Here is a 54899-nt window from a genome sequence, read left to right on the forward strand (position 1 = left end):
ACGGAACTATGGTTTGGGACGCTGAAGAGGGTCGCTTTGTTGCACCTGGTGCCGCAGATCCAGCGGCGCCAGCAGAGATTGTAAACGAAAACCCCATTGCTTCTGAAATCACGGGCGATGCTGACTGGGAGGACCATCTCATTCGTAACAAAAACGGAAATCCGACATTCAATACTTTCAATGCGTCTGTCATCGCACAAAATCATCCAGCGTTGAAAGAATGCTTCACATTTGATGAATTCAAGCAAGTGAACTTCATCACGGCTCCTCTTCCTTATTCGGGAGAGCACAAAAAGACGTTCAAAGGCCGGGAGATGAAAGACTCTGATGCTGTCCGGGTGACCGCCTTTTTCAACCGGTTGGGATACCCGGCCGCGACAAAAGGGGTCATCGAAGACGCGATCACTCTTGCATGTGAAGCATCAACTTTTCACCCGGTCCGCGCATATCTTGAGAGCCTTCCGGCCTGGGACGGTGTGAAGCGTTGTGATAGCTGGCTTCGCGATTATTGCGGCGTGAAATATGAAGATGAAGACCATAGGGTTTTCGTTGAGAATATCGGTTCCAAATGGTTGATCGCAGCCGTTGCTCGCATCATTCAGCCAGGGTGTAAAGTTGACACTATTTTGGTATTTGAGGGCAAGCAGGGATTAAAAAAATCATCAGCATTTAAGGCTCTTTTCGGAGAAGAGTTTTTTGGCGACAGCTTGCCGCCCATGAACAATAAAGACTCATCGGATTATTTGAGGGGCAAATGGGGTATCGAACTTCCTGAGATTGAAGAATATCTCAAAGAATCAAAGCGGGATGTATTCAAAAGCTTCATTAGCAGAAGTACCGAAGATTTCAGACCGGCATATGGACGCCGGGAAATCCGCTATCAGCGTCAGTGCGTATTCTCGGGTACGGTCAACAGTTCTGTGACGGACCCATATTTGGGAGATCAGTCAGGGAACCGCCGCATCTGGCCAGTCGCGGCTGGTCAATGTGATGCTGGCGCCATCGCGCGGGATCGCGATATGCTGTGGGCAGAAGCATTGCACAGATTTAATGCAGGAGAAGAATGGTGGTTAACTAAGGAAGTCGAAGCCCTGGCTGAACGCCAGCAGGAATTGCGGCTTTATGTCGATCCGTGGGCCGCTGAGATCGAGCAGTATCTCGACGGTATAAATGCAACTGAAGCATCCTGCACGACAATCGCCAAAGATGCTTTGAAGCTTGAAATGTCAGCTCTGGGAAGAGCAGTGACCGGTCGGATCTCTTCAATTCTTGCAAACCTGGGCTGGAAAAGATCTGGTAGTTTTACCGCCGGTCCAGAAAAGGGGCGAGCCCGCTTTGTGCGCGTAAATACCGATGCTTGAGATCACCGCCAGGGGTCACCCACGGCCTCAGCCACGGCCGCGGTTCGTCAAGGGCAGGGTAGTCTCGACGTTGGGAGAGCTGCCGCTTGAATGGCGCGCCAAGGTCTCAAGCGCCATCAAGCGTGATATGCGGCGCACGCCTGAATGGCCGTTTGGCTGCAAGCTGGAGCTGATATTTGTTATGCCCACGAAGGACAAGAAGCGGCACGGCAAGTCGCACCTTATGCGGCCGGACACAGACAACCTTGCGAAACTGGTCATGGATGTCCTGGAAGAGCGGGGGGCGCTACCGAGAGGTGATGCTGATGTCTGCGACCTGAATGTCGTCAAAATCTGGGGCTCAGCAGATCAGGCTGGCGTCTTCGTGCGCATGACACCTTCTGAAGCAACGCATACCGTTCCTGCATCTCTTGCTTGTTGAATATGTAGATTATCTATTTGACATATTAAACATCAGTTAATATGTATTCCTCAACATAATCAATCACGAGGAAAGCATATCATGGGAAGCACACCTTTTTATCATACGCCTGGAGCCGGCCCCGACTGGGATCCCGCAGCTTCGTATCCGCCAGATCGTATCAAGTTGAACGTCGGGAAGCGGATCCAAGACCGGCTTTACGAGCTGGGCTGGAAACAGACAGAGCTTGCTGAAAAAGCAGAGTTGGGCAGAGACTCGATCAGCCTGTACATTCGGGGTAAGAACCTCCCCGGACCGCGCAACCTGAAGAAAGTTGCGGACGCTTTGGGCGTGAAGGTTAATGATCTGGCCCCGGAGCTTCAGAATGCCACGAGAACCCGGCAGGCGGACTATGGACCACAAGCCTTCTCACAGACGCCCGACGGGCGCTGGCAGGTCCGCATTGACCGATTGATCGATCAGAAAACCATGCTGAAGATCCTGTCTGCGCTGGATGAATATGACGATGCACAAAAATCATCAGCATCGAAAGAGGATCAACAGCCAGAGCAATGATCAGCGAGCGGGTGTTAGCTTCTCGAACCATGGCCAATCTTCAAAACGGTCACCAGTCGAGCGCAGGTGACTGTATCTCTGCAAACTCTGCCATGATCTGTGCCCGGAAACTGATGCGACTTGAGGTATCGTGCGCCCCATTTCGAACAGCCTGCTGATGCCTTCATGTCGCAAGTCATGGAAGTGCAAGTCCTCGATCTCGAGCATCTTGCAAGCCCTCGTGAATGCCGCGCTGACTGCATCTGTTGAATATGGAAAGATCCGTGGCTCGTTCTTGCGCCGTGGCATCATAGCGATGATATGAGCGGCTTCAGGCACGATCTCGACCCAAGTGTCTATACCCTGATTGTCACCTGGATCTTTCATATTTCGCACCAAAATACGGCCGGCATCTGGCTCATAATCATCCCATGTAATCCTGCAAATCTCTGCCTGCCTGCGGGTGGAGAAGATTGCAAAAGCGGTGATTATATCCATAGGGTTTGATGATGGTCGGCGTGCCCGGATGCGCTGGAAGTGCTCAAGGATCTTGTCCAGCTCGTCCATTGTCGGACGCCTGTCCCGCTTGCTTGACTTGGCGGTGAGCTGCAGGCGCCTTGTTGCGCTCAACGCGTCCTGCACCACGCTCCTATCCACATCGAAGCCCCAGGCCGATCTGGCAACGCTGATAACCCCGCCAATGTGCGAAATATAGTTGAGAACAGTAGATGCTGCGCGCTCATTATTTCCGCGCAGCTCTCGAGCAAAATCAACAATATCCGTCGATCGCAGCTCGTCAAGCCTGATGTTTGCGATGTCATACTCTAAAACGGCACGCAGCACCTGAGCTTTGGTCCGGCCAATACGGGTGATGTCTTCTGTATATCGCCCTATTGCATCTCCAAGAGTCCCAGATGTCTTCTTGACGCGATCAAGGCCGCCGGGCGCCTTCAGCTCGGCTTCCTTCTTATCGATCCACTTCACCGCAGCCGGACGGCGATCGAATGTCTGTGCTTGGCGGTGGACAATCTGGCCTTTTTTCTTGATGACGATCTCAGCCAAAAACGCTGATGTCCCATCTTTGCGCTTTCTTTCCTTGATAGTGCCCATAGTACGACATTTTCCCTTTACGGTACGACATGGTCGGACTATGAAGTATCAAATGAGATAAAACAAGATAAGACGGACTGAAACGAGCGACTTATGCACATAGATGATAGTCAAGCAAAGAAAGGAAATACCAACGTTTCAAGGTCGGCAAGGCTTTCTGTGGCACCCATGATGGACTGGACCGACCGGCATTGCCGTATGTTGCACCGGCTGATGTCGCGGCATGTCTTGCTTTATTCCGAGATGGTCACTGCCCCGGCGGTGGTGCATGGCGACCAGGACCGGTTGATCGGATATAATATGGCAGAGCATCCGTTGGCCTTGCAATTGGGTGGCTCTGATCCGGCGCTTTTGGCGCAGGCGGCAAGGATCGCGCAGGATCGCGGCTATGCCGAGGTGAACCTGAACTGCGGCTGTCCGTCCGACCGGGTGCAATCGGGGTCATTTGGCGCAGTCCTGATGGAGAATGCGCCGCTGGTTGCAGAATGCGTCGCGGCGATGATCGCGGCGGTGGATATTCCCGTCACCGTCAAATGCCGGATCGGGGTGGATGATCAGGAACCCGCAGATATCCTGCCAGATTTCATTGCACGCGTCTCTGCCGCTGGGGTGGACCGGTTTTCGATCCACGCGCGCAAGGCGTGGCTGCAGGGTCTTAGCCCCAAGGAAAACCGCGATATTCCGCCTTTGGATTATGATCTTGTGATCGGGATGAAAGCCTTGTTTCCGCATCTGCATCTGTCGGTGAATGGCGGGATCACCACGCTGGATCAGGCGCAGGGCTTTCTGGACCGGGGTCTGGACGGGGTGATGATCGGGCGGGCCGCCTATCACACGCCTTGCGATATTCTGCTGGAGGCTGATGCGCGTTTCTATAACGATCCGACAGGCCGCAGTGCCGAAGAGGTCGTGCATCTGATGCTGCCGTATATCGCGGATCACATCGCGCAAGGCGGGCGCCTGGGCCAGATCACCCGGCATATGCTGGGCATGTTCCAGGGCCGTCCGGGGGCCAAGGCCTGGCGGCGGCATCTGTCGGAAAATGCCCATCGGGATGGGGCAGGGCCTGACACCGTGCTCGCGGCCTTGTCCTATGTGACGGAACAAGCGGCCTGACGGCCTCTGGTCTTTACCTGCGCCTGCGTGTAGCGATAGCGCCAAATCAAGCGGGGGAGCGTAAGATGCCAGAGACGATGTTGCTGATCCAGATGGCCATATTTTTGTTGGTTATCGGGGCCTTTGCCGGGGTGTTGGCCGGGCTTTTGGGCGTTGGCGGTGGTATCGTGCTTGTCCCCGCATTCTTTTATGCCTTTGTTGCATTGGGCTATGACAGCCCGCAATTGATGCAGATGTGTCTGGCGACGTCGCTTGCGACGATCATCGTCACTTCGGCCCGCTCGGTCATGTCGCATCATCGCAAAGGCGCTGTGGAATGGGACATTCTGAAGACCTGGGCGCCAGGAATTGCCATCGGTGCCTTGATCGGTGTCTTGGTTGTCGCATCGCTGCGGTCGAATGTGTTGCAGGCAATCTTTGGCAGCCTTGCGGCGCTCGTGGCGCTATACATGATCTTCGGTAAAAGCCATTGGCGGCTCGGGCCAGTCATGCCCAGTGGAATCGTGCGGGCCACGCTGTCGCCCGCTCTCGGTTTTCTGTCGGTGCTGATGGGGATTGGCGGTGGCTCTTTTGGTGTGCCGACGATGACCCTGTTCGGCGTGCCGATTCACCGGGCCGTGGCCACAGCCGCCGGTTTTGGCGTGATCATCGCCCTCCCATCGGCTCTGGCCTTTCTGTTCGTGGAAATGGAGGTCGCACCGCCCTTCACGATCGGCGCGATCAATCTGGTGGCTTTCGTGCTGGTGATTGCGATGACGGTGATCACCGCACCTTTGGGGGCGAGGCTGGCCCATTGGATGGACCCCAAGCCGCTGAAACGGATTTTCGGGGCTTTCCTGACGCTGGTCGCGCTGAACATGCTGCGCAAGGCGATGGGCTGGTAACGATCATCCTCGTTTTGCCCGGTAATCGGCAAGGGTCTTGCCGGCCTCGCCCACAAACAGGCTGGGCAGGACCCGCAGCGCCGTGATCTGATCGACCCGGATCACATCGAAATCGCGGCGCTTTTCGCACCAGACGACACAGGTCCATAGCCGCCCCCAGTAATCCAGTTCCAAAGGTCGTACGATCCGCGCCTCGCTCTGTAAGGTCAGTTCCAGTTTTTGCCGGGCGCGGACCGCTTGCCGCATCCGGGGCAGGTGCTGAAAGCCGCGTGCGGCTTCGGCAAAGGGATAGATCGCAAAGCCGTATTTCGCGGGGGCGACATTGGGTGTTTCGGGCATGACCGCATCCAGTTTCGCGAGGAGCTGGCGTGCCGCCTGCGCCAGTTCCGCATCCTCGGCGGCACCGACGGCGGACAGGCCCAGATGCAGCGCTTCGACCTCGGTCAGGGTCAGGTTCAAGGGCGGCAGGGTGATGGCCGCGGTGACGCGATAGCCAATCCCCCGTTCGCCCGAGATCGGCACGCCAGAGGCAGCCAGCGTTTCCATATCGCGGTAGATCGTGCGCAGCGACACGCCCACCGCCTGCGCCAGATCCTGCGCGCGGTGCAACGTGCCATCACGCAGGATCTGAACCAATTGCATCAATCTGTCGGCGCGGCGCATGAAGATTCCCTTTTGGTCACGTTTTATGCCAATATTCTGTCAACTGACAGTTTTTTGTCACAAAATACAAAAACCCTTTGCAAAAAAGGGGTTTGCGTCACGTAAAATTGTGAAATACTGCTTCCCCTGTCCCGAATTTGCGCCTATTTCACGCATACCACCAAAATGGCGCATCCGCCGAAGGAGAGAGACATGCTCAATAACATCGGCCTTCCCGGCCTTCTTTTGATCGCCGTTGTCGTGCTGGTCCTGTTCGGGCGCGGCAAGATTTCCAGCCTGATGGGCGAAGTCGGCAAAGGCATCACCGCCTTCAAACGCGGCGTCGACGACAGCAAGCGCGAGCTTGACGACAGCATGGCAGAGCCGCGCGACGTAACCCCCGAAGAGCAAAAAGCCAAAGACAAAGTCTGAATTCATCCTGAAGGGATAGCCAGCCATGTTTGGTCTCGGCGCGAGCGAAATGGTGCTGATCGGCATCGTGGCCCTGATCGTGATCGGGCCAAAGGATTTGCCGGGGATGTTCCGCACCCTGGGGCAATTCACCGGCAAGGCGCGTGGCATGGCGCGGGAGTTTTCCCGCGCGATGGAAGCGGCGGCCGACGAATCCGGGATCAAAGATGTGTCCAATACGATCAGGGCTGCCTCTGACCCCAAGAAATTCGGCACCGACGCGCTGAAGAACGCGACCGGGTTTTCCAAGCCGGGCCCGATGCCCAGCACGCGGGCAGAGGCGATGGCCGATGCAGCGGATCATCTGAGTACGGATGCGCATGAAACCGCCGCCCGCGCCAAAGTGCCGGCCAAGCCTGCTGTCACACCTGCCGCAGCAAAACCGGCGACGCCGGTGAAACCTGCCGCGACAGCCGCAAAACCTGCAGCGACAAAAGCTGCAGCAGCAAAGCCCAAACCCGCCGCAGCGCCAAAGGCTGCTGCCACGCCCAAAGCCCCTGCCAAGCCCCGACGCGCGGCCAGCCCCAAACCGGCCCCGGCTGGGCCTGAGGATCAGTCATGACCAGCAGTGACGACATCGACGATAGCGCGGCCCCGTTGATCGAACATCTGGCGGAATTGCGCAGCAGGCTGATCTGGTCGGTGCTGGCATTCATCGTCGGCATGGTGATCTGCTTTTTCATCTGGAACCCGCTGTTCAATTTCCTGACACTGCCTTTGTGTGATGCGCTGGCCGCACGCAACCAAGCGTGCGATCTGCAATTCATTGCATTGGAAGAGGGTTTCTTCGTCGCCATCTCGATCTCGCTTTTGGGCGGGCTGATCCTGGGGTTTCCAATCATTTCCTACCAGATGTGGCGCTTCGTGGCGCCGGGCCTGTACAAAAGCGAACAGGGGGCGTTTCTGCCCTTCCTTGTTGCATCGCCCTTCATGTTTTTTCTCGGCGCGGCCTTTGCCTATTACGTGATCACGCCGCTGGCTTTCGGCTTTTTCCTTGAATTCCAGCAGCCCGGCACGGTGATGACTGGCACCGATGGCAGCACGCAGGCGGCAGGGATCCTGTTTCAGGGCTCTGCCAAGGCCTATCTGAACCTGACGATAAAATTCATCGTGGCATTCGGCCTGTGTTTCCAATTGCCGGTTCTGTTGACGCTGATGGGCAAGGCGGGGCTTGTGTCCGCCCGTGGTCTACGCGCCACGCGGAAATATGCGGTGGTAGGCATCCTGATCGTCGCGGCCATTGCCACACCGCCGGATGTGATCTCGCAAGTGATCCTGTTTGTTGTGGTTTACGGCCTTTACGAAATCTCGATCCAGCTGGTCGCCCGTGTCGAACGCAAGCGCGAGGCCAAGCTGCGCGCCGAAGGTCTGTGGGATGATGATCTGCATGGTGACGGCGCATTGGACGACATAGAGCCGAAAGCATGACCAGCAAAGTGCTGAAACGGATCGCCGAGGCGTTGGAGCGCATGCATCCCGCGCCCGGCAAAGTGCCTGATTTCAGCAAGGCTGCGGCCTTTGTCTGGCACACGCAGCCAGACAGGCTCGAACCGGTCGCAAAGATCAACCGGATTGATGTGTCATTGCTGGTCGGCGTGAACCGGTCGCGTGACACGCTGATGGAAAACACGGCGCGTTTCGCCGCTGGCATGCCTGCGAATAACGCTCTCCTCTGGGGCGCGCGCGGGATGGGAAAATCCAGCCTTGTCAAAGCGATCCACGGTGCTTTGCAGGCTGAACATCCCACGTTGAAGCTGGTCGAGGTCCAGCGCGAAGACCTGCCCAGCATCAACCGCTGTCTGAACCTGCTGCGCGCCTCTGACGCGCGGTTCATCCTGTTTTGCGATGACCTGTCCTTTGGCCATGATGATGCGCATTACAAATCACTCAAGGCCGTCCTGGATGGCGGGATCGAAGGGCGGCCCGACAATGTCGTGCTTTATGCCACCTCGAACCGGCGGCACCTGATGCCGCGCGATATGATCGAGAATGAGCGGTCCACCGCGATTTCCCCATCCGAGGCGGTGGAAGAGAAAGTGTCGCTGTCCGACCGTTTCGGTCTTTGGCTCGGGTTCCACCCTTGCACGCAGGATGAATATCTGGCGATGATCCGCGGCTATTGCGATGCTTATGGCGTCACTATTGACGATGCCACATTGCGGGCCGAGGCAATTGAATGGCAGGCCACGCGCGGCAGCCGGTCTGGCCGTGTCGCCTGGCAATATTTCACCGATCTGGCCGGGCGGCAGGGCATCCGCCTGCCGTAAGCCTTAGGGCAGGTAATCCGCCGGATCGACGCTTTGCAGCCCGCGCCGCACTTCGAAATGCAGGAAGCTTGGGTTGCCGGCGCGCACCTTGCCGATGGTCTGACCACGGGTGACGCTGGCATCTTTCTGCACTGTCAGATTATCCATCTGGGTATAAACAGTCAAAAGCCCATCGGCATGGCGGACCACGACGATGGAGCCGCCTGACGTATCAGTGGTCACAGCCGCGACGGTCCCCGCATCGGCGGCTCGGACATCTGTGCCAGCCGGGACGCCGAAATCCACACCTTCATTGCTGCCCGCCGCATAGGCGCGGATGATGCTGCCTTGGACAGGGGCCGCCAGACGGCTGCTGCTTGCGGCGGGTGGCGGCGGTGCAGGGGTGCCGATATCCGGCGCTGCCGGAGCCGCCGCGGGCGCCGCTGTGCTTGGCGCTGGCAACGGGGTCGAGGCGCTTGGGGGCGTGGGCGTCGGTGATCCTGCACCGGGGGCCGGCACCGGCGCTGGAGCGGCGGGCCGTGTCGCGCCGCCGCGCGGGATCAGCAGGAACTGGCCTTCGCGGATTGAAAATTCAGAGTTCAACCCGTTCCATTCAGCAATCGAGGTCACTGGCACATCATAGAGCCGCGCAATGGAAAATGCGGTCTCACCCCGTCCGACCTGATGGCGGATGGGTTCGCTCCCTGCCGGCGCTGAAGTCGGTGTCGGTGCCCCTACGGGGGCTGCCGCGCCAGAGGCTGGGGCCAAAGGTGTTGCTGTGATTGGCCCACCGGCGGCATCCGCCCGATCAAGGGCCGAGGTTGCCACGGCGGTCACGTCAAAGGGCTGCAACGCGCCTGCCCCTGCGCTAGCCGCCGGTTCCCCGACACGGCCGGGCAGGGCAATAATTTCATCACGGCGCAGCAGCGCGTCGACTTCAACGCCGTTGTAAAGTGCCAGCTCATTGGCATCGAGCCCCAGCCGCGCGGCAATGCTGCGGATGGTATCGTCTGGCTGTGCGACGACGACCTGATAGGTTGGGTAAGAGATGACACCACGTTCATCCGGACGCGGGCGGTCGGACACTTGCTGCACGGCGCTGGCCGTGCTGAACCCGTTGCCAAGGTCGCGCATATCCGCATCCATCCCTGCACAGGCAGACAGCGCTGTTGCTGCGACGCCGGTCAGCAGCAGGGTCCTGATGGTGTTCTGCGCGTGGGTCATCCTACCGCTCCTTGTGCCGGGTCGCCCCTTGTTGCCGCGGCGATACCGTATTTGGTGTCAGCTTACTCTTGCCCGAGCCCTTCAAGCAAGGGCACGAACCTGACTGCCCGCAATTCGTCATATTCATAGCCAGTGTCAAGCCTTGTCACGCGGATCAGGCTTTGCACGGCATCCGATTGCCCAACCGGCAGCACCATGATCCCGCCCACTCGCAATTGCGCCAGCAATGGCCCCGGCGGGTCCTCGGCAGCGGCGGTCAGCAGGATCCGGTCAAACGGAGCCTGATCGGCCAGACCATGGCTGCCATCAGCGGTGAAGGTGGTGATATTGGCGATCTGCTGCTTGTTAAAGACGGCACGCGCATCCTCGACCAGCCGCCGGTAACGGTCGATGGTGTAGACACGCCGGGCAAGCTTGCTCAGGATCGCGGCCTGATAGCCGGATCCGGTGCCAATCTCCAACACCTTGTCGCGCGTGCTGATCTGCAGGGCCTGCGTCATCAGCCCAACGACAGAGGGTTGGGAAATCGTCTGCCCACAGGCAATGGGTAGCGGCATATCCTCATAAGCGCGTTCAGCGAAGATACCGCGCACGAAATCGGCGCGGTCGACCTGTTCCATCGCAGTCAGCACGCGGGCGTCGGTGACGCCTTTGCTGCGCAAGGTGTAGAGGAATTGCATCTTGGTCGCCGCGTCAAACGTCACTTCAGCGCCTCTTGCAAGGGATCAAGCATCGCGTGGTCGGTCAGATTGGCGCGCATCGGCGTCACCGAGATATAGCCATCCAGATTGACCGCCGCATCCGATCCCGGTGCTGTCGCGACATCCTGCTGCCCGCCGCGCATCCACAAAAACCGCCGTCCGCTGGGCGACATCTGCGCTTCGGCCGAAAAATGCGTGCCACGGCGAAAGCCTTGCGGCGCGGCTGTGGTGCCTTTGACATCAGCGGCGGCGACAGGGGGAAAGTTGACGTTATAGAACAGCCGGTAATCGGCATCATCCCACAGCTGGCTTTGCAGCAATTTGCGCACGACATCGGCGCCATGTGCCGCTGCGGCCTCGAACGGATCATCAAGCTGGGCATTGCCGGGGCCGAAATATTGCGACAGGGCGATGGCGGGCAAGCCTTGCAAGGCCGCCTCCATCGCGCCGCCGATAGTCCCGGAATAAAGCGTGTTTTCCGCTGCGTTATTGCCCCGGTTGACACCGGACAGCACCAGATCGGGGCGGGCATCGATCATCACATCATAGAGCCCCGCAATAACACAATCCGCGGGCGATCCCTCGGCGGCAAAGCGGCGGGGGCCAAGCTCCGCGATCATTGTGGGATGCGTATAGCTGATGCAATGCCCGACACCCGATTGTTCAAAGGCTGGCGCGACAGTCCAGACTTCACCCGATGGCCCTGCGATGTCTTCTGCGATTCGCGTCAGGACCTTCAGTCCCGGCGCGTTGATGCCGTCGTCATTGGTGATCAGAATGCGCATAACTCGCCCCTTTTGGTTGGCCAATACCTAGGCGAGGCTGCACGGGGCGGCAAGCCACAGCACCCCCTGCGGACTGGCCTTTTATCGTTTGTGGCTGAAAGGCCCCAAGGGAATGCGGTCAGCGGGAAAGGATTTCGGGCAGCAGGCGGGCGGCCTCACGTGTTGGGTCGATCAATTTGCTGCGGTCTTCGCCGGGGTAGAACCGTGCACGGGTGGCTGTCGGCATCGGGGCAGGTGTCACAATCTGCACGCGGGGGCCGGTTTTCACCGTTTCGGCCTGCCATGATTGCGCCAATGCGATCTGGGCGGTTTTCGTGGCACCATAAGCGCCGAAAAACGGCTGGCCTGCGCGGGGATCGTCAAAGAAAACAGCCTGACCTTCGAGGCCCAGCAAAGGGCTGACATAGGCGATCAGCCGCGCTGTCGCCTCGACATTGATGGCCATGGATTTGCTCAGATCCTTGGGCCCGATATGGCCCGCTGGGGCCAATGGGGCAGCATGCACCGCCGTATGCAGCCACAGATCCAGCTTGCCCCAGCGATCAAAAATACCGCGACAGAGTTGCTGCATCGCTGCGTCGACAGTGATATCCATCGGAGCAAGCGTCGCTGAGCCGCCGGCTGCCTGAATAGCATCGTCAAGCTCTTCAAGTGCGCCCACGGTTTTGGCCACGGCGATGATATGATGGGTAGGGGCCAAAGCGCGGGCCAAAGCCGCACCCAGACCGCGCGATGCGCCTGTTATCAATGCTATCTGTGTCATGGCGGCGGTGTCTGACGAACACGCGCCCGCGTCAAGAGGGATCAGTCCCGCGTGGGCATCTGCATGGCCAAAGTGACACCATCAGCGCCGGTCAACAACACCTGGGTTTCGCCGATTGCGGTCACCGTGACGCCCAAGGTGCGGGTGCCCGGGACAATCCGTTCAACCTTGCCATTGGCTCCTCGGATCAGGGCGGCGGGACCTTCAGTGGTGGACATCAGTCCAATCAGGGTGAGACGGTCAAGAGCAAGAACATCAGCAGTGGTTGCCTGCGCTTGCGCAAGGGAAGGGTCAGGATCGGCCATAACAACGCTACTCTTTCAGTTTGGTTCCCCGCGATTTGACAGAAAACCGCACAAAAAGAAAGCCTGTCGCAGAAATACCCAGTCAGACGGGCCGAAACTCGCCCGTCTCTAAAGCTATTACGCTGCTTCGGTTTTGGTCTGGAAGCCCTGTTCGATCATATCCGACGGGGCGACAGGATATTCGCCTGAAAAACATGCATCGCAATAGGCAGGTGCCTTGGGGTCGCGGCCATTCGCCTCGCCCACGGCACGGTACAGACCGTCGAGCGAGATGAATTTCAGACTATCCACCCCGATATGCACCCGCATTTCTTCTTCGGTCATGGTCGCGGCGAGCAATTTGTCGCGCTGCGGTGTGTCGACGCCATAAAAACAAGGCCATGCCGTCGGTGGAGAGGCGATTCTGAAATGCACCTCGGCGGCACCAGCATCAAGGATCATATCCTTGATCTTCTGGCTGGTGGTGCCGCGCACGACGCTGTCATCGACCAGAATGATCCGTTTTCCGCGCACCAATGCGCGGTTCACGTTCAGTTTCAGCCGCACACCCATGTTGCGGATTTGCTCGGAAGGTTCGATGAAGGTCCGTCCCATATATTGGTTGCGGATAATCCCCATCGCATAGGGAATCCCTGATTGCAGCGAATAGCCGATCGCCGCAGGCGTGCCGCTGTCAGGCACCGGGCAGACCAGATCGGCGTCAACAGGGGCTTCTTTCGCCAGTTCCCGGCCGATATTTTCACGGGTCTCATAGACGGATCGGTCGCCAAGGATCGAATCGGGGCGACTGAAATAGACATGCTCGAAAATACAGAACCGTGGTTTCGCTGGGCGGAACGGGAAGTGGCTTTGCACACCCCTGTCGCTGATCACCACCATTTCACCCGGTGCGATATCGCGGATGAATTCCGCACCGATGATATCCAGCGCGCAGGTTTCCGAGGACAAAACCCAACCATCGCCCAATTGCCCTAGGACCAGTGGACGCACACCCAAAGGATCGCGGCAACCGATCAGTTTCGTGCGGGTCATGGCGACGATGGAAAACGCGCCTTCGACCTTACGCAAGGCTTCTTCCATGCGGTCAGGGATCGTGCGGCCCATGGACCGGGCCATCAGATGTATGATACATTCGCTGTCGGACGAGCTTTGGAAAATCGATCCGCGCTCGATCAGTTCCTTGCGCAACGACAAAGCATTGGTAATGTTTCCATTATGCGCCAGCGCAGCACCACCCATCGAAAATTCGCCAAAGAACGGCTGCACATCGCGGATCGCGGTCTGGCCTTTCGATCCGGCGGTGGAATAGCGCACATGGCCGATCCCGATGGAACCGGGCAGGGTTTCCATGACTTTCTGATTGGTGAAATTATCCCGCACCAGCCCCATCCGGCGGGCCTGATTAAATCCCGTGTCGAAGTCATGCGTGACGATGCCACCGGCCTCTTGCCCGCGATGTTGTAGGGCGTGCAGGCCGAGGGCTACGAAATTTGACGCATCGGTGACGCCGACAACGCCAAAGACGCCACATTCCTCCCGCAGTTTATCGTCGTCATAGGGATGGGCGGGCAGGTCTTTGCTGGACAAGGGGCAACTCCGAATCCGAAGGGGGTGATGGCTCCCTCCTTAGTCCCTGTGTGGCGGAGTGTCACGAAACGATCATGATCCTCCGCCGATTAGCGCGGCGGCAGTTACTGCGCGATGGGCTGCGTGACAGGCGCGCCACAATTGCCGACAAGGTTCTGATACTGGCCGGTGATCCAACCAAGCGCCTGTTCTGGGTTCTGCGCCTCGATCCGGCCGGTCAATTGCGCAAACACACTGGCGGACCGGCTCTGATCCACCATCGCCACCTGTTGCGCGGCAAAGATCGTGTCATAGACAAAGAAGGCCACCGCGATCAGCAGGATACCGCGCAAGACGCCGAAAAAGAACCCCAACCCCTGATCGACGCCGCCGATGGCCGATCTTTGCACGACGCTGGAAAACAGCGGCGTGAAGATCGACACGATGATGAGTGCAATAGCAAAGACCGCCGCAAAGGCCGCGATGATCGCCAGCTCGCAGCTATCGCCGATGAAATCGCCGATGATCGGGATCTGCCGGACCAAAGGTTCAACCTGCGGCGCAAAGATAAAGGCCACAACAGTGGCCCCGACCCAGCCCAAAATGGCCATCAACTCGCGCACAAGGCCACGGCTGTAGGCCAATACCCCTGAAAGCAACACGATAATTGCGACGCCTGCGTCGACGAGTGTAAAGCCGTCCATTGGTCTGTCTCCTGCCTGTGACGCTTTACCGCGCGCCAAACACTTCTTCTACGAATGCGGCCAAATCATGGGTCTGGCGCAAAGAAATTCCTTTCACCGCGACCTGCTTGGCCTGATGCGGTGTGATGGCCGAGGTAAAACCAAGTTTTTCGGCCTCTTTCAATCGGTTTTCGGTCTGGGCCACCGGACGTAACGCGCCTGATAGGCTGATTTCCCCGAAAATCACTGCTTCTGCAGGTAAAGCGGCGTCCTCGCGGGCTGACACCAATGCCGCTGCCACCGCCAGATCCGCTGCCGGTTCCGAGATCCGCAAGCCGCCCGCGACGTTCAGATAGACATCAAGCCCGGTGAACGGCACCGCACAGCGCGATTCGAGCACGGCGAGGATCATGGCAAGCCTGCCCCCATCCCAGCCCACGACCGACCGGCGCGGCTGGCTATGCGGCGACGGGGCGACAAGCGCCTGAATTTCGCACAGCATCGGCCTTGTGCCTTCGATCCCCGCAAAAACCACCGATCCGGGTGCTGGCTTGCCGCGTTCCGACAGGAACAGGGCGGAGGGGTTCTTCACCTCGGCCAGCCCTTTGCCCGTCATCTCGAACACGCCGATTTCATCAGCCGGGCCAAAGCGGTTCTTGACCGAGCGCAGGATGCGGAACTGATGCCCGCGTTCGCCTTCGAAATAAAGCACGGTATCGACCATATGTTCGACAACGCGGGGGCCTGCGATACTGCCGTCCTTGGTGACATGGCCCACCATGATCACCGACATGCCGTTGCGTTTGGCGAAACTGGTCAGTTCATGGGCGGAGGCGCGCACCTGCGCCACGCTGCCCGGCGCGGATTCGACATTATCCGCCCACATCGTCTGGATCGAATCGATGATCGCCAGATCAGGCTTTTCCGTCTCCAGCGTGGTCAGGATATCGCGCAGATTGGTTTCAGCGGCCAGCCGGACGGGGCTTTTCTCCAACCCCAACCGACGCGCCCGCATCTGCACCTGTGCGGTGGATTCCTCGCCCGAGATATAGATCACCTTCAACCCGTTGCGCGCGAACCGCGCCGCGGCCTGCAACAACAGCGTGGATTTGCCGATGCCCGGATCACCGCCCACCAACAGGGCAGAGGCCTTGACCAAGCCGCCCCCCAGCACACGGTCAAGTTCCGCCACACCCGCCTGCGTGCGCGGCGGTTCGGGTTCCTGCGTGTCCAGATCGATCAGCGGAATTGCACGGCCCCGCATCCCGCCCAGGGTTTTGCCCTTGGGTCCGCTGGCCAGCGCCTTGGTTTCATGGATCGTGTTCCAAGCCTGACAGGCATCGCATTGGCCCGACCATTTGGAATAGGCGGCACCGCATTCAGAACAGACAAAGGACAGATCTTTCGCCATTGCTACCTTTCGGGGCTGCGCGTGGTCAGGCCCGATATCATGATCGAGGCCAGAATACAGCCGGTGAACAGATAAAGCCCCCAGGCGGTTTCGATATGGCCCATGCCTTGGCTTTGAAACACCACCACATAAAGCGCGATCAAGAACACATCCGCCATGCCAAGCTTGCCCAGCCATGCCAGCAGCGGCAGCGCGCGCGCCGACACCGCACCCCGATGCAGCAGCGCCAAAGCGATGATTTTCACATAGGGGATGATGATCGCCAGCAGGAAGACCAAAAGCGCCAGAAACACGTCACTGCCCCATAAGGCCCGCACGCCAGAGAACACCGAGATTTCCCGCAAGCCAAACAGCGGCAACAGCCCCGCGCGCAGCAAAGGCGCAAACCATGCGACAGGCAGCAGGATCAACAAAGACAGGTTCGCCAGATACAGCGCGCGCTGCATTACTTGCCGTAAATCCTGCGGGAATAGCGCCCGCCAAGCTGCGTCAGCAATTCATAGCCGATGGTGCCAGCCTGACGCGCCACATCATCCACCCGTTGCTGCGGACCGATCAGGGTCAGTGCCTTGGGATCATCTGGCAGGTCGGTCACATCGACCGTCATCAGATCCATCGACACCCGACCGACCAAGGCGCAAGGAATATCGCCATGGAAAAACACAGCCTTGTCGGACAAGAACCGCGTGATCCCGTCCGCATAACCGCCAGAGATCGTGGCGATCCGTGAATCGCGTTCCGCCTGCCAGGTATTGCCGTAGCCCACTACCTCGCCCGCGGCGACATCGCGGATCTGGATCACCGGGAATTCCAGCGCGACGACCGGCGTCGCATCGGTGAAAGGATCACAACCGTAAAGCCCGATCCCGGGGCGGGTCAGGTCAAAATGATATTGCGGCCCGAGCAGAATGCCGCCTGTCGCGGCCAAGGATCGTGGCACGCCGATGCCATCTGTCATCATGCGGAAATTTGCCAGTTGATGCGGGTTCATCGGGTGATCCGGCTCATCGGCACATGCCAGATGGCTCATCACCAGCGTCGGGTTCTGATCCAGCGCGAAACCGGCAATCGCCGCCCATTCCTGCATTTCCATGCCCAGCCGGTTCATGCCAGTGTCCAGCTGGATACCAAAAGCATGCCCCGGCAAAGTCTCAAAATGATGGGTCAGCTGATCGACGGAATTCAGCATCGGGGTGAGGTTCAAGGCGCGGATGACCTCCGTGTCACCCTTCATATGCCCCGAAAACACGTTGATTTCCGGGCGCGGCCCTAGTTCTTCGCGGATCGGTGCGGCCTCTTCGGCGACGGCGACAAAGAATTGCCGCACGCCCGCCTTGAACAAAGCCTTGGCGACATTGGCCGCCCCCAGACCATAGCCATCAGCCTTGATCACCGCCGCCGTGCGGCAGGTGGTCATCGCATCCAAGGCGCGCCAATTGGCGACGATGGCATCTAGGTCAATGGTCAGGCGTCCGGTGCTCATGGCGTTCCTTTTGGCAGGGGTGATGGGCCGCAGCAAGCGCAGAACAGCGCGCGGGCCATTGCTTGCGCAGAAAGCTTAATATTGCGCGTCGCCGCCTTGTTGCCAGGGCTTGACCAGATTGCCGAAGCGGGTGAATTGCCCTTCAAAGCTCAGCTCCACCGTGCCAATCGGCCCGTGACGCTGCTTGCCGATCACGACTTCAGCCTTGCCATGCAGACGTTCCATTTCTTCCTGCCAGGCGGCCATCTTGTCCATCTCATGATCGCCGGGCTTTTCGCGTTCTTTGTAATATTCTTCGCGGAACACGAACATGACGACATCGGCATCCTGCTCGATCGAGCCCGATTCGCGCAGATCCGACAATTGCGGGCGCTTGTCTTCGCGGCTTTCGACCTGACGCGATAACTGCGACAGGGCGATCACCGGGATGTTGAGTTCCTTGGCAATCGCCTTGAGCCCCATGGTAATCTCGGAAATCTCGTTCACGCGGTTTTCCGACCGTCCGGTGCCGCGCACCAGTTGCAGGTAATCGACCATCAGCACGTCCAGCCCATGCGTCCGCTTCAACCGCCGTGCGCGGGCCGCAAGCTGCGAAATCGGCAGGGCAGGGGTATCGTCGATGAACAAAGGGCAGGCTTCCAGCGATTTGGCGGCATCGACGAAACGGCGGAATTCGGTTTCGGTCATGTCGCCCCGGCGGATCTGTTCGGATGGCACCTCTGCCGCTTCCGACAGGATCCGCGCGGCAAGCTGTTCGGCGCTCATCTCCAGCGAATAGAACCCGACAACGCCGCCATCGACAGCGCCTTCGCTGCCATCGGGCAGAATGCCTTTCTTATAGGCTTTGGCGATATTGAACGCGATATTGGTCGCAAGCGAGGTTTTCCCCATCGACGGACGCCCGGCAAGGATCAGAAGGTCGGATTTGTGCAAACCGCCCAGTTTCTTATCGAGATCGATCAACCCGGTGGAGACACCTGCCATGCCACCTTCGCGCTGATAGGCGGCATTGGCGACATTCACCGCATCGGTGACGGCGCGCAGGAAAGACTGAAACCCCTGATCCGTGGTGCCTTGTTCGGCCAAAGCATAAAGTGCCTGTTCAGCCTCGACAATCTGATCTTTCGGTTCGCTGTCGACATCGACCTTGGCGGCTTTGTCAGAGATGTTGCGCCCGACCTGGATCAATTCCCGCCGCACTGCCAGATCATAGATCATCTGTGCATAATCGCGCGCGGCAAAGGCGGAAATCGCGGCCCCCGCCAGACGGGCAAGATAGGCAGGCCCGCCCAGTTCCTTGAGCCCTTCATCATCTTCCAGAAAGGTCTTGAGCGTCACCGGGCTGGCCAGCGCATTCTTGGAAATGCGGGTCGCGGCAGTCTCAAAAATCCGCGCATGGACAGGATCATAAAAATGCTTTGGCCCGATGATCGAGGCGACCCGGTCAAAGATATCATTATTGGTCAGGATCGCACCCAGAAGCTGTTGTTCAGCCTCGATGGAATGCGGCATCAGATCGACGGTGGCCGCAGCAGTGCCACTAGCGTTGAAGGTGGAAATCTCGTTCATCTTGTCCCTCTTTGATCGGGCTTCTTTAGCAGCGGCGCGGGGGCAAAAGCCATCATGATAAATCCGTGGACATAACCAGGATAAACCTGTGGATAAACACCTCACGCGGCGCAGCCTACCACATATTGTGGCAGGTCGCTACGCAGCCGCTACAAGCAGCAATCTGCCACGATTCGTCCTTGGAATGATGTGGATAAATCCCGCCCTGATCAGGCGGAAGGTCGCCAACCAGCGGGATCACGCAGATAATCTTCCACGGCGGCCAGCGTTTCCGGATCATAAGCGCCGCGCGCCTTGGCCTCGGCCAGCACATCCCACCAGGTGCACAGATGCAGCAGTTGAACCCCATGATCGATCAAGGTTTTCTCGACCCCTTCGAAAATCCCATAATAAAAGATCACGGCGGTCGCCGAACAACTCGCGCCGGTTTCACGGATCGCATCAACAAAGGACAGTTTCGAACCGCCATCAGTCGTCAGATCCTCAACCAACAATACACGCTGACCTTCTGCCATCACGCCCTCGATACGCGCATTGCGCCCGTAACCCTTGGGTTTCTTGCGCACGTAAGTCATCGGCAGCGCCAGACGTTCGGCGACCAAAGCGGCAAAAGGAATCCCCGCCGTCTCACCACCGGCGATGTTGTCGAATGCTTCGAACCCGGCTTCGCGCATGATCGTGACGGTCAGAAAATCCATCAGGGTCGACCGGATGCGGGGATAGGAAATCAGCTTGCGACAATCCACATAGGTCGGCGCCTGTTTGCCCGAGGCGTGGGTGAAAGGCTCGCGCGCATTGAAATCAATTGCGCCGATCTCGATCAGCATCGCCGCCGTCAGCCGCGCCATTTCGGATTTTTCTGGATAGGAGGAGGGGATCATCGCGTCTTCTTTCACATCTTCAGAGTATAAATATCCCCGCCGGAGGCCACGGGCGTCAGCCCGTGACGCGCCAGTGCAAGTCAAAACCGGGGTTGAACAGGGTCACAGGCCCGTCCGGCGTATCGATCCGCTCAGGGTAAGGCACAGGATCGCCCTTGGTCAGGGTGATCATCTCTTCATTCGGGGGCAGACCGTAAAACTGCGGACCGTTCAAAGAGGCAAAGGCTTCAAGTTTGCGCAACTGGCCTGCTGCGGCAAAGACCTCTGCCAGACAGGACATAGTATTGGTCGCGGTGAAAATCCCCGCACAGCCACAGCTTTGCAGCTTGGCGGCATCGATATGTGGCGCGGAATCCGTGCCAAGGAAAAACCGTTTATCCCCCGAAATCGCGGCCTGCACCAAGGCGATCCGATGCGCCTCGCGCTTGGCCACCGGCAGGCAATAGAAATGCGGCCTGATCCCGCCCGCCAGAATATGATTGCGGTTGATGATCAGGTGATGCGTCGTGATCGTCGCCGCCAGATTCTTGGGGTTGTCGCGGACATAATCCACCGCATCCTGCGTGGTGATATGTTCCATCACCACTTTCAGATCCGGCACCTTCTTGCGCAGGGGCTTGAGGATCTTGTCGATGAACACGGCTTCCCGGTCAAAGATATCAATATCCGAATCCGTCACCTCGCCATGCACACACAGCGGCATGCCGATCTCGGCCATGACATCCAGCACCGGCCGGACCTTTTCAAAATCGCGCACGCCGGATGCGGAATTGGTCGTCGCCCCGGCTGGATATAATTTCACCGCCACGGCAAACCCCGCCGCATGCGCCGCGCGCACATCTTCGGGGTCGGTCGCCTCGGTCAGGTACAGCGTCATCAGCGGGGTAAATCGCATGCCTTCGGGCAGGGCCGCCATGATCCGGTCGCGGTAATCGGCGGCCTGCGCGCCTGTCACAACAGGTGGCACCAGATTGGGCATGATAATCGCCCGGCCAAAATGCCGCGCCGTTTCCGGCAACACGGCCTGCAGCATCGCGCCATCGCGCAGATGCAGATGCCAATCATCGGGGCGGCGGATCGTCAGGCTGGTGAGGTCTTTTTCAGGCATGACACGCATTTACACAATTGCACTTGCCGTGACCATACCCATCTATCACTGCAGATCACTCCGCACAGAAAGATGCAAAGATGCTTGGTTTCCTGATCGCCGCCGTCGCTGGCTATTTCACACCGCAAATCGAAAGTGCTGTTGGCGCAAAGCTGACCAAGGCGCTCGCGCCGCATATCACTTTGGCCCCCGGCGAAACCCGCCTGCTGGCCTTCATGGTTGCTGTGATCGGCGCAGGGATTGCCGCTGAACTGCTGGACAGCGACAATCCGTTCTGGGTCGCCTTGGGCGCGAGCCTTGGCTATTTCGGCCCGCGCATTATCGCCGCGATCAGGGCGCGCGCTTAGAAAAACGCCTGCAACCCGGTCTGCGCCCGCCCCAGGATCAGGGCGTGGACATCATGCGTGCCTTCATAGGTGTTCACGGTTTCCAGATTGACCATATGGCGCATGATCTGGAAATCTTCGGAAATCCCGTTGCCGCCATGCATATCGCGGGACGCGCGGGCGATATCGAGCGCCTTGCCGCAATTATTGCGCTTCATCAGGCTGATCATCTCGGGTGCTGCGCGCCCGGCCTCCATCAGCCGTCCCAATTGCAACGCGGCTTGGGTGCCGAGTGCAATCTCGGTCTGCATATCCGCCAGTTTCTTCTGGAATAACTGGGTCTGCGCCAAAGGCTTGCCAAACTGCTTGCGGTCCAGACCATATTGCCGCGCCGCATGCCAGCAGGCTTCAGCCGCGCCCATCACACCCCAGGCAATGCCGTAACGCGCCCGGTTCAGACAGCCAAACGGGCCTTTCAGCCCCTCGACACCCGGTAACAAAGCCTCTTCCCCAACCTCGACATTCTCCATGACGATCTCGCCGGTGACAGAGGCACGCAGGCTCAGCTTCCCACCGACCTTTGGCGCGCTCAGCCCCTTCATGCCTTTGTCCAGCACGAACCCGCGGATCTTGCCGCCATGTGCTTCTGACTTGGCCCAGACCACGAAGACATCGGCAATCGGCGCATTGCTGATCCACATCTTGGACCCGTTCAGCACATAGCCACCTGCGGTTTTTTTCGCCGTCGTCTTCATCCCCGCCGGATCAGACCCAGCGTCGGGTTCGGTCAGCCCGAAACACCCAATCAGCGTCCCCGCTGCCAGCCCCGGCAAATATTTCGCGCGCTGCGCGTCGGAGCCATAAGCATGGATCGGATACATCACGAGCGAGGATTGCACCGACATCATTGACCGATAGCCACTATCGACCCGCTCAATCTCGCGCGCGACCAGCCCGTAAGTGACATAACCGGCATCCAGCCCGCCGAATTCTTCGGGGATGGTGATGCCAAGCAGGCCAGCTTCACCCATCAGCGTGAAAATCTCCGGCGCGACCAAGGCATCGCGATAGGCGGCGGTGACACCCGGCTGCAATTTTTCCTGTGCAAACTGACGCGCGGCATCGCGCAGCATCCGTTCATCTTCGGTCAACTGGTCTTCCAGACGCAGCGGATCGGCCCAATCGAAAGGACCAAGATCCGGGCCGAAACCGGCAGCGGTGATAGGGGCGGAATGATTCATGGCAATTCTCCTCACTGGGGCAAACCTTAGGCTGCTGCGCGCAGCGGGGCAATGGACGGCTTGACGCAAGCCGCCAGCGATGCAGCTATAGGGCGGGGGGATCAGATGACATTCACAGATATCGATGCGGTGCAGGCAGGATTGGGCGAGCAAGGCTATATCTGCGGCAGACCTTTGGCCACGGTCGTCTTTCTGGCTTTGCGCCTTGGCAGGCCGCTCTTTCTGGAAGGTGAGGCCGGCACCGGCAAGACCGAAATCGCCAAGGCCTTGGCCAGCGCATTGGGCCGCCGCCTGATCCGGCTGCAATGCTATGAGGGGCTCGATGCGTCATCCGCCGTTTATGAATGGAACTTTGCCGCCCAGATGATCGCGATCCGCAGCGCAGAGGCCACAGGCAATGCCGCTACTGCGACCCTCAAATCCGAACTTTTCAGCGAAGATTACCTGATCGAACGCCCGCTTTTGCAAGCCATGCGCCCGCAACAGGGCGGCGCGCCGATCCTGCTGATCGACGAGTTGGATCGCGCCGATGCCCCGTTCGAGGCTTTCCTGCTTGAAGCCCTCTCCGATTTTCAGGTCACGATCCCCGAACTCGGCACGATCACGGCCGCGGAGCCGCCCATCGTCATCCTGACCTCCAATCGCACGCGCGAGGTGCATGACGCGCTCAAACGCCGCTGCCTTTATCACTGGGTCGATTACCCCGATTACGCCCGCGAAATTGAGATCCTGCAAGCCCGCGCGCCCGAGGCCAGCGCCGCGCTCTCGGCAGAGGTCGTGGCTTTTGTCCAACGCCTGCGGCAGGAAGACCTCTATAAAAAACCCGGTGTCGCCGAAACCATCGACTGGGCGAAATGCCTGCTGGCACTCGACGTTGTCAATCTCTCGCCAGCCGTGATCAGCGACACTTTGGGCGCGATCCTGAAATATCAAGACGACATCCAGAAACTGCAGAACCACGCCGCTGCGCGCCTGTTTGATGAAGCCCGCGCCAGCCTACCGCCCACATGACCTCTCATCTTCCGAGTAAAAATATCCCACAGGGGTCTGGGGATGTGAAATCCCCAGCTTATGCGCCGCTGCTGTTACCGGATGACCCCAAATTGGCCGGCAACATCACCCATTTCGCCCGTGCGCTGCGCAAGGCAGGTCTGAAACTTGGCTCCGGCCGGGTGATTGACGCGATCAACGCGGTGCAGGCTGTGGGTTTCACACAAAAGGCTGATTTCTACTGGACTCTGCACGCCTGTTTTGTCAGCAAACCCGAGGACAGCGCCGTCTTTGCGCAGCTTTTCCGGCTCTACTGGCGCGATCCGCAATATCTTGATCATATGATGTCGCTGCTCACACCCATGGTGCGCGGCGTGCAGGAGGACCGCGCAGCACAAGCCGCGGAAAAACGCGCGGCAGAGGCTTTGTTGGACGGTAAGGAGCCTGACCGCCCTGACACGCCTGACCGCGCAGACGAGATTGAGATCGACATTGATGCCAGCCATACCGCATCCGCCGAAGAACGTCTGCGCCAGCTCGATTTCGAACAGATGAGCACGGCAGAGATGGCCGCCGCCACAAAAATGCTCGCACAATTGCGCCTGCCGGTGCCACCGATCATGACAAGGCGCAGACAATCCCTGCCGGGTCCGTTGGCCGATTGGCGCCAGACCATGCGCCGCGCCGCGCGGCAGGGCGGCGAGATCACGAAACTCGCCACGGCGCGCAGACGCACACGCTATCCCAACCTCGTCGTGCTCTGCGATATCTCCGGCTCGATGTCCGCCTATTCCCGCGCCGTGCTGCATTTCGTCCACGCCGTCGCCAACCGGGAGGGGCAGGGCTGGGCGCAGGTCCATGCCTTCACCTTTGGCACATCCCTGACCAATATCACCCGGCATATGCGCAGGCGCGATGTCGATGCCGCCTTGTCCGCAGCCGGTGCGCAGGCGCAGGATTGGGAAGGTGGCACCAGAATCGCCACCTGTCTGCATGATTTCAACCGCGACTGGGCGCGCAGGGTCGCGGGGCAGGGCGCGGTAGTCCTGCTGATCACCGATGGGCTGGACCGCGACACGACCCATGATCTGGGGCAGGAAATGGAACGGCTGAACCTCACCTTCGCGCAAGTCATCTGGCTGAACCCGCTTTTGCGCTGGGACGGTTTCGCGCCGCTGGCGCGCGGGATCGCGCAGATGCTGCCGCATTGCACCAGTTTCCGCGCCGCGCATAATGTGGCATCCTTGGCCGATCTGGCGCAGGCTTTGACACGGCCCGAGGATGGTGGCGAAAAACGGCGGATGCTGGCGGCGTTGCGATGACAGGGGATCACGATGACAAATGACAATCCGGCACTTCTGGCCCTGCAATGGGGACAAGCGGGGCGCAAAGTGGCCCTTGCCACTGTGATCGAGACCTGGGGCTCCGCCCCGCGCCCGGTCGGCAGCCAATTGGTGATCGACATAGAGGGCGCGATGGAAGGCTCCGTCTCGGGCGGCTGTGTCGAAGGCGCGGTTGTGACGGCCGCGATTGACGCCATCGCGGCGGGTAAATCCGAAATCCTCGACTTCGGCGTCAGCGATGATGAAGCCTTCGCCGTGGGTCTGGCCTGTGGTGGCCAGATCAAGGTGCTGGTTCAGCCTGTGGGCGACGGCATGACGCAGGAAACCTTGCAAGCCTTGGCCGATGCGCGCGCCAAAGCCCAACCCATCGGTCTTGCCACTGACCTGACCACAGGCACCAGCCGGATCATCACCCCCGCAGACGCCCCCAACCGTTTCCGCCTCGACCGCTCCGGGATGGAGGATGACGGGTCCTTCATCACGATCCAGAACCCGCCCCTGCGGATGATCATCGTCGGTGCCGTGCATATCGCGCAGCCATTGGTTCAGATGGCGCGCGCCTGCGGCTATGCGCCCATTCTGATCGACCCGCGCGGGGCCTTTGGCTCTGCCGCCCGCTTCCCCGGTGAAACGATCATCGAGGATTGGCCGGATGAGGCGCTCGCCACCCTCAAACCCGATGCGCGCACTGCCATCGTGACGCTGACGCATGACCCGAAACTGGATGACCCCGCGATCATGACAGCCTTGCGGTCTGATGTCTTCTATCTGGGTTGTCTGGGATCAACCCGCACCCATGCCAAGCGCGTGGCACGGTTGCAGGATGCGGGGTTCACCGAGACCGAAATAGCCCGCATCCATGCGCCGGTCGGGCTGGATATCGGTGGCAGACAGCCTGCCGAAATCGCGGTCAGCATCATGGCGCAGATCACCCAAACCCTGCGGCAGGCCAGATGAAATTCGGACCCGTCCCTGTGGCCGAGGCGGAGGGCACAATCCTTGCCCATGCGATGCAGGCCGGGAGCCGCCGCTTGCCCAAGGGCAAGCTTTTGCAGAATGCTGACCTTATCGCTCTGCAAACGGCGGGCATTGCGCAGGTCATCGTCGCCCGCCTCGCCCCCGATGATCTGGACGAAGATGCGGCGGCCGCAAAACTTGCCCTCGCCTTGGCCGGAAATGAGGTCACCTGCAGCACTGCGGCGACAGGTCGCGTCAACCTGTTTGCACAGACAGCGGGGATCGTGGATCTGGATATCGGGGCAATCCATCGCTTCAACGCGATCAATCCGATGATCACCTTGGCGACCCTGCCGCAATATCACCGGGTCGCTGCGGGCAATATGGTGGCGACGATCAAGATCATCTCCTATGCCGTGCCGGGTGCGGATGTAGATCACGCGGTTGGGCTGGGTCAAGCGATCAAGGTTCTGCCACCGCTCTATCGGCGCGCCACGCTGATCGAAACCAGCCTGGGTCAGGACCCAGGTGACAAGGGGCGCGCGGCGCTGGGCAAGCGGCTGGCGCGGTTTGATGTGTCGCTGGATGACGAGATCATCGTATCACATGAAATCAATGCACTATCTAACGCTATTAACGGATCAGATGCAGAGATCATCTTTATCCTCACCGCCTCTGCCACATCGGATATCGACGATATCGGCCCCGCTGGCCTGCGTGCTGCTGGCGGCACGGTGACCCAATTTGGCATGCCCGTCGATCCCGGTAATCTGCTGTTTCTCGGCGATCTGCGCGGCAGGCCGGTCATCGGCCTGCCGGGCTGCGCGCGTTCACCCGCTCTCAACGGGGCGGATTGGGTGCTGGAACGTGTGATCTGCGGTCGCCCACCAAGCCCGCAGGATTTTGCGGCGATGGGCGTCGGTGGCCTGCTGAAAGAAATCCCCGACCGCCCGCAGCCGCGACGCGGCACGCGGTGATGCGGCAGTGCAGCGGAGTTTCCCTGTTCTCAGATCATCCGCGCCGTGCTTAACTCATCCCAGAACACAAATGAGATGGTGAGTTCGGGAGGAACAAATGGCATCTGTCACGATGAAGGTGAACGGCAAATCCGTGTCGAAAGAGGTGGAGGGCCGCACCCTTTTGGTCGACTTTCTGCGCAATGATCTGCGCCTGACCGGCACCCATGTCGGCTGCGACACATCGCAATGCGGCGCCTGTGTGGTGCATGTGAATGGCCAGTCAGTGAAATCCTGCGCGATCTTCGCTGTAGAGGTGGACGGAGCCGAGGTCGCCACCATCGAAGGGCAGGCCAATGCTGACGGATCGCTGAATGTCATCCAACAGGCGTTTCAGGATCACCACGGTCTGCAATGCGGGTTCTGCACGCCGGGCATGGTGATGACCGCCGCCGCCCTGCTGAAAGAGAATCCCAAACCGTCCGAGGCTGAGGTGCGCAGTTACCTGGAGGGGAATATCTGCCGCTGCACCGGATATCACAACATTGTCAAAGCGATCATGGCGGCCTCCGGTCAGGACGTTGCCGCCATCGCTGCTGAATAAAGATCAGGGAGAAACCGGGACGCGGGCTTTGTGCCGCCGTCCCATCGGGGAGGAATTGCAATGCCAAAAGATCATGGAATAGGCGCCAGCGACAAGCGGCGCGAAGACATCCGCTTTCTGACGGGTGCGGGTCACTACACCGATGATATCAAACATTACGGTGCGACCACAGCGGTGTTCTGCCGGTCCACCGTGGCACATGGGATCATCAAATCCATCGATACGTCAGAGGCGGAAAACATGCCCGGCGTGCTGGCCATTTTCACCGGCGCGGATTTCGCCGATGTGGGCGGCAACCCTGCGGGCTGGCTGATCAACAGCCGCGATGGCACGCCGATGAAGGAACCCAAACGCCCGGTGCTGGCGCATGGCAAGGTCCGCCATGTCGGTGACGCCTATGCCGCCGTGATCGCCGAAACCGAATTGCAGGCCCGCAATGCCGCCGAAGCCATCGTGGCGGATATCGAGGAACTGCCCGCCATCGTCGATATGGCTGCCGCCCTTGCCGGTGCCACCTATGTGCATGACGAGATCGCAACCAACCAATGTTTCGACTGGGGCTGGATCGAGGATAACCGCGCCGCCACCGATGCCGCGATCAAGGCGGCGCCGCATGTGACGACCTTGGAACTGGTGAATAACCGGCTGGTGCCCAATGCGATGGAACCGCGCTGTTCTATCGGGAATTACGACGCGGGCAACGACAGCTACGTCCTGCAAACCACATCGCAGAACCCGCATCTGACGCGCCTGCTGATTTCGGCCTTTGTCATGGGAATCCCCGAAAACAAACTGACCGTGATCGCGCCTGACGTGGGTGGCGGGTTCGGGTCGAAAATCTATCACTATGGTGAAGAGGCCTTGGTCCTCGCCGCCGCGCGCAAGATCGGCCGCCCGGTGAAATGGACCGCTGACCGGACAGAGGCTTTCCTGACCGACGCCCATGGCCGCGACCATGTGACGAAAATCGAACTCGCCTGCGAAAAGGACGGCACCTTTATCGCCTTCCGCACCGAAACCATGGCCAATGTGGGCGCTTATCTTTCGAATTTCTCGACCGCGACGCCGACCTTTCTGCATGGCACGCTGATGGCGGGGAATTACACCGTCCCCAATGTCTATGTGAACGTCAAAGCCGTGTTCACCAATACCGCCCCCGTCGATGCCTATCGCGGGGCCGGGCGGCCAGAGGCGACCTATTCCATCGAACGCGTCATCGACAAGGCTGCGCGCGAACTCGGGATCGACCCGATTGCGATCCGGCGCAAGAATTTCGTCAAGCCGGATCAATATCCGTTCACCAGCGCCGCCGGTCTTGAATACGATTCCGGCAATTATGATGCGCTGATGGATAGGCTGGAAGGCCACATCGACCGCGAAGGTTTCGCGCAGCGGCGCAAGGAAAGCGAGGCCAGGGGGATGCTCCGCGGTCTCGGCCTGAACGCCTATATCGAGGCTTGCGGGATCGCGCCGTCGAACCTTGTCGGTGTGCTGGGCAGCCGTGTTGGCCTGTATGACGCCGCCACCGTGCGGGTGAATGCCACCGGCAATCTGTCGGTCATGGTCGGTGCGCATAGCCACGGGCAGGGGCATGAGACTGTGTTCCCCCAGATCGTCGGCGAAATGCTGGGGATTGATCCTGCAAGTGTTGAGATCGTGCATGGCGATACGTCTAAAATCCCGTTTGGGATGGGCACCTATGGATCGCGCAGCCTTGCCGTCTGCGGGTCAGCCATGGTGCGGGCAACGGAAAAGATCATCGCCAAGGCCAAGAAGATCGCGGCCCATATGCTGGAAGCCTCTGCCGATGACGTGGATTTCAAGGATGGCCAGTTCACCATCAAAGGCACCGACAAATCCGTCAGCTTTGGCGAGGTCGCGTTGAAAGCCTATATCCCCCATAATTTCCCCATTGAGGATATCGAACCGGGGCTGGAGGAAACAGCGTTCTACGATCCCGCCAATTTCACCTATCCATCGGGCGCCTATGCCTGTGAGGTCGAGGTGGACCCCGACACCGGCAAGGTCCGGGTGGACCGTTTCATCGCAGTGGATGATTTCGGCAATATCATGAACCCGATGATCGTGACGGGGCAGGTGCATGGCGGCTTGGGTCAAGGCATCGGGCAAGCGCTGCTGGAAGGCGCGCGTTACGATGATGAGGGGCAATTGCTGTCCGCCAGCTATATGGATTACACCATGCCCCGCGCCGATGATCTGCCATTCTACACCGTCGATCACGCCAATGGCACGCCCTGCACGCATAACCCGCTGGGCGTGAAAGGCTGTGGTGAGGCGGGGGCGATCGGATCACCGCCCACAATCGTCAATGCCGTGGTCGATGCTTTGCAGTCGGCAGGCAAGAACGTCACCCATATCGACATGCCCCTGACGCCGCTGCGCGTCTGGGAAGCCATGTCCAACGCGTGAAGGAGAAGCAGAATGTATGCTTTTGACATTGAACGGCCCAGCAGCATCAAAGATGCGGTCGCTGCCCTGCAATCGGAAGGCGCGCAGGCCTTGGGCGGCGGGCAGACGCTGATCCCGACGCTGAAGGCACGGCTTGCCGCGCCAGAGGTGCTGATCAGCCTGACCGGCATTTCTGAGATGCAGGGCGTGTGCCTGTCCGACGATGGCGCGCTTTGCATCGGGGCGGGGACCACGCATGCGACCGTGGCCCGCGAAGCGGCGGCGCATTTCCCGGGGCTGGCGCAACTGGCGAGCCATATCGGCGACCCTGCCGTGCGCAACCGTGGCACTTTGGGCGGATCGCTGGCCAACAACGACCCCGCTGCCTGCTATCCGGCAGCGGTGCTTGGCACGGGTGCTGTGATCATCACCGACAAACGCCAGATCGCGGCGGATGAATATTTCCAAGGCATGTTCACCACCGCACTGGACGAGGGCGAAATCATCACCGAGGTCCGCTTTCCCATCCCGCAGAAATCGCATTACATGAAGTTCGTGCAGCCTGCATCGCGTTTCGCGCTGGTTGGCGTCTTCGTCGCGCAATATGCGGATCATGTGCGGGTCGCCGTGACCGGCGCATCGGAAGAAGGCGTGTTCCGCTGGCATGAGGCTGAAACCGCGCTGGGCGCGGATTTCTCGGCCAAGGCGCTCGACGGCCTCAGTGTCGCTGCAGATAATATGATCGGCGATCTGCACGGGTCTCCTGAATATCGCGCGCATCTGGTCAAGGTCATGACCGGGCGTGCGGTCGCTGCGGCCTGACTTGATCGGCGCGTTTCCGCCCGACCCCTGTGTTGGGCGGAACCTTCCGTATCCCTCAGTGTTATACCCATTAGCGACGCTCCTGTGAGCGGTTGTTATGATGAGGGTTTAAAATGCGCTATTCAAAATTAAAATCGACGACGTCTTTGGTCGTCAGCCTTGCATTGGTGACAACACCAATGTTCGCCCAACAGGCCGAGGTTGACGCCTGCGGCGATGCCCCCGAATTTCCCTGTCTCAGCGTCGATGGCGCGGTGATCGCAGATCAATCCGAATTTGATATGATGCAAGAGGCCATCGCCGCGGCCGAGGCCGAAGCGGCTCTTGCCGCCGAGGCAGAAGGTGCCGCCGCCGCAGAAGCTGCGGCCGCCGCCGAGGCTGAAGCTGCCGCCGCCGCAGAGGCTGAAGCTGCCGCCGCCGCAGAGGCTGAAGCCGCCGCTGCTGCTGCCGCCGAAGCAGAGGCCGCCGCAGCCGCTGCCGCCGCTGAAGAAGCCGCCGCCGCCGAGGCTGCCGCCAATGATGCAACGAACGCCGAGGCGCAGGCCGCTGCAGATGAGGCTGTCGCCGATGCTGCAGAAGCTGAATTGGAAGCCGGTCTCACAGCGGAAGCCGAAGCTGCCGCTGCCGCAGAAGCCCAAGCTGCCGCCGAAGCAGAAGCTCAGGCTGCCGCTGAAGCGGAGGCTCAAGCTGCTGCTGACGCTGAGGCGCAAGCTGCTGCTGAAGCGCAAGCTGCTGCAGAATCCGATGCTGCCCTTGCTGCGGAGCAAGATGCTGCCGCTGCGGAAGAAACGACCGCAGATGAAACCACTGCCACGGAAGATGCTGCCGCAGCAGAAGCGATGACAGATGAAGAACTTGCAGCAGAAGCCGCGGCTGAAAGCGAAGCCGCGACATCCGAGGCAGAAGCAGCAACCACCGCTGAAACAGAAGCGACTGCCGAGACAGAGGTAACACCGGAAGCCCAAGCCGCTGCTGAGGCCGAAGCTGGCGCTGAAGCGCAGGTCGAAGCGGAAGCTGCGCCACCTCTTGTCGAACCGACCACCGTGGAAGAGCAGATGGCTGCTCAGCCACAAACGCCCGAAGAAACGGTTGAAGAAGCACCGATTGAATCCGCCGCAGCTGCCGCCGAACTCGACACCGAAACGGCACCTGAGGGGGCTGAAGTTGAAACCGAAACGGTGACCGAGGAAACGGTACGCTCCAGCACGGAAGATTTTGCCAACAGCGTCACTGCGGAGCAGGCACCCGTTGTGGATAATGATGACCGCGACGGTCTGTCTACCTTCCAGAAGGCACTTCTCGTCGGTTTGGGCGCGGCTGTTGTCGGGACTGTCATGCGCAATGGTGACCGGGTCGTTTCCAATTCCGGCGACCGTGTCGTCGTGCAGCGGGGCGAAAATTTCGTCGTGCTGAAAGATGATGACGTGCTGCTGCGCCAGCCCGGCAATCAGGTTGAAACCCAGACGTTCAACGATGGATCAACCCGCAGCATCGTGCAGCGTGAAGATGGCAGCCGGATCATTACCATCCGTGGTGCTGACGGCACCGTCCAGCGTCGTGCGCGTCTGATGCCTGATGGCACGCAGGTCGAATTGTTCAATGACACTGTCGGCTCTGCCCCGGTCGTCGTGTCGCAGCTGCCACCCGCGCCCGTCTATTTCATGGAAACCGATCCGTCGCGGATCGACGTCACGACATTGCGTGAAGCATTGGCTGCACGTGAACGGCCTGCTGGATTTGATCGGACCTTCTCGCTTAATCAGGTGCGCTCGATTCAGGAAGTCCGCAGTCTCGCACCGGTGGTCGAACTCGATACGCTGACCTTTGCCTCCGGCTCGGCAGCGATTGCCAGCGATCAGGCCGAAGGTCTGACCGATCTCGGTCTCGCGATCACCGGGATCATCGAGAATGATCCAAGCCAGGTATTTCTGGTCGAAGGGCATACAGATGCGACTGGTCCGGCCTCGCTGAACCTTGCGCTGTCTGACCGGCGTGCGGAAACCGTGGCGCTGGCCCTGACGGAATTCTTTGGCGTGCCGCCGGAAAACCTGATCACCCAAGGTTACGGTGAAAGCTTCCTGAAGGTCGCAACGCTGCAATCCGAACGCGCCAACCGGCGTGTGGCGATCCGCAACATCACGACGCTGCTGCGGTAATCGCCAAGCATCTTTGAAACGACAAAGGGCGGCTCATTGAGCCGCCCTTTTTGCATATGTAGGGTGGTGAAATCACGCACCCGAGCGAATTACTTCGACATTGGCCCGATCAGCATGACCATCTGGCGGCCTTCCATCTTGGGGAAGTTTTCGACCTTGCCGGCTTCTTTCGTATCCTCGGCGACACGTTCCAGCAATTGCCGGCCCAGTTCCTGATGCGCCATTTCACGGCCACGGAAGCGCAGGGTGATCTTCACCTTGTCGCCATTCTCCAGAAATTTGAAAACGCTGCGCATCTTGACTTCGTAATCATGGGAATCCGTGTTCGGGCGGAACTTGATTTCCTTGATCTCGATAATCTTCTGCTTCTTGCGTGCTTCGGCTTCTTTTTTCTGGGTCTCGTATTTGAACTTGCCAAAGTCCATGATCTTGCAGACCGGCGGGACCGCATTTGGCGAAATTTCGACCAGGTCCAGCCCGGCTTCTTCGGCCATCTGCATGGCGCGCTCGGGCGTGACTACGCCGACGTTCTCGCCATCTGCACCGATAAGCCGGATTTCGGCCCCTCTGATCCGTTCGTTGATCCGGGGGCCTGTTTCGCGCTGGGGTGGCGCGTTGTGGGGTCTGCGTCCTATGGTCTTGATCCTTTGATTATTCCAGAATGTTGCAGCGGAAACTAAACCTGCTTTGGCCGCGCTTCAACCCGCTATCATGCAGTTTCGGGCTTATTTTGCAGGAAGGTTCCCTCTTCCACTTTAACGCGACTTCTGACATATCCCGCCACGGGGGCTGCTTGTGGCCCATCTCTATTGAAGAAGGACTAAGACCATGAGAGCTCTTGCAATCTTGATCATCGTGGCCGTCATCGGTTTCTTTGGCTACCAATCCGCTGTCGAAGGCCGCGGCCCAAATGCAGCCATCGGTGTACTGACAGGCGCAACTGCCGCTGCAGAACAAGCCGCCGCTGAACAGGCCGCCGCCGAGCAAGCTGCAGCTGAACAGGCTGCCGCAGAAGAAGCCGCCGCCGCCGAGGCAGAGGCCGCCGCTGCCGCCGAAGCAGAAGCACGTGCCGCTGCCGAAGCAGAAGCGCAAGCCGCTGCTGATGCCGCCGCCGCTGAAGCAGAGGCCGCTGCCGCCGCTGTCGAAGAAGCCATCGAAGACGCTGCCACCGCCACCGAGGACGCCATCGAAAACACGAGCGATGCGTTGGAAGATACCGGCGCGGATGTGGCTGCTTCTGCAGACGAGTTGCTGACCGTTGACGGCTTCGACGCCAATCAGGTGATTGCTCTGATCCAGGGTTCGAACCTTGGCGAGCAGGAAAAGACGACGCTGATTTCAGCTGTCACCGCCGCACAAAACAGCCCGACATTGCTGCAGCCGGTGCTGGAACGCATCAGTCAGGTGCTGGGCCAGTAAACCATCCCAAACTCACAAAGGCCGCCCTGTCAGGGCGGCCTTTTGCGTTGCAGGGTCTGATGGCGGATGATGCCGAAACCGGAAAAATTGCCAATTGGCAATTTGCCTAATTCACTTTCATTATCAACGACTTAAATCAGACGCTGCACAATCGGATACAGCTCTAGACTGAACCCAACCTGCGTTAATCGAGAAACGCTTTTTCAACGACATATTGCTGCGGATTGGAATTGGCGCCTTCGTTCAGGCCATAGCTTTCCAGCATTTCTTTCAGTTCCAGATTGAAGGCCAGATTGCCGCAGATCATCGCCCGGTCATTCTCAGCCGATATCACCGGCACGCCCAGATCGCGGAACGCTTCGCCCGAGCGCATCAGATCGGTGATCCGGCCCATCTTGGCGCTCTCTTCGCGTGTCGTGGTGGGGTAATATTTGATCTTTTTCCAGAACCCGTCGCCGATGACTTCATTGAGCAATTCATCACTTTTCAGCCCTTCGATCAGATCGCGGCCATAGGTCAGTTCGCCTGCTTCGCGGCACGTATGGGTGATGATGATCTCATCATAATCCTCATAGGTCTGCGGTTCGCGCAACAGCGAGGCGAAAGGCGCAAAGCCGGTGCCGGTCGCAAAGAACCATAGCCGTTTGCCGGGCAGCAGCGCGTCATGGACCAGCGTGCCCACTGGCTTGGGCCGCAGGATCAACCCGTCACCCACCGCGATATGTTGCAGTTTGGAGGTCAGCGGGCCGTCCTGCACCTTGATCGAATAAAACTCCAATTCCTCATCCCAGGACGGGGAGGCGATGGAATAGGCGCGCATGATCGGTTTGCGCTTGCCTGTGTTTGGGTCCTCATCGCCCATCAGCCCGATCATCACGAATTCGCCCGACCGGAACCGCATGGTGGCGGGGCGGGTGATGCGGAAGGAAAACAAACGGTCCGTATAATGCTGCACCGCTGTCACGGTCTGCATATCGGGCAATTGCGGGACGATTTTGGCGCTGGCGTGGTTCACGGGGCTCTGCTCTGTCATAGTTTACTCATGACCCATATAGGGCCATCCTCTGTCTAGTCATTGATCTGGGTCAGGGAAAGGGTCAGCCGCGCAAACGGGCCTGATAATGGTTCTGTTGCCAATCGGCACGGGCCAGCCATTGATCCTGCGGCTGGCGTTCTGCCATGGCATCGTCAATCTCGACCTCGTCGAAACCGGACCGGCGCGCCATCGCATATTGATCGGCCAAGACATGGCCGCGCGCGCGCAACCGGCCCTGAAATCCGGCGCGGCGCAGCATTGCGGCCAAGGTAAAGCCGCGCCCGTCAGCGAAGCTGGGGAAATCAATGCGGATCATCGGCGCATTGGTCAGCCGCGCCAATGTTGCCGGATCGGTGTCAGAGGGCAGATCAACAGCATAGCCCGCCGCATCAGGCAGGCTGTCGTCCAACACCTGAAAAGGCCCGGTCCAATCATCGGCGGCAAAGCCTGTGTCGGTCACAATAATGCTCATGGTTTTATCAAGGCGCAGGCCCTGTCCTCGCTTTGTTTCAAATACTCGTTCTTTCGGCCAAAGGCCGCACGATTTTGCCGTTTTCAAAGTGAATCCCGCATTCGGTCTTTTCACTGCCCCGCCACCGGCCTGCGCGCGGGTCTTCGCCTGCGCCAACGCGCGTGGTGCAAGGCCTGCACCCAATCGACGGATAGCCTTGTGCCACCAGCGGATGACGCGGCAGATCGTGTTTTTCGATATATGTGCGCAGGTCGTCTGTGCCCCAATTCGCGAGCGGGTTGATTTTGATCTTCGCGCCGTCTTTTTCATAAAAAGGCAATGTTGCGCGTTCGCCGTTCTGATACCGCTTGCGCCCGGTGATCCAGCCGTCGAACCCGTCCAATGCCTGCGCCAAAGGCCGCGCCTTGCGCAGATCACAGCAAGCATTGGGGTTGGCCTGATGCAGCAAACCGTCCACGTCTTCGCGCAGCACATCGTTGCGGTTGGGCGTGATCACCCGCAGATCGGTCAGGCCAAGGTGAAAGGCGACGCGCCGCTGATATTCGAGCGTTTCGGCAAACAGCATTTCGGTATCGAGAAAGATCACCGGCAGGTGCCGGTCGATCTGGGCGGCCATATGCAACAGAACAACGCTTTCCGCGCCAAAGGATGACACCATCGCCAGACGCCCCAATTGCGGGTCATGCAGCGCGTTGCGCAGGATTGTCGCGGCGTCGGATTGCTCCTGCACCGCCTCGGCCTGCCAGTCTGTGACTTTCTTATGCAGCATCGGCTTTATCCTCGCTTGGGTAAAGAATGGTTTTGAACGGGGTCAGACCCAGACGGCGATAGGTCTGCAAGAACGTCTCTTTCTTGCTGGCGCGCAGGTCGAGATAGCCTGTCACCAGCCGTTCAATCGCAGGCACGATCTCTTCTGCGCTGAAACCGGGGCCAGCACGTTCGCCGATTGTCGTGGTCTGTGTCCCGTCACCGCCCAGCGTGATCTGGTAGTTTTCCACACCCGCACGGTCGAGGCCCAGAATGCCGATATGGCCGACGTGGTGATGCCCGCAGGCATTGATGCAGCCGGAAATCTTGATCTTCAGCGGGCCGACGTCATGTTCGATCTTCAATTCATCGAACCGCGTGGCGATCTGCTGCGCGATGGGGATCGACCGCGCCGTTGCCAGCGCGCAATAATCCATGCCGGGGCAGGCGATGATATCGGACGCCAGCCCGATATTTGCCGTCGCCAGTTCGGCCTTGCGCAGCGCCGCATAAATGGCGGGAAGGTCGGATTGATGCACATGCGGCAGGATCACGTTCTGTTCGTGGCTGATCCGCAATTCGCCGTGGCCGTATTGCTCGGCCAGATCGGCCATCACACGCATCTGGTCGGATGTCGCATCGCCGGGCGTCGCGCCATGTTTCTTGATGCTGATCGACACGATGGCGTAGCCCGGTGCCTTATGCGCGGTCAGGTTGGTGTCGGTCCATGACCTGAAGGCAGGATTGGCCAGACGTGCAGCCTCATACCCATCACTGGATTTGGTCACAAAGGCGGGCGGGGCAAAGGATTTTTCAATCTCTGCCAGCAATTCCTGATCATAGCCGTTGAACCCTTCGCGGATCGCGACAAACCGTTCTTCAACCAGATCGCGTATCGTCTCGATCCCGTTTTCATGCAGGGTGATCTTGATCCGGGCTTTGTATTTATTGTCGCGGCGGCCCAGCAGGTTATAGACGCTGACGATGGCTTCGACATAGGCGAGAAGGTCCGACTTGGACACAAACTCGCGCAGCACCTTGCCGACCATCGGCGTGCGGCCAAGGCCACCGCCGACGATGACCTGATAGCCGATTTCACCCGCGTCATTGCGCACGACGACCAGACCGATGTCATGGGCGCGGGTCACGGCGCGATCCTCGGCCGCACCTGTCACCGCGATCTTGAACTTGCGCGGCAGGAACTGGAATTCGGGATGATCGGTGGACCATTGGCGCAGCAATTCAGCGATGGCGCGGGGGTCCTCGATCTCATCCGCGGCGGCACCGGCGAAATGGTCGGCGGTCACGTTGCGGATCGTGTTGCCGCTGGTCTGGATCGCATGCATGCCGACATCGGCCAAAGCCTCCAGCATATCCGGCACATCGCCGAGTTTCGGCCAGTTATACTGGATGTTCTGGCGCGTGGTAAAATGGCCATAGCCTTTGTCCCAACGGTCCGCGATCATGGCGAGCTGGCGCATCTGTGCCGGGTTCAGTGTGCCATAAGGCACCGCGACCCGCAGCATATAGGCGTGGAGTTGCAGATAAAGGCCATTCATCAGGCGCAGGGGCTTGAATTCATCCTCGGTCAGGGAGCCGTCAATGCGGCGTTCTACCTGCCCACGGAATTGCGCGACGCGGGTGCGTACGAAGGTTTCGTCAAAGTCGTTATAGATATACATAGGTTTCTTTCCGTCGCATCCCGGACTTGATCCGGGACCTTTGTCTGGCGTGGAGGTCCCGGATCAGGTCCGGGACTGCGTTTCAACTTGTTTGCCGTGCGGATAATTGGACGGGCCGGTGGTGCGGAACGCCTCGCGGAAATGCACGGGCTCCGGGCCATCATCACCCATGCGGGCATCGGCCAGATAGGGACCGGCAATTTCCGACGCCCGCGCGCGCGCCTGCAACAGGCGCAGATCGGCATGGGCCTCGTCCGTGATCAGTTCCGCCTCGGACATCAGCGGCGACCAGCGGTCATCCTCGGTCAGCCAGACGGCATCGCCTGCCAGCAGCGCATTGGCGGTGACGACTTTGGGGGTGAAACGGGGCATTATGCGAATTCCTTGATCTGGGTGGCCGCTGCCGCCGCATCGCGCGGGGCAAGACCGTAGAAGGTAACAACAGGGCCGGTCAGCGCGGCGCGGGTCAATGTGGGTTCGAGTTCCGCCAGACAGGTCGCGATCACACGCTGATCTGCTCGGCTTACGTTTTCGATGATCGTCACCGGTGTTGCCGGATCGGCGCCATGCATCAGCAGACGGCCCTGGATGAAACGGGCGGCTTTCTTACCCATATAGATGGCGGCAACTTCACCCGGCGTGGCTAGCGCGCGCCAGTCGTGATCGGCGTAACCTTTGGTATCATGGCCAGTGATGAACCGGACCGAGGAATTACGTCCCCGCTTGGTTAGGCTCTGCCCGATGCCGGCGACTGCAGCCGACGCGGCAGTGATCCCCGGCACGATAGTATAGGAAATACCTGCGTCACTTATCGCTTCGATTTCTTCATCCAAGCGGCCAAACACGGTTGGATCGCCAGCCTTGAGCCGCACCACATGATGCCCGTCCAGCGCATGTTGCACGATCAGCGCATTGATATCTTCCTGCGCCATCGCACGGCCAAAACCCTGTTTGCCCGCATCAATGATAATCGCCTCACGCCGCGCCAGTTCCAGTATCTCGCCTGTGACGAGATTGTCGTGGATCACCACATCGGCCTTATCCAGCGCCTTGCGCGCCTTGAGCGTCAGCAGTTCGGGATCACCGGGGCCAGCGCCGACCAGATCGACATGTCCCGCCTTGGCGCGCGCTGTGATGTGGTCATCCAACAGGCTTTCCAAAGCGGTGATCACGCCAACCGTGCCTTGATCAGACATCGCCTTTGGCCCACGCTGAAAATAGAAATCAGCCCAGAAATCGCGCCGTTTGCGGCCCATCGGCAGCACATCGACCGCATGGCGGAAGGTCTTGCCGATCCGCGCGAGGATACCAAGCGACACCGGCAACCGCGCCTCGATATCCGCCTTGATCGCGCGGGCGAGGACGGGGGCGGCACCTTCGGTCCCGATGGCCACGACCACAGGGTCGCGATCCACGATGGCGGGGGTGATGAACTGGCTGTCCGCCAGATTATCGACGATATTGACCAAAGCCCCATCGGCATGCGCGATGGCCGCAACGCGGGCATCCTCGGCGTCATCCTCATTGGCGGCATAAAACAGCGCAGCGCAAAGCGTATCGCCCGGTTCCATCGCACGCGCGATCACGCGCAATTTGCCTGCGGCGCGCCACGCGTCAATCTCGGGCGCGACTTCGGCGGCGATCACGGTCAGATGCGCCTCTGTCTTCATCAACAGGCGCAGCTTGGCCAAGGCGGCATCGCCACCACCGGACAGAACGATCCGACGACCGGCGACGGCAAGGAAGATGGGAAAGTGCTGCATAGTGCGTCCTTCGATTTCTTGCCTTCAACATAGAACATTATCCTGCTATTTGCTGCCCCCAGGCGTCACTAAAGGACATTCGTTCTGCGAGACGTGAAATTTGGACCATGCGTCCTGCAAAAACGGAGAAACAGGAATGGCCTTGCGGATCGACGCGACAGACCGGAAAATTTTGGCGGCTTTGCAGGCAGATGCAGCCCAGTCGCTCGATGATATCGCCAAGGCAGTCGGGTCCTCTAAAACCCCTGTCTGGAACCGAATCCGCAAGCTGCGAGAGGCAGGCGTGATCGGCCAGCAGACGGTGATTCTGGATGCTGAAAAACTGGGATTCGAGGCCTGTTTTTTCGTCCTGATCCGCACATCCGAACATGACAAGGACTGGCAGGCGCGGTTCCTTGCGGCGCTGAAATCCCGGCCCGAGGTGCAGGAGGCGCACCGTCTGGCGGGTGATATCGACTACATCCTCAAGGTCCGGGTCAAGAATGCGCGCGCCTATGACACGTTCTATCAGGCGCTGATATCAGAGGTGAAAGTGCATAATGTGACGGCCTTGCTGTCGATGGAGGAGATCAAATCCACCGTGGCGCTGCCGCTTTGACGGCGTGAAAATGCCGAAGAAATCGCCGGGTCCAGCGGTTCTTCGCGCAGGGTTTTGCACAAGGCTAATCGAGGTCTTAGGTGTTTGCTGACCGCGCAAAAGACCGCGTGGCAAACATGAACCAACCTAAGGAGATCGACATGACACGTATCACCCAGATCAGCGCGATTGCCGTTGCAGCCCTGTTTGCAGCAGCCCCTGTCACCGTGATGGCACAGGCCGAACCCGCCACGCCACCTGTCACGCAAGAGACCGCACCGATGGCCCAAGAGGTGAGCAGCGCCGAGATCGACGCCTTTGCCACCGCCTATGAAGATGTGATCGCGATCGATGCGGAATATGCGCCGCAATTGGAGCAGGAAACCGATCCGCAGGCCCAGCAGTTGTTGCTGGAAGAGGCCCAGATCGAAAAGGCCAGCGTGGTTGAGGCCGTCGATGGGATCACCGTTGATCGCTATGTCGAAATCCTGACCATGGCGCAGGCTGACCCTGAACTGACCGCGCAGATCGTGGAACGTCTGGAGCAGTAAGCCCCCCCTAGAATGACCAAAGCCCGCCATGGTTTGACCATGGCGGGCTTTTTTGCGCCTTGTGGCACATATCAGGGCAGGGTGGCGTCAAATTCCACCACATGACGATCATCAATGGTCGATGGCGTCACTGCGATTTTGGCATTGTTGATGCCGGGGCCGGAAAATTCGATCACGTTTTCCAGCGTTTCAACCTCGGCCGCGACAATCGTATAGCCGGCCTCGCGCAGGTCATCTTCCCAATCATCGATCAGCGCATCGACATCGGTCGCGGTGCTGAACGAAAACATCCGCAAGGATGACCCGATGGCGCGGTCGGTCAGAACCTCGATATCTTCGGGCATGACCAGCACTTCGGGCACCCAGCTTTGCGGGACCTCGTCATCCTGGGCGGCAACAAAGGTCGCAGATGTCACAAAGGCCGCTGCCAGACAGGTCAGCAGGGCAGGGGCGCGGGTCGCGAAGGCGAGCGTTTTTGTTTTCATGGCTTTGAAATAGGACATACCCTGCGATTTGACAACGCAAACCAATGTAAATTGATCATGATCCCGCCGAACCCGTTGTGACCATGAGCCGGGTCAGCCCATGGAAATGATAGACATCGCCATATTGCGGCGCGGCGGCCAGGGCGAGATCGGGGCAACGTGCGAACAGCACCTCCAGCGCGATCTTCAGCTCAAGCCGGGCCAGCGGCGCACCGACGCAAAAATGAATGCCACCGCCAAAGCTGGTGTTCTGCGGTCCCTTGCGGGCGGGATCGAATGTCGCCGGGTCAGCGTAAACCGCAGGATCGCGGTTCGCGGCCCCCAACAGACAGGCGATCTGGTCGCCGCGTTTGAAGTTTTGCCCGCAAATTTCCACATCTTCATAGACCCAGCGGGTGAACATATGAAGCGGTGGGTCATGGCGGATGATTTCCTCAACGCTTGCATCGCTGATGTCGCGGATATTCTGTTCCAGCAAAGTCTTGGTGCCATTGCCAAGGGTATGCACCGTCGCCTCGTGTCCGGCATTCAGCAGCAGGATACAGGTGGTGATCAACTCATCCGTGGTCAGTTTTTCGCCGTCTTCTTCTGCCGCGATCAGGGTCGAGATCAGGTCTTCGGCAGGTGTCTTGCGCCGGATGGCGATATAGCCACGCATGAAATCGGCAAATTCGGCAGAGGCCGTGATGGCAGCCGCTTCAATCTCGGGCGTGCGGCGGGCCTGATACATCGCCACCATCGCATTGGACCAGCGCAAAAGATCATCGGCACGATCCTCTGGCACACCCAACAGCCGCGCGATGGTGATCACCGGCACAGGTTGCGCATAGGCGGTCAGCAGATCGAAAGGCTCTGTTGGGAAACGATCGACCAGATCGTTGCACAGCTGCGTGATCTGTGGGGCAAGAGCGGCAATTGTGCGGCTGGTAAAGGCGCGCAGCACCAGACCGCGCAGGCGGGTATGGCGCGGCGGTTCGAGTTCTAGCATCGAATGCGCCTCGATATCGTAGAACGGACGCAGCGTATCAGGGATCTCTGGTGCCAGTTCGGGCGGGCATTCGCGCCCCATGCGCCGGTCGCGCAAAACGGCATGCACGGCCTTGTGCGAGACGGCGCAGGCCATGGCATATTCATCCCACCAGAAGAAATCGCCCGCCGCACGCGAGCTGTCGTAAAACGGATAGGGATTTTGAATAAAAACCGGGTCGGTCGGGGATTGTTGATATCTCTGCATGGCGCAGATGTGCCGTGCCTGTCGGGCTGATGCAAGAGGATGTTCGCTGCCTTTGTGGTGGCGCGCGCGCCGTTCCATCACAATACCGCGACGTTCTGACGCACGGTAAAGTAGTCTCCCTATGTTACGCTGCATGCAGTTGGATACCGCAGATGACCCGGGAAAGAGTCGCTTAATCGGTGCCTGATCAGCCAACAGGGAGGGGTGTTCATGGCAAAGTTGTCAATGAACGAAGACATTTTCGACCGTTCCGCCTATGAACACGCAAATCGCCAGATGCGATTGGTCGGACAGGAAATGGCACAGGATGCCGTATCGGTTCTGGCGCGCGAAGTGGTCAGGCGGCTCGCATTCCGGATGCCACGCACGGAAAAGACCGAAAATCTCCCCACGGCCACCGAGATTGACCTTCTCTGCGCCGCATTGCTGTCTGCAGATGACAAGGCTGCGGATCAATTCATCCTTGCTGCACGGCGCGACGGCGTGCAACCCGGTGCCATCAGCCGCGGCTATGTCGCCGGGGCGGCCCGCCAGCTGGGTGAAATGTGGGATGATGACCGGATTTCATTCATCGATGTGACGCTGGCCTGCGGTAAACTTTACGGCATTATCCGTGGTTTACGCCATGTTCTTGCACCGACGCTGGTCGAAGGCCGCGAAAGCCGCCCGGCGCTGTTCGCGTTGGTGCCGGGCGAGACACATACGCTCGGGATCGAAATCGCGACCGACCATTTCCGCCGCGATGGCTGGGAAGTGGATATGCTGATTGGCCTCGACCACGACAGCTTGTTGAACGAGGCGGACCGGCGGCATTATCAGGCCATCGTGCTGGTCGCCAATTCCGACCGCATGCTGGAACCGCTGACACGGTTGAGCCTTGCTCTGCGCATCACCCAGCCTTTGGCGCATCTGGTTGTGGCAGGCAGTATTCAGGATCATTACCCCGATATCCTGCATCTGGTCGGGGCCGAGGCGGTGATGTCCGATCTGGACTCCGCAATCGGCACGTTGCACGAGGTTCTGGGCGACAAGCCCGTCTAAGGGTCGCATTTTCCTGCGGAAAACACGATGCCTCCGGCGGGGATATTTGGGCTCGGAAGATGGGTCAGCTTGCCGCCAAGGCCGTGATGATCGGGCCAAAGTCAGCCGCTTTCAGGCTGGCGCCGCCCACCAATGCGCCGGTGACATGCGGCACGGCGAAAATTTCCGCCGCATTGCTGGCTTTGACCGAACCGCCATAGAGGATCCCGAAATCGGCGCCGTCGGCGAAGCGTTCTTTCAACCGGGCATGGATATGGCCATGCACTTCAGCGATCTGCTCGGTGCTGGGGACCTTGCCGGTGCCGATGGCCCAGACCGGTTCATAGGCGATGATCGTATTATCGGCATTGGCGCTGTCGGGGATCGATCCCGCGAGCTGGTCATCGATGATATCCAGCGTCGTGCCAGCGGCGCGGATGGCGAGCGTTTCGCCGATACAGATGATCGCGACAAGGCCCGCATCATGCGCGGCGCGGGTTTTGGCCGCGACATCATCGTCAGTTTCGCCATGATCGCTGCGCCGTTCGGAATGGCCGGTCAGCACGTAAGTCGCGCCCGCATCCGTCAGCATCTGGGCAGAGATATCGCCGGTATGCGCGCCATGTGTCGCGGCATGGCAATCCTGCCCGCCGATGGCCACAGACAGATCGCCTGCGGCAGCGATCAGCGTCGCGGGCAGGCAAATGAGCACATCGACGCCTTCGTTTGCGGGCAGGTTTTCAAGTGTGGTCAGATCGGCGCGCAGCCCGTTCATCTTCCAGTTTCCGGCGGCGAGTTTGCGGCGCATCTGTCTTCCTTTGGTCAGCGTGACGCGAGATCGTCAGCAAATTTGATCGATTCCCCGCAGCCGCAGGCATCGACCACATTGGGGTTGCGGAATTTGAAGCCGGATTCGAGCAGGGAGGTTTCATAATCAATCTCGGTCCCGAACAGGAACATCTGCGCCATGGGCGCGATCATCACCCGCGCGCCGTTCTGTTCGACGACCTCATCCAGCGGATCGACCTCGGTCACGTAGTTCATCGTATATTCCATCCCCGCGCAGCCGCCCTTTTTGATGCCGATCCGCAGGCCCTGATGGCCGTCCTTGGCCATCAGCCGGGCGATCTGGGTCGCGGCTTTATCGGTGATGCTGACAGCTTGTTTGCCGGGAATGCCGAACATGGGGATACCTCTTTGGTCGATACAGCTAACCTAGGGGCTTTGCGGCAGGATTCCAACCGCTGGCAGCGTGGCAAGCACAGCAATCGTGCCATAGCCGAACAGCAAGGCCCAGCCGAAAGAGGCCAAAGTGCCGATGATCACATATTCGCCAGCGCTTTGATCCTTGGCCGTGGTGTCAAAGCGCAGGATCGATTTCGCTGCGATCAGAAAGCCCACACCGCTGGGCTGGCCGACCAACAGCAGCAGAAAGATCAGCCCGCGTTCCAGAATGCCGATCAAGGCGCCGCCATTCTGCAAGCCTTTGGGCAGGTCGCTGTTCGCCCAAGGTTGCATCAGTAGACCAATGGCAAAGCCGCCCGCGCGGGTGGTCAGGATCAGACCTGACGTGATGACCATCAGCCCCGGCAGCCATACGAGATCGGCCCAGAGCCCTGCCTGCCACAGCCCGGGTGCAAGGATTGCTGCGATGATCAACGTGATCAGATGCGCGATTTGATCGATCAGAAAGGCCGCAAGACCACCCCGATGCGGCGCAAAGGTCTTGATGATGTCGATCACCAGATGCGCCAGCGCCAGTGCCAGCAAGGGCCATGCTGTCACCTGCCCGGTGGCCGCTTGCAGGGTGATCACCACCACCACCGCATGCAGCAACAGTACCTGCGGTTTGCGTTTATGCGCGACCATCCAGTTTGTCTGCAGCACGAAATCCGCCAGCACATGGGCAAAAAGCAAGGCGGCGAATGTTTCCATCATGGGGCGGCATCCAAGGGCAGGTGGCGCATCGCGGCGCGGGCTTTGTCGAAAGCGCCGAAACCGGCGCTCGCCAGCCGGTTTTGCACCGCTTGTCTTGTGATGCCAAGATGTGCCGCGATGTCATCCTGCGTTTTCGCCGGGCCCAGCAGCGCCAAGGCCACGGCCTGCGCCTGTGCAGCGGTCCAGCGGGCAATGATATGGTCGGTCATATCGATAATGGCGGCCTGCGCCGGACCAAGATTCGCCATTGCGATCCGGGCGGTGCGCGGCATCTTGTCCAGCTGATCACCGGCCATGAAAAACGCTGGCCCATTGGCATCGGCCAGATCGCGGCTGCCGAGTGTGTCGACCGGCGCAATCGCGGCCGATATCCTTGTGTCGAGCCTGCTTTGCCCGGCACGCAGGCGTGCGATGATGTAAAGGATCGCGTCGAAACATTGGCTTGGGTCGGTCAGCACGACCTGCCAGCCATCGCCGCGGTTGCGGGTAAAGCGCAGGTCAAGGTCCTGATGCTGGCCAAAATCAGCGGCGGCCTGTTGCAGGATGGCAAAAGACTGCTCCAGCGCCTGCGGCGGGGCTTTGCGGGATCTGACGATATCCCCGGTCAGGACGGCAATGTTCTCAGACATAAGCAAAGGATAGGCTTTGCTTATGGGTAAAGCAAAGGAATTTATTTGCTATGTGTGAAAGCAAAGGAAATCCTTTGCTATTTACATGAAGCCCAGTTCCAGCCGTGCCTCGTCAGACATCATATCCATGCCCCATTGCGGCTCGAACGTCATTTCGACATCGACCTGTTTCACGCCAGGCAGCGGTTCGATCGCATCGGCGACCCAGCCGGGCATTTCACCCGCGACCGGGCAGCCGGGGGCGGTCAGGGTCATGATCACGCTGACGGCGTTATCTTCCTTGATCTCAATCGTGTAGATCAGCCCAAGGTCAAAGATATTGACCGGGATCTCGGGGTCATAGACCGACCGGCAGGCCTGCACCACATCCTCATACAGCGGATGATCGGTGGTCGATGGCACGATCAGCGGTGTGCCTTCAAGCTGAGCATTGGCATTGGTCATGAGTTTTCCCTCGTATTCCTGACGGAACATATAGGGTTTGCCGGACGGGGCGTAAAGGGGCGGGGTGCGGTCGGGAAGAAGCGGGTTTTCAAAGCAGCAGCCATAGGCCATAGGACTTGCCAGCAAAAGGATCACGCGATGACAGACCGCTTTTCATTTCAGTTGCAGGCTAAAGATGGCAAGGCGCGCACAGGTGCGATCCATACGCCGCGCGGTGTGATCCGCACGCCGGCCTTCATGCCGGTCGGCACCGCGGCGACGGTCAAGGCGATGCTGCCGGAAAGCGTGGCCGCCACCGGGGCTGATATCCTGCTCGGCAATACCTATCACCTGATGCTGCGCCCCACGGCGGAACGGATAGCAGCCCTTGGCGGGCTGCATGCATTCATGAACTGGGACAAACCGATCCTGACCGATAGCGGCGGGTTTCAGGTCATGTCCTTGGCAGGATTGCGTAAATTGACAGAAGAAGGTGTCACCTTCAAAAGCCATATCGACGGGTCGAGCCATCATCTGACGCCGGAACGGTCGATGGAAATTCAGGCGCTGCTGGGGTCTGACATCGTCATGTGTTTCGATGAATGCCCGGCCTTGCCCGCGGATCGTGACCGGATCAAATCCAGCATGGATCTGTCGATGCGATGGGCGCAAAGGTCCCGCGACGCCTTTGGCGATCGTCCGGGCCATGCATTGTTCGGCATCCAGCAAGGTGGTCTGGAACAGGATCTGCGCGAGGAATCGGCCCAAGCGCTGCGCGCGATCGAGTTCGACGGCTATGCCGTGGGCGGTCTGGCCGTGGGCGAGGGGCAGGAGGCGATGTTCAATGTCCTCGATTTCGCCCCTGACCAATTGCCAACCGACAAACCCCGCTATCTGATGGGCGTGGGCAAGCCGGACGATATCGTCGGTGCCGTCAAACGTGGCATTGATATGATGGATTGCGTGCTGCCGTCCCGCTCTGGCCGGACCGGGCAGGTGTTTACCCGCCATGGTGTTGTGAATATCAAGAATGCGCGCCACGCCGATGACCCGCGCCCGCTGGATGAGGCCTGCACTTGCCCCGCCTGTGCCAATTATTCCCGCGCTTACCTGCATCACGTGTTCCGGTCGCAGGAAATGATCTCGGGCATGCTGCTGACCTGGCACAATCTGCATTATTTTCAGGAAATCATGGCCGGTATGCGCGATGCCATCACAACAGGCACCTTTGCCGCATGGGAGGCTGATTTTCACGCCACCCGCGCGCAGGGTGATATCGATCCGCTCTAAAGTAACGGCTGGTTGACAGGCTCCAATGTCAGCCCCATTTATCATCTCTAAGAGGGGACGCACCACGCTGCCGATATCCCGGGGCAGGGGCGTTCTGCCAATAAAGGAAAAAATCCATGCAAGACCAATTGAGTGCATCTTACCCCGTCCTGCCGTTGCGCGACATCGTGGTTTTCCCCCACATGATCGTCCCCCTGTTCGTGGGCCGCGACAAATCCGTCCGCGCCCTGGAAGAGGTGATGCAGGACGACAAGCAGATCCTGCTGTCGAGCCAGATCGACCCGGGTCAGGACGATCCCGATCAGGAGGGCATCTATAAAAACGGCGTGCTGGCCAATGTTTTGCAATTGCTGAAACTGCCCGACGGCACCGTCAAAGTGCTGGTCGAAGGGCGCAAGCGCGTGCAGATCACCGGCTTTCTGCCGAATGAATCGTTCTTCGAAGCCACAGCCGAATATCTGACCGAAGAACCCGGCGACGCGACCGAGGTTGAGGCGCTGGTGCGCAATGTCGCGTCGGAATTCGAACGCTACGCCAAGGTCAAGAAAAACATCCCCGAAGAAGCCATGGCCGCCGTCAGCGACGCGACCGAGCCTGCCAAACTCGCCGATCTGGTGGCCGGGCATCTGGGCATTGAAGTGGCACAGAAACAGGCGCTGCTGGAAACCCTGTCCGTCGCTGAACGGCTGGAAAAGGTTTATGGTTTGATGCAGGGCGAAATGTCCGTGCTGCAGGTTGAACGCAAGATCAAGACCCGCGTCAAATCGCAGATGGAACGCACTCAGCGCGAATATTATCTGAACGAACAGATGAAGGCGATCCAGAAGGAATTGGGCGACGGCGAAGACGGCCAGAACGAGGTCGCCGAACTCGAAGCCAAGATTGCCGAAACCAAGCTGAGCAAAGAGGCCCGGGAAAAGGTCGATGCCGAGCTGAAAAAGTTGAAATCCATGTCCCCCATGAGCGCCGAGGCGACCGTGGTGCGCAATTACATGGATTGGATTCTGGGCCTGCCATGGAACGTGAAATCGCGCACCAAGAAAGACCTGCACAAGGCGCAGGCAATCCTCGATGCCGATCACTACGGTCTGGACAAGGTCAAGGAACGGATCGTCGAATATCTGGCGGTGCAGCAACGTTCGGCCAAGCTGAAAGGCCCGATCATGTGTCTGGTCGGCCCTCCCGGCGTGGGCAAAACCAGCCTTGGCAAATCCGTCGCGAAAGCGACGGGGCGCGAATTCATCCGCATTTCGCTGGGCGGCGTGCGCGATGAATCTGAAATCCGTGGCCACCGCCGGACCTATATCGGCTCCATGCCCGGCAAGATCATTCAGGCGCTGAAAAAGGCGAAAACCACCAACCCGCTGATCCTGCTCGATGAAATCGACAAGATGGGGCAGGATTTTCGTGGCGATCCCGCATCTGCGATGCTGGAGGTTTTGGACCCGGAACAGAACGCGACATTCGTCGACCATTATCTTGAGGTCGAATATGACCTGTCGAACGTGATGTTCCTGACCACGGCCAACAGCTATAACATGCCCGGCCCGCTGCTGGACCGGATGGAGATCATTTCACTGTCGGGCTATACCGAGGATGAAAAGGTCGAGATCGCCAAACAGCATCTGCTGCCCAAGGTCATGAAAAACCACGGGCTGCGCGCCAAGGAATTCAGCGTTGCGGATGACGCTTTGCTGGCCATGGTGCGGGTCTATACCCGTGAAGCAGGCGTGCGGAATCTGGAACGTGAACTGGCCAAGGTTGCACGCAAAGCCGTGACCCAGATCGTCAAGAAAGAGGCCGAGGTGATCACCGTCAACGCGGCGAACCTGTCCGATTTTCTTGGCGTGGAAAAACACCGTTTCGGTCTGGCCGAGGAAAAGGATCAGATCGGTGTGGTGACAGGTCTGGCGTGGACATCGGTCGGCGGCGAATTGCTGAACATCGAAGCCCTGCGCCTGCCGGGCAAGGGCCGGATGAAGACGACGGGTAAGCTCGGCGATGTGATGAAGGAATCCATCGACGCGGCCTCCAGCTATGTCCGCTCCATCGCGCCGGAAATCGGTGTGAAACCGCCGAAATTCGACACGATCGACATCCACGTCCACGTGCCGGACGGGGCGACGCCGAAAGACGGGCCATCGGCGGGTCTGGCCATGGTCACATCCATCGTGTCGGTGCTGACGCAGATTCCGGTGCGCAAAGATATCGCCATGACCGGCGAAGTGTCCTTGCGCGGCAATGCGATGCCAATTGGGGGCTTGAAGGAAAAACTGCTCGCCGCCTTGCGGGGGGGTATCAAAACCGTGCTGATCCCGCAGGAAAACGCGCGCGATCTGCCTGATATCCCGGACAACGTGAAAGCGGGGCTGACGATCATCCCCGTCAGCCACGTGTCAGAGGTGTTGGAACACGCCCTTGTGCGCAAACCCGAACCCATTGAATGGGACGAGGCGGCAGAAGAAGCCGCCGCCGCTGCGCTGAAAGCGGGCACAGTGCCGGAAGCGGCCCGCACACATTAACCACGACACAAGGCGCGCCTGATCAGGGCGCGCCTTTTTCGTTCAAGCTGCTGGCGTCTGCGCGCAAAGCCGCTAGAGTTGTAAAAAAACCAGTTGGATGTTGACAATGGCCCCCAAGAAAAACCCGAAAAAGACGGATGCGCCCGTCCTGGACCAAGCAGAAGTCGTGGCAGAGACTGCGCCCGAAAGCACCGAAGCCGCAGCCCCGCAATTCAAAAAACCCGATCTGATTGATCAGGTTGTCGCGCGCAGCAGCGTCAAGAAACGCGACGCCAAACCCGCGCTTGAGGCCGCTTTGGCCTTGATCGGCGAGGCTCTGGCGCGTGGTGATGAGCTGGTCCTGCCGCCGTTGGGCAAGATACGAATGATCAAATCCAAGGATCTGGGTGGCGGCGCGCAGGCGATGACACTGAAACTGCGCACCATGAAAGATGTGGTCAAAGACCCGTCCAAAGATGCGGTTGAAAGTGACGAAACCGCTCTTGCAACTGACGGCGAGGATGACTAAACCCCAGCCCAGCGGGTGATTAGCTCAGTGGTAGAGCGCTTCGTTCACATCGAAGATGTCAGGAGTTCAAATCTCTTATCACCCACCATTCCCTTTTGACTGACCGGACGTCATTTGCCATTTCCCGAACTTTACATCCTGCGCCATGGCGAAACCGAATGGAACGCCGAAAACCGGATGCAGGGCGCGCTGAATTCGCCGCTGACCGCCAAGGGCGAGGCAGATGCTGCAAGGCAAGGCGCGATCCTCGCGACACGCGATCTCACAGGTTTTCAGTTCTGGTGCAGCCCGCAGGGGCGCGCGATCCAGACCGCCGGGATCGCCTTGGCCCGGATTGCACAGGATATTCACACCGATGACCGGCTGCGCGAAATCAAGGTCGGCGATTGGTCGGGCCTGTTGCGCGACACGCTGCCCTTGCCTGATGGCCCCGATCCTTATGCGCTGCAATATGACATGGCCCCGAATGGCGAAGGTTTCGCAGCGCTCGAGGTCCGGGCCCGCGCGTTTCTGGCTGATCTGAAAGGCCCTGCTGTGCTGATCACCCATGGCATCACCAGCCGCGTGCTGCGCCGGATCGTGATCGGTGATGCGGCCACGGCAGAGGTCACCCCGCATGGCGGACAAGGCTGCGTCTACCACCTCAAGGACGGTCGCCAGACCTTGCTGGAATAGCAGGGCGCCTGATCATCGTCCGAGCATAAATATCCCGGGGGTCCGGGGGGCTGGCCCCCGGAGTCACAGCCTCTTGCATCACGCGCCACGATCCTCTAAAGCGACCAAATCGGGTGATTAGCTCAGTTGGTAGAGCGCTTCCTTTACACGGAAGATGTCGGGAGTTCGAGCCTCTCATCACCCACCATCTCCTTGTTGCAACGGTGGCCGCGTGATGCGGGTCTGACACGAGACCGGAGTCTGCCGCAGGTGGCGGGCGGGGCGACAAGGAAAAAGTTGCCAATTGGCAATTCCTGGATATTCAACATTATATCAATGGGTTATATGAAATAAGCTGCGGTCGGAAATAGCTTGTTCAGCCGCAGGAGCGACGGACCAAACAGGTCATCAATCCGGCGCATCCGCCATGCCGGTTTCCAGCTCGAATCTGTCTGCCATATCCTCCGATATCACACCGGAATGCAGCGCCAGCAGGATCAGCTTTGCATCCAAAGTATCGCCCTGATCCATCGCCGCGATCACCCGCGCCTCGGTTGCCGCTGCGGCCTCTTCACCATTGACCAAAGTGAATTGTGCCGAATCGAGCACGCAATAGGCCAGCAACGGCGCCGCCAAGGCCAGACCGGATTCCAGATCAGGGGCGGTGCCATATTTGCGCTGCAATTGCAGGATCGTCAGCTTGACGGGTTCGGGGATGAGCAATGGATGCAGGCCCGCCGCGCGCAACGCCTCATCCAGCGCGATCAACGCAGATGAGCGTCCGAACATATTGAAAAATCGTAACATGCCGTGATCCTAGCAGGTCAGGCGCGGCACTGCACCGCTATTCGGTCACGGCGGTGGCCAGGCGGCTTTCCAGCAATTCATCCTCGACCAGCACATAGATATCATCGGGCGGCGTGTTCAGCCCGTAAACCATCACACCCGCATCCACCCCCATCTCGATCAGATAGCGCATCACGGCGCCCTGACTGCGCTGGATATCCTCGACTGCGAAATAGGCCGGGATATAGCCCGGCGTTTCATAATAATGCTGATGCAAACCCACGGCACCTGTCAGCGATACCTCACGTGCGACACCACCGGCCAGCAGATAGGGACAGGCGGAAAGGCAGGCCATGCCGGGCAGGACATGCGTGTTCAATTCCTGCTCGCGGATCAACCGGCCAATGAGCAACGCCTCATCCACTGACCCGCCGGGGCTGTTGATGCTCACGGTGTCGGGTATTTCATCAAGCGTTGTCAGATAGGTCGCAAGCCTTTCCGCATCGCCCTGATCAATCGCGCCATGCATCATCAGGATCTGGCCGACATCGGGGGCATCCTCTATCGTGAAGGTCAGTTGCGGCGGCAGATTGTCGGGCATGTTGAAAGCAGGGCGGCGGCCCGGATCGGAAAATTCCGGTGTCGGGCGCGACGGATCGTAGCGCCGCACCTGATCGCCGGGGGCGACAGGGCCGGTCGGCGCAGGTGCAGACAGGGTCAGATCAAGCTGCCAGCGCGATGACAGATCATTCGCCATCATCACCCCGGCAATCCCGATCTGGAGCACAAAGATCAGCTTCAGCGCCCGGCCGATATTCATCCGGCTGGGTTTGGCAGGGACAGGCTGGCTCATGCCGGTCCTTTGTCCTGCGGCGGGACTGGCGGATCATCCTCACGGACCCGGCGCAGCATTTCGGCATCGGCATCGCCCATTGTCGCCTCGACATCCTTCATCGCGGAAATCGCGGCTTTCAGATCGGCGAGGGTCAGGGTTTCCTCGATGCTCAGCCCGTCACGGCCGTTGCGGATCGCCGCTTGCGTAATGGCAAGGATGAAGACAAGCACGCCGGGCAAGAGGTCAATCGCAATCGCCCCGGCCCAGCTTGGCGCGAAGTTCCCAGCATAGCGGATCACCGCATCGGCGCTGGAAATCGGATTATAGGCGGTTTCCTGCGGCGGTTCCAATGCCAGCACTTCGGCTGCGGCGCGACCCAGTGACTGGCTGCGTTGATCCAGCGCATCGAGCACCGACCCGATGGTGGATGTCTGCGCCTCCCGGATCGCCGTCGTACGCCCGTCAAGTTCCGGCAGCACGACCGATACCGGCAGATCCGCCGCCGCCCGCGCCACCAGCAAGGCCACGGAATATTGGTTGAGGTTGGAAATCACCCCCGCCAGGCGCACGCTTTCTTCCGAGAAGGTCACCGACCTTTGTTCCACCGGGCCGGGCGCTACCGTCAGGCTGCGCATGCGGCCCAGGGTTTCATTACCTTGTTCATAGGCTGCGTCGATCAAGGGCTGCTGTTCGCCGATCTGGGTTTCAAGGCTTTGCAATTCTTCGGTCTTTTGCCGCAACACGCGGTAGACGGCACCCTGCCCAGCAGTGCCTGACAGCTCGCCGGATCGTTCCTGTTCGGCCAGAGCCTCGAACGCTTCGCGCGCGCGGCGCACTTCCTGACGCAAGGATTGCGCGGACAGCGCGATATTATGTGCCTGTTCGAGCGAGCTTTGATAATCCCGCACCGTCGTGTCCAGATGCTGTTCGACCGCCGCCGACCCGGCCAAGGCGGCGGCATTCAACCAGCTGGACATGGCGATGATCGCCAGACTGCCGATGATCATCATCACCGTCAGCCCGATATAGCCTGCCGCGTTGCGCATCGCGGGCAAGAGCCGCAGCATGAAGCTCCAGAATACAAAAATCGCAACCGAGACCGCGACCGAATAGGCGACAGCGGCGAAAAAGCTCATCGCGCCGGTGTCTTCCAGCAGGGATGACACGCCCAGATAGGTATAGATGCCTGATGCAATCGCCAGAATGCCCAAAGCCGCCGGGGTGAATGTATCCAGCCAGGCGACATGCGCCTCAAGCTCT

Annotated in this window: 59 protein-coding genes and 2 tRNA genes (2 of these 61 running past the window's edge); 28 read left to right on the forward strand and 33 right to left on the reverse strand. The window is 59.5% G+C overall.

Annotated features, from left to right (window positions below; all coding sequences use genetic code 11):
* From VOY09_RS05980 to VOY09_RS05990, 3 genes are all read left to right on the forward strand, one after another.
* Positions 1–1361 carry the 3' portion of a virulence-associated E family protein gene (locus VOY09_RS05980; RefSeq protein ID WP_322893488.1) on the forward strand. 1192 nt of this gene lie to the left of the window's left edge, so the window shows 1361 of its 2553 coding nt (coding positions 1193–2553); its start codon lies off the left edge, out of view; the stop codon is at positions 1359–1361.
* Entirely contained in the window at positions 1354–1782 is a 429-nt protein-coding gene (locus VOY09_RS05985; protein ID WP_322893489.1) for a RusA family crossover junction endodeoxyribonuclease, read from the forward strand. Before VOY09_RS05980 ends, VOY09_RS05985 begins: the two co-directional genes overlap by 8 nt.
* Positions 1783–1863: 81 nt before the next feature.
* A complete protein-coding gene (locus VOY09_RS05990; RefSeq protein ID WP_322893490.1) occupies positions 1864–2337 on the forward strand; it encodes a helix-turn-helix transcriptional regulator in 474 nt (157 codons plus the stop codon).
* On the opposite strand, the gene VOY09_RS05995 is transcribed toward VOY09_RS05990, so the two are convergent.
* Positions 2338–3426 carry a site-specific integrase gene (locus VOY09_RS05995; RefSeq protein WP_322893491.1) on the reverse strand — a complete coding sequence of 363 codons (1089 nt, stop codon included), beginning with the start codon at positions 3424–3426 and terminating at the stop codon, positions 2338–2340.
* Between the two features lie 93 nt (positions 3427–3519).
* On the opposite strand from VOY09_RS05995, the gene dusA reads away from it, so the two are divergent.
* Positions 3520–4542, forward strand: a complete 1023-nt coding sequence (gene dusA, locus VOY09_RS06000; protein WP_322893492.1) for a tRNA dihydrouridine(20/20a) synthase DusA — start codon at positions 3520–3522, stop codon at positions 4540–4542.
* Positions 4543–4607: 65 nt separating this feature from the next.
* Entirely contained in the window at positions 4608–5426 is an 819-nt protein-coding gene (locus tag VOY09_RS06005; RefSeq protein WP_322893493.1) for a sulfite exporter TauE/SafE family protein, read from the forward strand.
* A gap of 3 nt (positions 5427–5429) precedes the next feature.
* Here the strand turns inward: VOY09_RS06005 and VOY09_RS06010 are convergent, their stop codons facing one another.
* Positions 5430–6089, reverse strand: a complete 660-nt coding sequence (locus tag VOY09_RS06010; RefSeq protein ID WP_322893494.1) for a helix-turn-helix transcriptional regulator — start codon at positions 6087–6089, stop codon at positions 5430–5432.
* A gap of 192 nt (positions 6090–6281) precedes the next feature.
* Here VOY09_RS06010 and VOY09_RS06015 point away from each other — a divergent pair, with 192 nt between their 5' ends.
* The 4 genes from VOY09_RS06015 to VOY09_RS06030 are packed head-to-tail and all read left to right on the forward strand — an operon-like array spanning position 6282 to position 8806.
* A complete protein-coding gene (locus VOY09_RS06015) occupies positions 6282–6500 on the forward strand; it encodes a twin-arginine translocase TatA/TatE family subunit (RefSeq protein WP_322893495.1) in 219 nt (72 codons plus the stop codon).
* Between the two features lie 25 nt (positions 6501–6525).
* Entirely contained in the window at positions 6526–7101 is a 576-nt protein-coding gene (gene tatB / locus VOY09_RS06020; protein ID WP_322893496.1) for a Sec-independent protein translocase protein TatB, read from the forward strand.
* On the forward strand, positions 7098–7967 hold the full coding sequence (gene tatC / locus VOY09_RS06025; protein WP_322893497.1) for a twin-arginine translocase subunit TatC: 870 nt from the start codon (positions 7098–7100) through the stop codon (positions 7965–7967). The genes tatB and tatC overlap by 4 nt, the downstream gene beginning before the upstream one ends.
* Complete coding sequence (locus tag VOY09_RS06030) at positions 7964–8806, forward strand: ATP-binding protein (protein WP_322893498.1); 843 nt, start codon at positions 7964–7966, stop codon at positions 8804–8806. Before tatC ends, VOY09_RS06030 begins: the two co-directional genes overlap by 4 nt.
* 3 nt (positions 8807–8809) lie before the next feature.
* On the opposite strand, the gene VOY09_RS06035 is transcribed toward VOY09_RS06030, so the two are convergent.
* The 13 genes from VOY09_RS06035 to pyrC all read right to left on the reverse strand — a co-directional run bounded on the left by VOY09_RS06035 (position 8810) and on the right by pyrC (position 21264).
* Positions 8810–10009, reverse strand: a complete 1200-nt coding sequence (locus VOY09_RS06035; protein WP_322893499.1) for a LysM peptidoglycan-binding domain-containing M23 family metallopeptidase — start codon at positions 10007–10009, stop codon at positions 8810–8812.
* 62 nt (positions 10010–10071) lie between these two features.
* Entirely contained in the window at positions 10072–10713 is a 642-nt protein-coding gene (locus tag VOY09_RS06040) for a protein-L-isoaspartate(D-aspartate) O-methyltransferase (protein ID WP_322893500.1), read from the reverse strand.
* A complete protein-coding gene (gene surE / locus VOY09_RS06045; RefSeq protein WP_322893501.1) occupies positions 10710–11495 on the reverse strand; it encodes a 5'/3'-nucleotidase SurE in 786 nt (261 codons plus the stop codon). Before surE ends, VOY09_RS06040 begins: the two co-directional genes overlap by 4 nt.
* A gap of 118 nt (positions 11496–11613) precedes the next feature.
* A complete protein-coding gene (locus VOY09_RS06050) occupies positions 11614–12258 on the reverse strand; it encodes an SDR family NAD(P)-dependent oxidoreductase (protein WP_322893502.1) in 645 nt (214 codons plus the stop codon).
* A 41-nt stretch (positions 12259–12299) separates the two neighbouring features.
* A complete protein-coding gene (locus VOY09_RS06055; RefSeq protein ID WP_322893503.1) occupies positions 12300–12476 on the reverse strand; it encodes a hypothetical protein in 177 nt (58 codons plus the stop codon).
* 204 nt (positions 12477–12680) lie between these two features.
* Positions 12681–14150: an amidophosphoribosyltransferase gene (gene purF / locus VOY09_RS06060; RefSeq protein ID WP_322893504.1), complete on the reverse strand. Its 1470-nt coding sequence runs from the start codon at positions 14148–14150 to the stop codon at positions 12681–12683.
* A gap of 104 nt (positions 14151–14254) precedes the next feature.
* Positions 14255–14833 (reverse strand): CvpA family protein, encoded by a 579-nt coding sequence (locus tag VOY09_RS06065; protein ID WP_322893505.1) that lies wholly within the window; start codon positions 14831–14833, stop codon positions 14255–14257.
* Between the two features lie 25 nt (positions 14834–14858).
* Positions 14859–16223, reverse strand: a complete 1365-nt coding sequence (gene radA / locus VOY09_RS06070; RefSeq protein WP_322893506.1) for a DNA repair protein RadA — start codon at positions 16221–16223, stop codon at positions 14859–14861.
* A gap of 2 nt (positions 16224–16225) precedes the next feature.
* Positions 16226–16669 carry a paraquat-inducible protein A gene (locus VOY09_RS06075; RefSeq protein WP_322893507.1) on the reverse strand — a complete coding sequence of 148 codons (444 nt, stop codon included), beginning with the start codon at positions 16667–16669 and terminating at the stop codon, positions 16226–16228.
* Positions 16669–17706 carry an alanine racemase gene (alr, locus tag VOY09_RS06080; RefSeq protein ID WP_322893508.1) on the reverse strand — a complete coding sequence of 346 codons (1038 nt, stop codon included), beginning with the start codon at positions 17704–17706 and terminating at the stop codon, positions 16669–16671. Before alr ends, VOY09_RS06075 begins: the two co-directional genes overlap by 1 nt.
* 75 nt (positions 17707–17781) lie before the next feature.
* Entirely contained in the window at positions 17782–19275 is a 1494-nt protein-coding gene (locus tag VOY09_RS06085; protein ID WP_322893509.1) for a replicative DNA helicase, read from the reverse strand.
* Between the two features lie 209 nt (positions 19276–19484).
* Positions 19485–20156 (reverse strand): orotate phosphoribosyltransferase, encoded by a 672-nt coding sequence (locus VOY09_RS06090; RefSeq protein WP_322893510.1) that lies wholly within the window; start codon positions 20154–20156, stop codon positions 19485–19487.
* Positions 20157–20211: 55 nt separating this feature from the next.
* Entirely contained in the window at positions 20212–21264 is a 1053-nt protein-coding gene (pyrC, locus tag VOY09_RS06095; RefSeq protein ID WP_322893511.1) for a dihydroorotase, read from the reverse strand.
* Between the two features lie 80 nt (positions 21265–21344).
* Between pyrC and VOY09_RS06100 the strand changes: the two genes are divergently transcribed.
* A complete protein-coding gene (locus VOY09_RS06100) occupies positions 21345–21611 on the forward strand; it encodes a hypothetical protein (RefSeq protein WP_322893512.1) in 267 nt (88 codons plus the stop codon).
* Here VOY09_RS06100 and VOY09_RS06105 read toward each other — a convergent pair.
* Entirely contained in the window at positions 21608–22831 is a 1224-nt protein-coding gene (locus VOY09_RS06105; RefSeq protein WP_322893513.1) for an acyl-CoA dehydrogenase, read from the reverse strand. The genes VOY09_RS06100 and VOY09_RS06105 overlap by 4 nt on opposite strands.
* A 105-nt stretch (positions 22832–22936) precedes the next feature.
* Here VOY09_RS06105 and VOY09_RS06110 point away from each other — a divergent pair, with 105 nt between their 5' ends.
* The 8 genes from VOY09_RS06110 (at position 22937) to VOY09_RS06145 (ending at position 33068) form a co-directional block, all read left to right on the forward strand.
* Entirely contained in the window at positions 22937–23842 is a 906-nt protein-coding gene (locus VOY09_RS06110; protein WP_322893514.1) for a MoxR family ATPase, read from the forward strand.
* A 44-nt stretch (positions 23843–23886) separates the two neighbouring features.
* The gene (locus VOY09_RS06115) at positions 23887–25143 is read left to right on the forward strand and encodes a VWA domain-containing protein (RefSeq protein ID WP_322893515.1); all 1257 of its coding nucleotides are present in this window, start codon (positions 23887–23889) and stop codon (positions 25141–25143) included.
* A 12-nt stretch (positions 25144–25155) separates the two neighbouring features.
* Positions 25156–26121: an XdhC family protein gene (locus VOY09_RS06120; protein ID WP_322893516.1), complete on the forward strand. Its 966-nt coding sequence runs from the start codon at positions 25156–25158 to the stop codon at positions 26119–26121.
* Entirely contained in the window at positions 26118–27098 is a 981-nt protein-coding gene (locus tag VOY09_RS06125; RefSeq protein ID WP_322893517.1) for a molybdopterin-binding protein, read from the forward strand. Before VOY09_RS06120 ends, VOY09_RS06125 begins: the two co-directional genes overlap by 4 nt.
* A 97-nt stretch (positions 27099–27195) precedes the next feature.
* Positions 27196–27681 carry a (2Fe-2S)-binding protein gene (locus tag VOY09_RS06130; RefSeq protein WP_322893518.1) on the forward strand — a complete coding sequence of 162 codons (486 nt, stop codon included), beginning with the start codon at positions 27196–27198 and terminating at the stop codon, positions 27679–27681.
* A gap of 60 nt (positions 27682–27741) precedes the next feature.
* Entirely contained in the window at positions 27742–30111 is a 2370-nt protein-coding gene (locus VOY09_RS06135; RefSeq protein ID WP_322893519.1) for a xanthine dehydrogenase family protein molybdopterin-binding subunit, read from the forward strand.
* Between the two features lie 12 nt (positions 30112–30123).
* Positions 30124–30912: a xanthine dehydrogenase family protein subunit M gene (locus VOY09_RS06140; protein WP_322893520.1), complete on the forward strand. Its 789-nt coding sequence runs from the start codon at positions 30124–30126 to the stop codon at positions 30910–30912.
* Between the two features lie 113 nt (positions 30913–31025).
* Entirely contained in the window at positions 31026–33068 is a 2043-nt protein-coding gene (locus VOY09_RS06145) for an OmpA family protein (protein ID WP_322893521.1), read from the forward strand.
* 89 nt (positions 33069–33157) lie between these two features.
* Here the strand turns inward: VOY09_RS06145 and infC are convergent, their stop codons facing one another.
* Positions 33158–33703, reverse strand: coding sequence for a translation initiation factor IF-3 (infC, locus tag VOY09_RS06150; RefSeq protein WP_416236736.1), 546 nt, complete (start codon positions 33701–33703; stop codon positions 33158–33160).
* Positions 33704–33896: 193 nt separating this feature from the next.
* On the opposite strand from infC, the gene VOY09_RS06155 reads away from it, so the two are divergent.
* Complete coding sequence (locus VOY09_RS06155) at positions 33897–34487, forward strand: hypothetical protein (protein ID WP_322893522.1); 591 nt, start codon at positions 33897–33899, stop codon at positions 34485–34487.
* A 184-nt stretch (positions 34488–34671) separates the two neighbouring features.
* Here the strand turns inward: VOY09_RS06155 and VOY09_RS06160 are convergent, their stop codons facing one another.
* The 6 genes from VOY09_RS06160 to cysG all read right to left on the reverse strand — a co-directional run bounded on the left by VOY09_RS06160 (position 34672) and on the right by cysG (position 40187).
* Positions 34672–35520, reverse strand: coding sequence for a ferredoxin--NADP reductase (locus VOY09_RS06160; RefSeq protein WP_322893523.1), 849 nt, complete (start codon positions 35518–35520; stop codon positions 34672–34674).
* 64 nt (positions 35521–35584) lie between these two features.
* On the reverse strand, positions 35585–35995 hold the full coding sequence (locus VOY09_RS06165) for a DUF934 domain-containing protein (protein ID WP_322893524.1): 411 nt from the start codon (positions 35993–35995) through the stop codon (positions 35585–35587).
* 37 nt (positions 35996–36032) lie between these two features.
* Complete coding sequence (locus tag VOY09_RS06170) at positions 36033–36764, reverse strand: phosphoadenylyl-sulfate reductase (protein ID WP_322893525.1); 732 nt, start codon at positions 36762–36764, stop codon at positions 36033–36035.
* The gene (locus tag VOY09_RS06175; protein ID WP_322893526.1) at positions 36754–38424 is read right to left on the reverse strand and encodes a nitrite/sulfite reductase; all 1671 of its coding nucleotides are present in this window, start codon (positions 38422–38424) and stop codon (positions 36754–36756) included. Before VOY09_RS06175 ends, VOY09_RS06170 begins: the two co-directional genes overlap by 11 nt.
* A gap of 63 nt (positions 38425–38487) precedes the next feature.
* Positions 38488–38796, reverse strand: coding sequence for a DUF2849 domain-containing protein (locus VOY09_RS06180; protein ID WP_322893527.1), 309 nt, complete (start codon positions 38794–38796; stop codon positions 38488–38490).
* The gene (gene cysG, locus VOY09_RS06185; RefSeq protein ID WP_322893528.1) at positions 38796–40187 is read right to left on the reverse strand and encodes a siroheme synthase CysG; all 1392 of its coding nucleotides are present in this window, start codon (positions 40185–40187) and stop codon (positions 38796–38798) included. The genes VOY09_RS06180 and cysG overlap by 1 nt, the downstream gene beginning before the upstream one ends.
* 136 nt (positions 40188–40323) lie before the next feature.
* Here cysG and VOY09_RS06190 point away from each other — a divergent pair, with 136 nt between their 5' ends.
* Both VOY09_RS06190 and VOY09_RS06195 read left to right on the forward strand, forming a co-directional pair.
* Positions 40324–40785: an Lrp/AsnC family transcriptional regulator gene (locus VOY09_RS06190; protein WP_322893529.1), complete on the forward strand. Its 462-nt coding sequence runs from the start codon at positions 40324–40326 to the stop codon at positions 40783–40785.
* 140 nt (positions 40786–40925) lie between these two features.
* The gene (locus VOY09_RS06195) at positions 40926–41315 is read left to right on the forward strand and encodes a DUF4168 domain-containing protein (RefSeq protein ID WP_322893530.1); all 390 of its coding nucleotides are present in this window, start codon (positions 40926–40928) and stop codon (positions 41313–41315) included.
* Positions 41316–41386: 71 nt separating this feature from the next.
* Here the strand turns inward: VOY09_RS06195 and VOY09_RS06200 are convergent, their stop codons facing one another.
* A complete protein-coding gene (locus VOY09_RS06200; RefSeq protein ID WP_322893531.1) occupies positions 41387–41818 on the reverse strand; it encodes a hypothetical protein in 432 nt (143 codons plus the stop codon).
* Positions 41819–41855: 37 nt separating this feature from the next.
* Complete coding sequence (locus tag VOY09_RS06205; protein WP_322893532.1) at positions 41856–43034, reverse strand: cytochrome P450; 1179 nt, start codon at positions 43032–43034, stop codon at positions 41856–41858.
* A gap of 210 nt (positions 43035–43244) precedes the next feature.
* On the opposite strand from VOY09_RS06205, the gene VOY09_RS06210 reads away from it, so the two are divergent.
* The gene (locus VOY09_RS06210) at positions 43245–44075 is read left to right on the forward strand and encodes a cobalamin-binding protein (protein ID WP_322893533.1); all 831 of its coding nucleotides are present in this window, start codon (positions 43245–43247) and stop codon (positions 44073–44075) included.
* Positions 44076–44139: 64 nt separating this feature from the next.
* Here the strand turns inward: VOY09_RS06210 and tpiA are convergent, their stop codons facing one another.
* The 5 genes from tpiA to VOY09_RS06235 all read right to left on the reverse strand — a co-directional run bounded on the left by tpiA (position 44140) and on the right by VOY09_RS06235 (position 47065).
* Positions 44140–44862, reverse strand: a complete 723-nt coding sequence (tpiA, locus tag VOY09_RS06215) for a triose-phosphate isomerase (protein WP_322893534.1) — start codon at positions 44860–44862, stop codon at positions 44140–44142.
* 14 nt (positions 44863–44876) lie between these two features.
* Entirely contained in the window at positions 44877–45239 is a 363-nt protein-coding gene (locus tag VOY09_RS06220; RefSeq protein WP_322893535.1) for an iron-sulfur cluster assembly accessory protein, read from the reverse strand.
* Positions 45240–45269: 30 nt separating this feature from the next.
* Positions 45270–45992: a DUF3307 domain-containing protein gene (locus tag VOY09_RS06225; protein WP_322893536.1), complete on the reverse strand. Its 723-nt coding sequence runs from the start codon at positions 45990–45992 to the stop codon at positions 45270–45272.
* Positions 45989–46621, reverse strand: coding sequence for a hypothetical protein (locus VOY09_RS06230; RefSeq protein WP_322893537.1), 633 nt, complete (start codon positions 46619–46621; stop codon positions 45989–45991). Before VOY09_RS06230 ends, VOY09_RS06225 begins: the two co-directional genes overlap by 4 nt.
* An 81-nt stretch (positions 46622–46702) precedes the next feature.
* The gene (locus VOY09_RS06235; protein ID WP_322893760.1) at positions 46703–47065 is read right to left on the reverse strand and encodes an SUF system Fe-S cluster assembly protein; all 363 of its coding nucleotides are present in this window, start codon (positions 47063–47065) and stop codon (positions 46703–46705) included.
* 138 nt (positions 47066–47203) lie between these two features.
* Here VOY09_RS06235 and tgt point away from each other — a divergent pair, with 138 nt between their 5' ends.
* The 6 genes from tgt to VOY09_RS06265 all read left to right on the forward strand — a co-directional run bounded on the left by tgt (position 47204) and on the right by VOY09_RS06265 (position 52226).
* Positions 47204–48334 carry a tRNA guanosine(34) transglycosylase Tgt gene (tgt, locus tag VOY09_RS06240; RefSeq protein WP_322893538.1) on the forward strand — a complete coding sequence of 377 codons (1131 nt, stop codon included), beginning with the start codon at positions 47204–47206 and terminating at the stop codon, positions 48332–48334.
* Positions 48335–48450: 116 nt separating this feature from the next.
* Positions 48451–50856, forward strand: a complete 2406-nt coding sequence (gene lon, locus VOY09_RS06245) for an endopeptidase La (protein WP_322893539.1) — start codon at positions 48451–48453, stop codon at positions 50854–50856.
* Positions 50857–50962: 106 nt separating this feature from the next.
* On the forward strand, positions 50963–51364 hold the full coding sequence (locus tag VOY09_RS06250) for an HU family DNA-binding protein (RefSeq protein ID WP_322893540.1): 402 nt from the start codon (positions 50963–50965) through the stop codon (positions 51362–51364).
* Between the two features lie 13 nt (positions 51365–51377).
* Positions 51378–51452 (forward strand) — tRNA-Val (locus VOY09_RS06255).
* Positions 51453–51478: 26 nt separating this feature from the next.
* Positions 51479–52039 carry a histidine phosphatase family protein gene (locus VOY09_RS06260; protein ID WP_322893541.1) on the forward strand — a complete coding sequence of 187 codons (561 nt, stop codon included), beginning with the start codon at positions 51479–51481 and terminating at the stop codon, positions 52037–52039.
* A 111-nt stretch (positions 52040–52150) separates the two neighbouring features.
* Positions 52151–52226: transfer RNA gene (locus VOY09_RS06265), tRNA-Val, on the forward strand.
* Positions 52227–52426: 200 nt separating this feature from the next.
* Here VOY09_RS06265 and VOY09_RS06270 read toward each other — a convergent pair.
* The 3 genes in view from VOY09_RS06270 to VOY09_RS06280 are tightly spaced (at most 37 nt apart) and all read right to left on the reverse strand, a layout consistent with a single transcriptional unit that may run on beyond the window.
* Entirely contained in the window at positions 52427–52825 is a 399-nt protein-coding gene (locus VOY09_RS06270) for a hypothetical protein (protein WP_322893542.1), read from the reverse strand.
* Positions 52826–52862: 37 nt separating this feature from the next.
* A complete protein-coding gene (locus tag VOY09_RS06275; RefSeq protein ID WP_322893543.1) occupies positions 52863–53657 on the reverse strand; it encodes an ATP-dependent Clp protease proteolytic subunit in 795 nt (264 codons plus the stop codon).
* Positions 53654–54899: the 3' portion of a hypothetical protein gene (locus tag VOY09_RS06280; protein WP_322893544.1), read on the reverse strand. 59 nt of this gene lie beyond the right edge of the window; the window shows 1246 of its 1305 coding nt (coding positions 60–1305); the start codon falls outside the window, past its right edge — the gene reads right to left on this strand; its stop codon occupies positions 53654–53656. The genes VOY09_RS06275 and VOY09_RS06280 overlap by 4 nt, the downstream gene beginning before the upstream one ends.

The sequence above is a fragment of the Yoonia sp. 67-2 genome (genome assembly GCF_035117555.1).
GTDB lineage: Bacteria > Pseudomonadota > Alphaproteobacteria > Rhodobacterales > Rhodobacteraceae > Yoonia.

What these genes read in the sequence shown, in the direction of transcription:
- tgt (WP_322893538.1), top strand. Translation starts at nt 47,204, where the DNA reads ATGACAGACCGCTTTTCATTTCAGTTGCAGGCTAAAGATGGCAAGGCG.
- VOY09_RS06180 (WP_322893527.1), bottom strand. Translation starts at nt 38,796, where the DNA reads ATGCCCCGTTTCACCCCCAAAGTCGTCACCGCCAATGCGCTGCTGGCA.
- VOY09_RS06030 (WP_322893498.1), top strand. Translation starts at nt 7,964, where the DNA reads ATGACCAGCAAAGTGCTGAAACGGATCGCCGAGGCGTTGGAGCGCATG.
- cysG (WP_322893528.1), bottom strand. Translation starts at nt 40,187, where the DNA reads ATGCAGCACTTTCCCATCTTCCTTGCCGTCGCCGGTCGTCGGATCGTT.
- VOY09_RS06200 (WP_322893531.1), bottom strand. Translation starts at nt 41,818, where the DNA reads ATGTCCTATTTCAAAGCCATGAAAACAAAAACGCTCGCCTTCGCGACC.
- VOY09_RS06210 (WP_322893533.1), top strand. Translation starts at nt 43,245, where the DNA reads ATGGCAAAGTTGTCAATGAACGAAGACATTTTCGACCGTTCCGCCTAT.
- VOY09_RS06195 (WP_322893530.1), top strand. Translation starts at nt 40,926, where the DNA reads ATGACACGTATCACCCAGATCAGCGCGATTGCCGTTGCAGCCCTGTTT.
- VOY09_RS06160 (WP_322893523.1), bottom strand. Translation starts at nt 35,520, where the DNA reads ATGACAGAGCAGAGCCCCGTGAACCACGCCAGCGCCAAAATCGTCCCG.
- VOY09_RS06220 (WP_322893535.1), bottom strand. Translation starts at nt 45,239, where the DNA reads ATGTTCGGCATTCCCGGCAAACAAGCTGTCAGCATCACCGATAAAGCC.
- VOY09_RS05995 (WP_322893491.1), bottom strand. Translation starts at nt 3,426, where the DNA reads ATGGGCACTATCAAGGAAAGAAAGCGCAAAGATGGGACATCAGCGTTT.
- VOY09_RS06235 (WP_322893760.1), bottom strand. Translation starts at nt 47,065, where the DNA reads ATGACCAATGCCAATGCTCAGCTTGAAGGCACACCGCTGATCGTGCCA.
- pyrC (WP_322893511.1), bottom strand. Translation starts at nt 21,264, where the DNA reads ATGCCTGAAAAAGACCTCACCAGCCTGACGATCCGCCGCCCCGATGAT.
- VOY09_RS06250 (WP_322893540.1), top strand. Translation starts at nt 50,963, where the DNA reads ATGGCCCCCAAGAAAAACCCGAAAAAGACGGATGCGCCCGTCCTGGAC.
- VOY09_RS06175 (WP_322893526.1), bottom strand. Translation starts at nt 38,424, where the DNA reads ATGTATATCTATAACGACTTTGACGAAACCTTCGTACGCACCCGCGTC.
- tpiA (WP_322893534.1), bottom strand. Translation starts at nt 44,862, where the DNA reads ATGCGCCGCAAACTCGCCGCCGGAAACTGGAAGATGAACGGGCTGCGC.
- VOY09_RS06075 (WP_322893507.1), bottom strand. Translation starts at nt 16,669, where the DNA reads ATGCAGCGCGCGCTGTATCTGGCGAACCTGTCTTTGTTGATCCTGCTG.
- tatC (WP_322893497.1), top strand. Translation starts at nt 7,098, where the DNA reads ATGACCAGCAGTGACGACATCGACGATAGCGCGGCCCCGTTGATCGAA.
- VOY09_RS05990 (WP_322893490.1), top strand. Translation starts at nt 1,864, where the DNA reads ATGGGAAGCACACCTTTTTATCATACGCCTGGAGCCGGCCCCGACTGG.
- VOY09_RS06230 (WP_322893537.1), bottom strand. Translation starts at nt 46,621, where the DNA reads ATGTCTGAGAACATTGCCGTCCTGACCGGGGATATCGTCAGATCCCGC.
- VOY09_RS06050 (WP_322893502.1), bottom strand. Translation starts at nt 12,258, where the DNA reads ATGACACAGATAGCATTGATAACAGGCGCATCGCGCGGTCTGGGTGCG.
- dusA (WP_322893492.1), top strand. Translation starts at nt 3,520, where the DNA reads ATGCACATAGATGATAGTCAAGCAAAGAAAGGAAATACCAACGTTTCA.
- VOY09_RS06170 (WP_322893525.1), bottom strand. Translation starts at nt 36,764, where the DNA reads ATGCTGCATAAGAAAGTCACAGACTGGCAGGCCGAGGCGGTGCAGGAG.
- VOY09_RS06125 (WP_322893517.1), top strand. Translation starts at nt 26,118, where the DNA reads ATGAAATTCGGACCCGTCCCTGTGGCCGAGGCGGAGGGCACAATCCTT.
- VOY09_RS06275 (WP_322893543.1), bottom strand. Translation starts at nt 53,657, where the DNA reads ATGAGCCAGCCTGTCCCTGCCAAACCCAGCCGGATGAATATCGGCCGG.
- VOY09_RS06225 (WP_322893536.1), bottom strand. Translation starts at nt 45,992, where the DNA reads ATGATGGAAACATTCGCCGCCTTGCTTTTTGCCCATGTGCTGGCGGAT.
- VOY09_RS06015 (WP_322893495.1), top strand. Translation starts at nt 6,282, where the DNA reads ATGCTCAATAACATCGGCCTTCCCGGCCTTCTTTTGATCGCCGTTGTC.
- radA (WP_322893506.1), bottom strand. Translation starts at nt 16,223, where the DNA reads ATGGCGAAAGATCTGTCCTTTGTCTGTTCTGAATGCGGTGCCGCCTAT.
- VOY09_RS06130 (WP_322893518.1), top strand. Translation starts at nt 27,196, where the DNA reads ATGGCATCTGTCACGATGAAGGTGAACGGCAAATCCGTGTCGAAAGAG.
- VOY09_RS06100 (WP_322893512.1), top strand. Translation starts at nt 21,345, where the DNA reads ATGCTTGGTTTCCTGATCGCCGCCGTCGCTGGCTATTTCACACCGCAA.
- VOY09_RS06005 (WP_322893493.1), top strand. Translation starts at nt 4,608, where the DNA reads ATGCCAGAGACGATGTTGCTGATCCAGATGGCCATATTTTTGTTGGTT.
- VOY09_RS06135 (WP_322893519.1), top strand. Translation starts at nt 27,742, where the DNA reads ATGCCAAAAGATCATGGAATAGGCGCCAGCGACAAGCGGCGCGAAGAC.
- VOY09_RS06270 (WP_322893542.1), bottom strand. Translation starts at nt 52,825, where the DNA reads ATGTTACGATTTTTCAATATGTTCGGACGCTCATCTGCGTTGATCGCG.
- VOY09_RS06190 (WP_322893529.1), top strand. Translation starts at nt 40,324, where the DNA reads ATGGCCTTGCGGATCGACGCGACAGACCGGAAAATTTTGGCGGCTTTG.
- surE (WP_322893501.1), bottom strand. Translation starts at nt 11,495, where the DNA reads ATGCGCATTCTGATCACCAATGACGACGGCATCAACGCGCCGGGACTG.
- tatB (WP_322893496.1), top strand. Translation starts at nt 6,526, where the DNA reads ATGTTTGGTCTCGGCGCGAGCGAAATGGTGCTGATCGGCATCGTGGCC.
- VOY09_RS06085 (WP_322893509.1), bottom strand. Translation starts at nt 19,275, where the DNA reads ATGAACGAGATTTCCACCTTCAACGCTAGTGGCACTGCTGCGGCCACC.
- VOY09_RS06055 (WP_322893503.1), bottom strand. Translation starts at nt 12,476, where the DNA reads ATGTCCACCACTGAAGGTCCCGCCGCCCTGATCCGAGGAGCCAATGGC.
- VOY09_RS06105 (WP_322893513.1), bottom strand. Translation starts at nt 22,831, where the DNA reads ATGAATCATTCCGCCCCTATCACCGCTGCCGGTTTCGGCCCGGATCTT.
- alr (WP_322893508.1), bottom strand. Translation starts at nt 17,706, where the DNA reads ATGAGCACCGGACGCCTGACCATTGACCTAGATGCCATCGTCGCCAAT.
- VOY09_RS06035 (WP_322893499.1), bottom strand. Translation starts at nt 10,009, where the DNA reads ATGACCCACGCGCAGAACACCATCAGGACCCTGCTGCTGACCGGCGTC.
- VOY09_RS06010 (WP_322893494.1), bottom strand. Translation starts at nt 6,089, where the DNA reads ATGCGCCGCGCCGACAGATTGATGCAATTGGTTCAGATCCTGCGTGAT.
- VOY09_RS05985 (WP_322893489.1), top strand. Translation starts at nt 1,354, where the DNA reads ATGCTTGAGATCACCGCCAGGGGTCACCCACGGCCTCAGCCACGGCCG.
- lon (WP_322893539.1), top strand. Translation starts at nt 48,451, where the DNA reads ATGCAAGACCAATTGAGTGCATCTTACCCCGTCCTGCCGTTGCGCGAC.
- VOY09_RS06120 (WP_322893516.1), top strand. Translation starts at nt 25,156, where the DNA reads ATGACAAATGACAATCCGGCACTTCTGGCCCTGCAATGGGGACAAGCG.
- VOY09_RS06165 (WP_322893524.1), bottom strand. Translation starts at nt 35,995, where the DNA reads ATGAGCATTATTGTGACCGACACAGGCTTTGCCGCCGATGATTGGACC.
- VOY09_RS06140 (WP_322893520.1), top strand. Translation starts at nt 30,124, where the DNA reads ATGTATGCTTTTGACATTGAACGGCCCAGCAGCATCAAAGATGCGGTC.
- VOY09_RS06065 (WP_322893505.1), bottom strand. Translation starts at nt 14,833, where the DNA reads ATGGACGGCTTTACACTCGTCGACGCAGGCGTCGCAATTATCGTGTTG.
- VOY09_RS06155 (WP_322893522.1), top strand. Translation starts at nt 33,897, where the DNA reads ATGAGAGCTCTTGCAATCTTGATCATCGTGGCCGTCATCGGTTTCTTT.
- VOY09_RS06205 (WP_322893532.1), bottom strand. Translation starts at nt 43,034, where the DNA reads ATGCAGAGATATCAACAATCCCCGACCGACCCGGTTTTTATTCAAAAT.
- VOY09_RS06145 (WP_322893521.1), top strand. Translation starts at nt 31,026, where the DNA reads ATGCGCTATTCAAAATTAAAATCGACGACGTCTTTGGTCGTCAGCCTT.
- VOY09_RS06090 (WP_322893510.1), bottom strand. Translation starts at nt 20,156, where the DNA reads ATGATCCCCTCCTCCTATCCAGAAAAATCCGAAATGGCGCGGCTGACG.
- VOY09_RS06110 (WP_322893514.1), top strand. Translation starts at nt 22,937, where the DNA reads ATGACATTCACAGATATCGATGCGGTGCAGGCAGGATTGGGCGAGCAA.